At 56.1% G+C, this 57,333-nt stretch carries 52 protein-coding genes (2 of these 52 running past the window's edge); 32 read left to right on the top strand and 20 right to left on the bottom strand.

Annotation, left to right across the window (positions count from 1 at the left end):
• The 4 genes from DOLE_RS10940 to DOLE_RS10925 all read left to right on the top strand — a co-directional run.
• Window positions 1-148, top strand: partial view of a hypothetical protein gene (locus DOLE_RS10940; RefSeq protein ID WP_012175545.1) — the 3' portion only. Its footprint begins 374 nt before the window's first position; only the last 148 of its 522 coding nucleotides appear in the window; its start codon lies beyond the left edge, outside the window; the stop codon is at window positions 146-148.
• A gap of 29 nt (window positions 149-177) precedes the next feature.
• Window positions 178-1,503: a DUF362 domain-containing protein gene (locus tag DOLE_RS10935; protein ID WP_012175544.1), complete on the top strand. Its 1,326-nt coding sequence runs from the start codon at window positions 178-180 to the stop codon at window positions 1,501-1,503.
• A 182-nt stretch (window positions 1,504-1,685) separates the two neighbouring features.
• Window positions 1,686-3,137: a sensor histidine kinase gene (locus tag DOLE_RS10930; protein WP_012175543.1), complete on the top strand. Its 1,452-nt coding sequence runs from the start codon at window positions 1,686-1,688 to the stop codon at window positions 3,135-3,137.
• Between the two features lie 238 nt (window positions 3,138-3,375).
• Window positions 3,376-3,795: a response regulator gene (locus tag DOLE_RS10925; RefSeq protein WP_012175542.1), complete on the top strand. Its 420-nt coding sequence runs from the start codon at window positions 3,376-3,378 to the stop codon at window positions 3,793-3,795.
• Window positions 3,796-3,873: 78 nt separating this feature from the next.
• On the opposite strand, the gene pyk is transcribed toward DOLE_RS10925, so the two are convergent.
• Window positions 3,874-5,310, bottom strand: coding sequence for a pyruvate kinase (gene pyk / locus DOLE_RS10920; RefSeq protein WP_012175541.1), 1,437 nt, complete (start codon window positions 5,308-5,310; stop codon window positions 3,874-3,876).
• A 174-nt stretch (window positions 5,311-5,484) separates the two neighbouring features.
• Here pyk and DOLE_RS10915 point away from each other — a divergent pair, with 174 nt between their 5' ends.
• Window positions 5,485-7,005: a SagB/ThcOx family dehydrogenase gene (locus DOLE_RS10915; RefSeq protein WP_041280516.1), complete on the top strand. Its 1,521-nt coding sequence runs from the start codon at window positions 5,485-5,487 to the stop codon at window positions 7,003-7,005.
• 6 nt (window positions 7,006-7,011) lie between these two features.
• Here the strand turns inward: DOLE_RS10915 and DOLE_RS10910 are convergent, their stop codons facing one another.
• The 3 genes from DOLE_RS10910 to DOLE_RS10900 all read right to left on the bottom strand — a co-directional run bounded on the left by DOLE_RS10910 (window position 7,012) and on the right by DOLE_RS10900 (window position 10,312).
• Complete coding sequence (locus DOLE_RS10910) at window positions 7,012-7,491, bottom strand: CBS domain-containing protein (RefSeq protein ID WP_012175539.1); 480 nt, start codon at window positions 7,489-7,491, stop codon at window positions 7,012-7,014.
• Window positions 7,492-7,549: 58 nt separating this feature from the next.
• Window positions 7,550-9,028: a 30S ribosomal protein S1 gene (locus DOLE_RS10905; protein WP_012175538.1), complete on the bottom strand. Its 1,479-nt coding sequence runs from the start codon at window positions 9,026-9,028 to the stop codon at window positions 7,550-7,552.
• A gap of 303 nt (window positions 9,029-9,331) precedes the next feature.
• Entirely contained in the window at window positions 9,332-10,312 is a 981-nt protein-coding gene (locus tag DOLE_RS10900; RefSeq protein WP_012175537.1) for a radical SAM domain-containing protein, read from the bottom strand.
• A 411-nt stretch (window positions 10,313-10,723) separates the two neighbouring features.
• Between DOLE_RS10900 and DOLE_RS10895 the strand changes: the two genes are divergently transcribed.
• From DOLE_RS10895 to DOLE_RS10885, 3 genes are read left to right on the top strand one after another with little or no spacing between them, the layout of a single operon-like run.
• Window positions 10,724-11,005 carry a type II toxin-antitoxin system Phd/YefM family antitoxin gene (locus DOLE_RS10895; RefSeq protein ID WP_012175536.1) on the top strand — a complete coding sequence of 94 codons (282 nt, stop codon included), beginning with the start codon at window positions 10,724-10,726 and terminating at the stop codon, window positions 11,003-11,005.
• Window positions 11,002-11,298 carry a type II toxin-antitoxin system RelE/ParE family toxin gene (locus DOLE_RS10890; RefSeq protein ID WP_012175535.1) on the top strand — a complete coding sequence of 99 codons (297 nt, stop codon included), beginning with the start codon at window positions 11,002-11,004 and terminating at the stop codon, window positions 11,296-11,298. The genes DOLE_RS10895 and DOLE_RS10890 overlap by 4 nt, the downstream gene beginning before the upstream one ends.
• A 27-nt stretch (window positions 11,299-11,325) precedes the next feature.
• Window positions 11,326-13,167, top strand: coding sequence for an AMP-binding protein (locus DOLE_RS10885; protein WP_012175534.1), 1,842 nt, complete (start codon window positions 11,326-11,328; stop codon window positions 13,165-13,167).
• Window positions 13,168-13,509: 342 nt separating this feature from the next.
• On the opposite strand, the gene DOLE_RS10880 is transcribed toward DOLE_RS10885, so the two are convergent.
• Together DOLE_RS10880 and DOLE_RS10875 are read right to left on the bottom strand one after the other, a co-directional pair.
• Window positions 13,510-14,751 (bottom strand): NupC/NupG family nucleoside CNT transporter, encoded by a 1,242-nt coding sequence (locus DOLE_RS10880; protein ID WP_012175533.1) that lies wholly within the window; start codon window positions 14,749-14,751, stop codon window positions 13,510-13,512.
• A 49-nt stretch (window positions 14,752-14,800) separates the two neighbouring features.
• Entirely contained in the window at window positions 14,801-15,133 is a 333-nt protein-coding gene (locus DOLE_RS10875; RefSeq protein ID WP_012175532.1) for a DUF1820 family protein, read from the bottom strand.
• A 374-nt stretch (window positions 15,134-15,507) separates the two neighbouring features.
• Between DOLE_RS10875 and DOLE_RS10870 the strand changes: the two genes are divergently transcribed.
• Window positions 15,508-17,358 (top strand): ATP-dependent helicase, encoded by a 1,851-nt coding sequence (locus DOLE_RS10870; RefSeq protein WP_012175531.1) that lies wholly within the window; start codon window positions 15,508-15,510, stop codon window positions 17,356-17,358.
• 1 nt (window position 17,359) lies between these two features.
• Here the strand turns inward: DOLE_RS10870 and DOLE_RS10865 are convergent, their stop codons facing one another.
• The 9 genes from DOLE_RS10865 to recJ all read right to left on the bottom strand — a co-directional run bounded on the left by DOLE_RS10865 (window position 17,360) and on the right by recJ (window position 27,086).
• Window positions 17,360-17,968: a cytidylate kinase-like family protein gene (locus tag DOLE_RS10865; RefSeq protein ID WP_012175530.1), complete on the bottom strand. Its 609-nt coding sequence runs from the start codon at window positions 17,966-17,968 to the stop codon at window positions 17,360-17,362.
• Window positions 17,969-18,124: 156 nt separating this feature from the next.
• Window positions 18,125-19,528 carry an amidophosphoribosyltransferase gene (locus DOLE_RS10860; RefSeq protein ID WP_012175529.1) on the bottom strand — a complete coding sequence of 468 codons (1,404 nt, stop codon included), beginning with the start codon at window positions 19,526-19,528 and terminating at the stop codon, window positions 18,125-18,127.
• 567 nt (window positions 19,529-20,095) lie between these two features.
• Entirely contained in the window at window positions 20,096-20,494 is a 399-nt protein-coding gene (locus tag DOLE_RS10855) for a secondary thiamine-phosphate synthase enzyme YjbQ (protein ID WP_012175528.1), read from the bottom strand.
• Between the two features lie 25 nt (window positions 20,495-20,519).
• Entirely contained in the window at window positions 20,520-21,854 is a 1,335-nt protein-coding gene (locus DOLE_RS10850; protein WP_012175527.1) for an ATP-dependent 6-phosphofructokinase, read from the bottom strand.
• Between the two features lie 207 nt (window positions 21,855-22,061).
• On the bottom strand, window positions 22,062-23,060 hold the full coding sequence (locus DOLE_RS10845; protein ID WP_012175526.1) for a KpsF/GutQ family sugar-phosphate isomerase: 999 nt from the start codon (window positions 23,058-23,060) through the stop codon (window positions 22,062-22,064).
• A gap of 113 nt (window positions 23,061-23,173) precedes the next feature.
• Window positions 23,174-23,701: a PTS sugar transporter subunit IIA gene (locus tag DOLE_RS10840; RefSeq protein WP_012175525.1), complete on the bottom strand. Its 528-nt coding sequence runs from the start codon at window positions 23,699-23,701 to the stop codon at window positions 23,174-23,176.
• Window positions 23,698-24,699, bottom strand: a complete 1,002-nt coding sequence (locus DOLE_RS10835) for a ribonuclease Z (RefSeq protein ID WP_012175524.1) — start codon at window positions 24,697-24,699, stop codon at window positions 23,698-23,700. The genes DOLE_RS10840 and DOLE_RS10835 overlap by 4 nt, the downstream gene beginning before the upstream one ends.
• A gap of 72 nt (window positions 24,700-24,771) precedes the next feature.
• Window positions 24,772-25,191, bottom strand: a complete 420-nt coding sequence (locus DOLE_RS10830; RefSeq protein WP_012175523.1) for a hypothetical protein — start codon at window positions 25,189-25,191, stop codon at window positions 24,772-24,774.
• A 173-nt stretch (window positions 25,192-25,364) separates the two neighbouring features.
• On the bottom strand, window positions 25,365-27,086 hold the full coding sequence (gene recJ / locus DOLE_RS10825; RefSeq protein WP_012175522.1) for a single-stranded-DNA-specific exonuclease RecJ: 1,722 nt from the start codon (window positions 27,084-27,086) through the stop codon (window positions 25,365-25,367).
• A 228-nt stretch (window positions 27,087-27,314) separates the two neighbouring features.
• On the opposite strand from recJ, the gene DOLE_RS10820 reads away from it, so the two are divergent.
• Complete coding sequence (locus tag DOLE_RS10820; RefSeq protein WP_012175521.1) at window positions 27,315-29,081, top strand: sigma 54-interacting transcriptional regulator; 1,767 nt, start codon at window positions 27,315-27,317, stop codon at window positions 29,079-29,081.
• 182 nt (window positions 29,082-29,263) lie between these two features.
• Here the strand turns inward: DOLE_RS10820 and DOLE_RS10815 are convergent, their stop codons facing one another.
• A complete protein-coding gene (locus DOLE_RS10815; protein ID WP_012175520.1) occupies window positions 29,264-30,016 on the bottom strand; it encodes an ATP-binding protein in 753 nt (250 codons plus the stop codon).
• A 15-nt stretch (window positions 30,017-30,031) separates the two neighbouring features.
• The gene (locus DOLE_RS10810; protein WP_012175519.1) at window positions 30,032-30,766 is read right to left on the bottom strand and encodes an HD domain-containing protein; all 735 of its coding nucleotides are present in this window, start codon (window positions 30,764-30,766) and stop codon (window positions 30,032-30,034) included.
• A 404-nt stretch (window positions 30,767-31,170) separates the two neighbouring features.
• On the opposite strand from DOLE_RS10810, the gene DOLE_RS10805 reads away from it, so the two are divergent.
• The 3 genes from DOLE_RS10805 (at window position 31,171) to DOLE_RS10795 (ending at window position 34,562) form a co-directional block, all read left to right on the top strand.
• On the top strand, window positions 31,171-31,851 hold the full coding sequence (locus DOLE_RS10805; protein WP_012175518.1) for a Crp/Fnr family transcriptional regulator: 681 nt from the start codon (window positions 31,171-31,173) through the stop codon (window positions 31,849-31,851).
• 54 nt (window positions 31,852-31,905) lie between these two features.
• Window positions 31,906-33,798: an aldehyde ferredoxin oxidoreductase N-terminal domain-containing protein gene (locus tag DOLE_RS10800; RefSeq protein ID WP_232362697.1), complete on the top strand. Its 1,893-nt coding sequence runs from the start codon at window positions 31,906-31,908 to the stop codon at window positions 33,796-33,798.
• Window positions 33,799-33,902: 104 nt separating this feature from the next.
• Complete coding sequence (locus DOLE_RS10795; RefSeq protein WP_012175516.1) at window positions 33,903-34,562, top strand: class I SAM-dependent methyltransferase; 660 nt, start codon at window positions 33,903-33,905, stop codon at window positions 34,560-34,562.
• A 5-nt stretch (window positions 34,563-34,567) separates the two neighbouring features.
• Here DOLE_RS10795 and DOLE_RS10790 read toward each other — a convergent pair whose 3' ends face one another.
• Together DOLE_RS10790 and sfsA are read right to left on the bottom strand one after the other, a co-directional pair.
• Window positions 34,568-34,921, bottom strand: coding sequence for a DVU0772 family protein (locus tag DOLE_RS10790; protein WP_012175515.1), 354 nt, complete (start codon window positions 34,919-34,921; stop codon window positions 34,568-34,570).
• A gap of 61 nt (window positions 34,922-34,982) precedes the next feature.
• On the bottom strand, window positions 34,983-35,699 hold the full coding sequence (gene sfsA, locus DOLE_RS10785) for a DNA/RNA nuclease SfsA (protein ID WP_012175514.1): 717 nt from the start codon (window positions 35,697-35,699) through the stop codon (window positions 34,983-34,985).
• 417 nt (window positions 35,700-36,116) lie between these two features.
• Between sfsA and DOLE_RS10780 the strand changes: the two genes are divergently transcribed.
• The 6 genes from DOLE_RS10780 to radC all read left to right on the top strand — a co-directional run bounded on the left by DOLE_RS10780 (window position 36,117) and on the right by radC (window position 44,562).
• Window positions 36,117-36,962: a UbiA family prenyltransferase gene (locus DOLE_RS10780; RefSeq protein WP_208596979.1), complete on the top strand. Its 846-nt coding sequence runs from the start codon at window positions 36,117-36,119 to the stop codon at window positions 36,960-36,962.
• 142 nt (window positions 36,963-37,104) lie between these two features.
• Window positions 37,105-39,774: a type I restriction endonuclease subunit R gene (locus DOLE_RS10775; protein ID WP_012175512.1), complete on the top strand. Its 2,670-nt coding sequence runs from the start codon at window positions 37,105-37,107 to the stop codon at window positions 39,772-39,774.
• A gap of 31 nt (window positions 39,775-39,805) precedes the next feature.
• The gene (locus DOLE_RS10770) at window positions 39,806-41,251 is read left to right on the top strand and encodes a class I SAM-dependent DNA methyltransferase (protein ID WP_012175511.1); all 1,446 of its coding nucleotides are present in this window, start codon (window positions 39,806-39,808) and stop codon (window positions 41,249-41,251) included.
• A complete protein-coding gene (locus DOLE_RS10765) occupies window positions 41,248-42,276 on the top strand; it encodes a PDDEXK nuclease domain-containing protein (RefSeq protein ID WP_012175510.1) in 1,029 nt (342 codons plus the stop codon). The genes DOLE_RS10770 and DOLE_RS10765 overlap by 4 nt, the downstream gene beginning before the upstream one ends.
• Window positions 42,273-43,706 carry a restriction endonuclease subunit S gene (locus tag DOLE_RS17470; protein ID WP_012175509.1) on the top strand — a complete coding sequence of 478 codons (1,434 nt, stop codon included), beginning with the start codon at window positions 42,273-42,275 and terminating at the stop codon, window positions 43,704-43,706. The genes DOLE_RS10765 and DOLE_RS17470 overlap by 4 nt, the downstream gene beginning before the upstream one ends.
• A gap of 196 nt (window positions 43,707-43,902) precedes the next feature.
• Window positions 43,903-44,562 carry a RadC family protein gene (gene radC / locus DOLE_RS10755; RefSeq protein ID WP_041281083.1) on the top strand — a complete coding sequence of 220 codons (660 nt, stop codon included), beginning with the start codon at window positions 43,903-43,905 and terminating at the stop codon, window positions 44,560-44,562.
• Between the two features lie 4 nt (window positions 44,563-44,566).
• Here the strand turns inward: radC and DOLE_RS10750 are convergent, their stop codons facing one another.
• Window positions 44,567-45,421, bottom strand: coding sequence for a WYL domain-containing protein (locus DOLE_RS10750; protein WP_041280514.1), 855 nt, complete (start codon window positions 45,419-45,421; stop codon window positions 44,567-44,569).
• Between the two features lie 186 nt (window positions 45,422-45,607).
• Between DOLE_RS10750 and DOLE_RS10745 the strand changes: the two genes are divergently transcribed.
• From DOLE_RS10745 to DOLE_RS10680, 13 genes are all read left to right on the top strand, one after another.
• Window positions 45,608-46,780: a nucleotidyltransferase domain-containing protein gene (locus DOLE_RS10745; protein ID WP_012175506.1), complete on the top strand. Its 1,173-nt coding sequence runs from the start codon at window positions 45,608-45,610 to the stop codon at window positions 46,778-46,780.
• A 434-nt stretch (window positions 46,781-47,214) separates the two neighbouring features.
• Entirely contained in the window at window positions 47,215-48,357 is a 1,143-nt protein-coding gene (locus DOLE_RS10735; RefSeq protein ID WP_012175504.1) for an SAVED domain-containing protein, read from the top strand.
• A gap of 252 nt (window positions 48,358-48,609) precedes the next feature.
• Window positions 48,610-49,938 (top strand): multiheme c-type cytochrome, encoded by a 1,329-nt coding sequence (locus DOLE_RS10730; protein ID WP_012175503.1) that lies wholly within the window; start codon window positions 48,610-48,612, stop codon window positions 49,936-49,938.
• Window positions 49,939-49,976: 38 nt separating this feature from the next.
• Window positions 49,977-50,537, top strand: a complete 561-nt coding sequence (locus tag DOLE_RS10725; RefSeq protein WP_012175502.1) for a DVU0298 family protein — start codon at window positions 49,977-49,979, stop codon at window positions 50,535-50,537.
• Between the two features lie 175 nt (window positions 50,538-50,712).
• Window positions 50,713-50,892 carry a 50S ribosomal protein L32 gene (gene rpmF, locus DOLE_RS10720; protein ID WP_041280512.1) on the top strand — a complete coding sequence of 60 codons (180 nt, stop codon included), beginning with the start codon at window positions 50,713-50,715 and terminating at the stop codon, window positions 50,890-50,892.
• A gap of 43 nt (window positions 50,893-50,935) precedes the next feature.
• Window positions 50,936-51,688 (top strand): 3-oxoacyl-[acyl-carrier-protein] reductase, encoded by a 753-nt coding sequence (gene fabG, locus DOLE_RS10715; protein ID WP_012175500.1) that lies wholly within the window; start codon window positions 50,936-50,938, stop codon window positions 51,686-51,688.
• Between the two features lie 128 nt (window positions 51,689-51,816).
• Window positions 51,817-52,047 (top strand): acyl carrier protein, encoded by a 231-nt coding sequence (acpP, locus tag DOLE_RS10710; protein WP_012175499.1) that lies wholly within the window; start codon window positions 51,817-51,819, stop codon window positions 52,045-52,047.
• A 58-nt stretch (window positions 52,048-52,105) separates the two neighbouring features.
• Window positions 52,106-53,365: a serine hydroxymethyltransferase gene (glyA, locus tag DOLE_RS10705; protein ID WP_012175498.1), complete on the top strand. Its 1,260-nt coding sequence runs from the start codon at window positions 52,106-52,108 to the stop codon at window positions 53,363-53,365.
• The gene (locus tag DOLE_RS10700; protein WP_012175497.1) at window positions 53,358-53,825 is read left to right on the top strand and encodes a deoxycytidylate deaminase; all 468 of its coding nucleotides are present in this window, start codon (window positions 53,358-53,360) and stop codon (window positions 53,823-53,825) included. The genes glyA and DOLE_RS10700 overlap by 8 nt, the downstream gene beginning before the upstream one ends.
• A 15-nt stretch (window positions 53,826-53,840) precedes the next feature.
• Window positions 53,841-54,296: a transcriptional regulator NrdR gene (gene nrdR, locus DOLE_RS10695; RefSeq protein ID WP_012175496.1), complete on the top strand. Its 456-nt coding sequence runs from the start codon at window positions 53,841-53,843 to the stop codon at window positions 54,294-54,296.
• A 71-nt stretch (window positions 54,297-54,367) separates the two neighbouring features.
• Complete coding sequence (gene ribD, locus DOLE_RS10690; RefSeq protein ID WP_012175495.1) at window positions 54,368-55,459, top strand: bifunctional diaminohydroxyphosphoribosylaminopyrimidine deaminase/5-amino-6-(5-phosphoribosylamino)uracil reductase RibD; 1,092 nt, start codon at window positions 54,368-54,370, stop codon at window positions 55,457-55,459.
• Complete coding sequence (locus tag DOLE_RS10685; RefSeq protein ID WP_012175494.1) at window positions 55,459-56,109, top strand: riboflavin synthase; 651 nt, start codon at window positions 55,459-55,461, stop codon at window positions 56,107-56,109. Before ribD ends, DOLE_RS10685 begins: the two co-directional genes overlap by 1 nt.
• 61 nt (window positions 56,110-56,170) lie before the next feature.
• Window positions 56,171-57,333, top strand: partial view of a bifunctional 3,4-dihydroxy-2-butanone-4-phosphate synthase/GTP cyclohydrolase II gene (locus DOLE_RS10680; protein ID WP_012175493.1) — the 5' portion only. The gene runs 52 nt beyond the window's last position; 1,163 of the gene's 1,215 nt are visible here — the first part of the coding sequence; it begins with the start codon at window positions 56,171-56,173; the stop codon falls past the right edge of the window.

Below are 57,333 nucleotides of genomic sequence, written 5' to 3'. Positions count from 1 at the left end.
GGCGGTGGTGCTGGACAAAATGGACCAGTATGAAAAGGTTCTGGCCTTTGTCCGTCACCTTTACAGGGAGTTTATCACCCTTCGCACCTCCGGCGAATGGGACAAAAAGACCCTTCACTCCATGCGCAAGTGGATCGCGTCGGCATAACCGGGGAACAACGGCGGCTGGGAGACCCCATGATTTCGATTCTGAGCTACAGGGACCATTCGACCACAAGCCGGGCCATTGACCTGTGCGCCGGTTTTGAGCACTTAAAATCCGGAGACCGGATCATTATCAAGCCCAATGCCGTGGGGGCCGATCCCGGCATGCCGTATTACGGCATGATGACCACGGCCACCGTGGTGGAAGGCATTGTCCGCGCTCTGCTGGACTTCGGGTGCCGGCCGGAAAATATCACCATCGGCGACGGCGGCGCTGTCCGCAGGGAGCTGGGATTGAATACCCGCATCATATTGACAGCCATGGGCATGCGGCACATCGCCCGAACCCATGGTGTTAAAATGATCGACTTTAATGAAGCTCCCATGAAGACGGTGGAATGCGGCACCCTGCAACTGGGAATCGCCCGGCCGGTGCTGGAGGCCGATTTCCTGATCAATGTACCGGTGCCCAAATACCACGACCAGACCGGCGTCACCCTCTCTTTGAAGAACCTCAAGGGGTGCCTGGCCCCGGCTGCCAAGCGCAGCTGTCACACGGCCCGGCTGGAGGACCATATCGCCGCTTTTAACACAAAGATCCCCTGCCACCTCACGGTCATGGACGGAATCTATTTTCTGCGGGGAGGCGGCCCCATGATCGACTCCGGCGAACCCTGCCGGAAGAACATGATCATGGCCGGCACCGACCGTATCGAAATGGATTCAGCCGCCGCCTGGATTCTGGGGGTCGATCCCAAAACCGTGCGGCACCTGACAACGTATGCCCGGCTTATGGACAGGGAGGGCGACGTGGGCCGGGTGACGTGGGCCGGGGAAGACCCGGAGCCGTTTCGGGAACCCTCCTTTGACGGGGAGATGGAGGTGTTCGGTCACAATTTCCAGCGGGCCGGCATTCGCGGCATTCGCATTCTGCCGCCGGGCCAGACCTGGTGCACGGGCTGCAACATCAGCCTGCGGGCCGCCCTGTACATGCTTTGCAAGGACAATCCGGGTCACGATTTCGGTGATGTGGAGATTGTCTGCGGCAAGCAGGCCCGGGCCGCCGGCGATGCCGCCCGCACCATCCTGTTCGGTGACTGTCCCGTAAAAACCCATGCCAGAAACACGAAAACGCGGGAGCGCCTGGAACTTTCCGGGTGCCCGCCGTCGTTTATAAAAGCCTATCCGGCCATGATGCGGTTTCTGCTGCCGCCCCCGAAGGCCGGATGGCAGGTGGGAAAAAACCTGACCCTGGGCGGGCTGACCCATACCGGGCTCTACCGGATGCGGTTTCCGTTTTTCGATGAGATGACCCGCTCAGCCCAGTTCGATCCCACTGATTTTTACCGGAAACGATAAACGCCGGCCGGTTATGAGGCAACGCCAGAACCTTCAATGACCCTGCAGCGACAAGACTTCAATGGCCTGAGCTTTAGGGGGCGGGTGTTCTCGCGTTTTGTTTTCCGGTTGCGCCGTTCTTTTCAGGCCGATGCTGCCCGGCAGTTCTGATTATTGTTCTCAGTGTGGCAAAGAGGTCGTGAATGAGACTGTTTTATAAAGTATATATTTTTCTGATCCTGATGCTGATCGTGATACTGGCGGGTGCCGGCTACATCAGTTATCGTCGTGAAGTTTCCCTCTTTAATGAGGATATGAAAAAAGACGCGCTGCTGCTTGGAAACGCTTTGTCCGGAATGGTTGAGCACACCTGGAAAGTCTCAGGTCCGGAAAAGGCGCTTGAACTGATTCGGGACGCGAATACCAAGGAACGCAGCATCGGTATCCGCTGGGTCAGTCTGGACTTCCCGGCCGCCGGCATGGAGGCGCCGACTGTACCGTTGAAAGAGATCGCTCCCTTGCTGCAAGGGGAGCCCGTTTCCTTGACCATGAAAAACGCGAATCGTGGATTGTGGCGCTTTACTTACATCCCTGTGCCCACAGAAGCTGGCGCTCATCGGGCCATTGAGCTTTCTGAATCATTTGTTCTGCTGGACCAATACATGAAAAACTCGCTGTTCCATTTTATCCTTACAGCGGCAATGATACTGCTGGCCGCCGGCGGGGTGCTCTGGTACCACTTTAAGAAATGGATTCATCAGCCGCTGGCCCTGTTTACCGAGAAATCCCGGCGAATCGGGCAGGGTGACCTGGCTCCTGACCTTGTTGTCATGGGGCGGGACGAGTTTGCCGTTCTGGGGCAGACCTTGAATGACATGTGCCGGGATCTTTCCGCCAGCCTGGAGACGGTTCGCAGGGAAAACAGACGCCGGATCGAAGCGCTTGAGCAGCTGCGCCATTCCGAACGGCTCGCCACACTGGGCCGTTTGTCCGCCGGCATGGCCCATGAAATCGGCACGCCGCTGAATGTCATATCCGGACGGTCCAGGATGATTCGCTCCGGGGATCTTGACCGTGATGAAGTTGTCGCGTTTTCAGCAATCATTGAGGAGCAGGCCCAACGGATAACAAAAATCATGCAGGGCCTGCTGGATTTCGCCCGGCGCAGAAAACCCGACAAGACCCCGCAGGATATGGAAACCATCGTGAAGCAGGTGCTGGATATGCTGGCGCCCGCCGCAAGCAAAGCCAGGGCCGTTTTTAAGGTCATCCGACATGGCGATATACCGAAGGTTCCCATGGACACCATTCAGGTTCAGCAGGTATTGACCAACATAGTGCTCAACGGCATCCAGGCCATGGAGAAGGGAGGGCAGCTGGAAGTCGAGCTTGATGTTGAGAGAAAAAGCCATCCTGAAGCGGATGTGGCGGCTAAGGCATATCTGTCGATTCGCATCAAAGATGAAGGAAAGGGAATTCCGGCGGAACATCTCCAGCATCTTTTTGATCCCTTTTTTACCACCAAGGAAGTGGGCCAGGGCACCGGACTCGGGCTTTCCATCGCTTATGGCATCATTGAGGAGCATGGCGGATGGATTGAAGTGGACAGCACACCCGGCCAAGGCACCTGCTTTACCGTTTTTCTGCCGTTTTAGCCTGGATGTTTCATGCCCCTCCCCGGCTAATATCGTGGTAACCTCCCCCCTCTTTTTTACCGTCTCTCTGTAGGGTCATTTAGGCGGGTAATTTTTACCCAGTGGGTAAAAATGTTTCACCCAACCAATATATAACAGTTTGGTATTATTATATCTATTTTTGGCATGGTTCTTGATAAATGTGCTATTGCATGCAGTTCGAGATAGTCAACCTGCTTAATGGAATGGAGGTGCCGTGATGAAAAAAGACAGAAAGGTACAACACCACATGGATCCCTACCGTGTTCTGGTTGCAGAGGATGATTATGAAATGAGAAAGCTTCTGGCCGGAACGCTTAAAGATTCCGGTTATGATGTGGTGGAGTGTCCGGACGGAATGGCCATGCTGACGCATCTGGCCGCCTTTCTGCTGCCGGATGAGTTTTCGCAGGAAAAGATCGATCTGATTATTTCCGATGTTCGTATGCCCGGCATCACCGGAATGGAGGTGCTGGAAGGAAAACCCCGACATCGCGCATTTCCGCCCATGATCCTGATTACCGCTTTTGGCGACGACCAGACCCACGCAATGGCGGCGCAGTTCGGAGCAGCTGCCATGCTCGACAAACCGTTTGACATGGATGACCTGCTGGGGAAAATGACAGAGATCCTCCATTGACAAACGGCCTGCATGGGTACAGGCGGATATCTCTTTTTATCTGCCCACATGACACAGCATTGCCATGAGGCACCCGGGTCAGGTATTCCCCTTGTAGTATATTTTTATCTGGTTGGTATCGTTATGCCGCTGGCCCGGCGTGGGCTGGCCCGACGTGATCACGATGCTCTCGCCCGGGACAAAGGCGCCGGATGTGCTGATGAAGTGTTCCACCCGGTCCAGGTGGTCGGCGATCCGGTCATCCACATGGACCGGCTTGACGCCCCACAGAAAGTTGGCGTACCGCAAGGCCTCCAGGTGAGGTGACAGGGCGTAAACGGTCCGGGCGGGACGGCAGGCCGACAGGGTGGCCGCGGTATGGCCGCTGACCGTGTGGCAGGCAAGGGCCCGGCTGCCGGCATGGTCGGCCACCAGGCAGGCCGAGTAGGCCAGGTGCTTGCCCACCTGCTCTTTGCCCCGGGGCCGCCGGGGGCCGCCCATCTTTTCCGCCATGAACCGTTCCGTGTGCTCCGCTACCTGGGCCAGCATGCCGGCCGCCTCCACCGGATATTCGCCCACCGCTGTTTCCTCGGACAGCATCACCGCGTCGGCCCCGTCCATGATGGCGTTGGCCACATCCGCGACTTCGGCCCGGGTGGGAAGGGGGTTGTGTACCATGGAGAGCAGCATCTGCGTGGCCACCACCACGGGCTTCTGGTGTTCGGCGCACATGTCGATGATCCGCTTCTGAATTACAGGCAGGGCCGGAAGGGAACACTCCAGACCCAGGTCTCCCCGGGCCACCATGATAACGTCGGCCTCGGCTACAATCTCCTGAAAGTGGTCGATGGCGTTCATGCGTTCGATTTTGACAATCACCGGCACTTGCCGGCCGTGGTGTTCCATCTCCTTTTTTAGGTCCACCACGTCCTGGCTTTTCTGGACAAAGGAGAGGGCCAGGGCGTCGATGCCGACATCCAGGGCGGCAGCCACATCCGACCGGTCCTTGGCCGTCAGGGCCGGCAGGTCAATGGCCAGGCCGGGAAAGGAGATGCCCTTGTTGGACGATACCAGTCCGCTGTTTTGTGTCTCCAGTTCAAAAACCGGGCCCGCTTCCGTGTCAAGCCGTTTCCGGACCCGGAAAACCGGAATGCCGTCGCTCAGGATCACCGGGGCGCCCGGTTTCAGCTGTTCTAAAATTTCGGCAAGCTCCAGGGGCAGGTAGAGCGCGTCGCCAAAGGCTCCCTTTGCCCGGGCCGGACCCAGGCGCACCAGTTGGCCGGTGGCAACCGACAGAGGAGCCCCGGCCACCTCGCCGATGCGGATCTTGGGGCCGCTCAGGTCGCCCATCAGGGTGAGGATGGTGCCGGTCTGCTGTTCGATTTCACGGACCGATTGAATCACGTCGGCAAAGTCGCCGGGACCGGCATGGGAAAAATTCAACCTGAATATCGTGACGCCGACCGCCACCAGCTTTTCAATAACAGCCCGGTCCCTGGAGCGGGGTCCGATGGTTGCAATCAGTTTGGTCTGCATGGGTTTTCCTTTTCAACCGTAACGAATGTGAACATGGGCCCAGCATCGTTCCGTCGATGCGGGTTTTGATTCCAACTTATAACACAGTTTTTAGGCAAATTCACCCGGCACACGTTCGTATGACCAACGGGTTTCAGCTTGACATCGCGGTCCGGCAAAAGGCAGAATCCTCTTATGAACCGGATGCTCAATCACTACCACCGTATCACCGGGTATGACCGTCATGCCATGGTCCCCCATTCGCTGGACTGGGAAAACCAGCCGTCGCCCTGCAAGATTTACCAGGGTCTTGGGGGGGTGGATCTGGCTGACGTCTCCTTGCTGAATGACACGCTCTTTTCAGATGTGATGGAAAGCCTGACGCCTGCGGCTGCAGGCCGGACGATGAGCCTTGAAGCCCTTTCCAGGGCCTGCCTGCTCGCCAATGGACCGACCGGCCGTTCCCGGCAGGGCGATGGCTGGTTTTACTACCGCAGCGCCCCGTCGGCCGGGGCGCTTTATCCCAACGAGCTCTACCTGGTCTGGCCGGGAGCCCCTGACCTGGAGGCGGGTGTTTACCATGTGGATGTGCATAACCGGCGGTTGACCCGCCTGCGCCGGGGCGGTTTTGCGCCTTTCCTGCGTTCGGCCTGCCCGGCTTTCGGCAAGGCAGTCAGGGCGGTCTTTGTCGTGTCGGCCCTGTTTTTCAGAAGCGCCTGGAAGTATCGAAAGCGGGCTTACCGGTACGTGCTGCTGGACGGCGGGCACCTTGCGGAGAGTACCCGCCTGGCCCTGGCAGCGGCGGGGTTTAGCGCATCCGTGGTTTATGATTTTAACGATGCCGGTCTCAACCGGCTGCTGGGGCTGGATGAAAAGCGGGAAGGGGCGATTGCCTGTATCGGGATCAACGGCCCGGCCATACCGGAAACACCTGGCACACAGGACGTTGATAACCTGCCCGGCAATGTGCTACAGGCCGGTCGCGTGTCAAGCCGGGAGAAGATATACCCAGAGATCGTAAAAGTTCATGCCGACAGCAGCGCCTGTGGGCCATCGGCTGCGGTGCCACGTATCGGTGCAAACGACCTTGGCCTTGCAATCGAATCGTGGCAGCCGGTTTCCGGATCGGGCGGGTTGCGTGCCGCGCCCTGGAAGATGGGCTATGCGGAAGCAGTGGTCCGTCGCCGGTCCCGGCGTAATTTTGTGCCGGCGCGGCTTTCCGCCGTGCAATTTTCCGGCCTGCTGGAATCAATCTGCCGGGCGTATCTGTCGCCGGACCGGGAGCATCCGGCCGGGGCCTGTGGCACGATCTGTACCGGATTTTTATGCCGGAACGCAGAAGGACTGGAGCCGGGGTTTTACCTGGTTGACCCGGAAAAGCGGCAAATCGGGCGGGCCGGGTCCGGGGACCTGACCGTCGCCATGACCGACGCCTGCCTTAATCAGGCGTGGCTGAAAAACGCGGCCCTTCATTTTGTTTTCATGACAAACCTGGAAATCCTGGATCAGGATCTGGGTTCAAGGGGATACCGCCATGCCATGATGAGCGCCGGCCGCTTGGGCCATGTGCTTTACCTTTCGGCCACGGCGCTGGGGCTTGGCTGCTGCGGCATCGGCGCGTTTTACGACCGGGAGGCCGAACAGATACTGGGGCTAAACCCGCCATCAGCCATGCTTTACCTGGTGGGAGTCGGGCCGGTGCCGGACCGGGGCTGATTCACACTATCCGTTGACGTTTCTGTTTTTGAAAAGGTAGTGAAAGACGTCGGTCACGTAGACAATGCCCGTCAGCCTGCCGTTGTCCACCACCGGCAGGCGGCGGTACTTGTTTTTCACCATGCGGTCGACAAGGGCCATGACATGATCATCCGGGCTTGCCGTGACCGCGCCCCGGCTCATGATGTTTTTTACCTGTTTGCCCTTGAGCTCCCGGACGGCCGGTTCCAGCATGCCTTCCCATGCGACATACTCGCCGTCGATGCCGAAGTTTAAAAAGGTGGGCCGCAGGTGATAGAGGATGTCAAACAGGGTGACCACCCCTACCAGCTGCTGCATGTCATTGGTCACCATCAGGCTGACGGTTTTGTATCCGGTCGGGCGCAGCCGGCCTTCCAGAATCTTGGTGATGGCCTGCTCCACCGGCGCGTTCTCGTTGATGGAATCAAAGTCCCGGACCATGATGTCTCTTGCGCAATCCGGCATGGTTGTTGTCCTTTCCTTGCGGGTTTTTTCAAAAGAAGATGGCAGGTGCCAGCTGTTCCTATTTTTTTGTCTTCATGGCCGCCTGGAGTTTCTGCCCCAGGTCTCCAAGGCCACCGGCCTGCCTGGGTTCGTTACCGGTGTACTGCTTCCAGTCCGAGGCCCCCTCGGCATCCGCCGGGGCCAGCGAGATTTTCTTGTCGGCAAGGTTGATGGTCTCGATTTTTACCGTCACCGGGTCATCGGCTTTCAGCTTTTCCATGGCCTTTGGATCGGCGGCCCGTTCCATGCTGGACCGGGGCATCAGCCCGGTGACGCCCGGCGCCAGGGATATAAAACAGCCGAAGTCCAGGACCCGTTCCACGGTGCCGGAAACGGTCTGGCCCACAGCCATCCGGTTGGCAACGGTGAGCCAGGGGTCGCCCTCGGCCGCCTTGATACTTAGAGACAGTCGCCGGTTGACCGGGTCCACCGATGTGACCATCACCGCCACCCGGTCCCCGGGCCGGGCCACATCTTCGGCCTTGACCACCCGTCGGGTATGGCTCATCTCACTGATATGCACCAGCCCTTCGATGCCGGGCTCCACCTCCACAAAGGCACCGAAATCGGCGCACCGGGTGACCTTGCCCTCTATCTTGTCGCCCTCTTTATATTTTTCCCCAACGGTTTTCCAGGGATCAACAGCGGCCTGTTTGGCCGACAGGGATATCTTCAGCCCCCCGGTCTTGCTGCCCGTCCTGTCGATGGCAAGAATGCGGACCGGCAGCACCTCGCCCACGGCGGTCACTTCGGAAGGATCACCCACCCGGGACCAGCTCAGTTCGGAGATGTGGACCATGCCTTCCACGCCGGGCTGAAGCTCCATAAAAGCGCCATAGGGCATGATGCGGACCACCCTGCCGTCGACAATATCGCCGGGCCGGGCCTGTGCCAGGAATTTCTCCCGCTGTTCGGCCTGCTCCTGCTCCAGCAGGCGGCGGCGGTTGACCACCAGGTTTTTGCCTCTTGCCTCAATGCGCTCGATGAGAAAGGGAAAGACGGCGCCCACGAACTCTTCGGGCTTTTCAACGTAGTGAACATCCATCTGGCTCACCGGACAGAAGGCGGTCTGGCCCATGACCTGGATCCGGAACCCGCCTTTGCAGGTTTCAATGACCTTACCCTCCACCGGAATCCGGTTTTGATGGGCCTCGTAAAGCATGTCAACGCCTGAGCCCGCGCCCATGGCTTTGGACAGGCGGATTTCGCCGTCCCGGGTGTCCACCACGTAGAGGTCCAGCCGGTCCCCCACCTTGTGGGGAAGTTCCCCGTTTTCATCCAGCAGCTCGGCTTTTTCCACCACTCCGTCTGACTTGGTGCCGGTGTTGAAAAAGACGGCGTCCTTGCCGATGGCGATGATTTCACCGGTGATTTTGTCTCCCACCCGGACTTCCGGTTTCATGTCGGTCATGTAGGATTCCAGCAAAGCTGCAAAATCTTCGGTCTCTTCGCCCTTGTCGGTCTTTGACGATTCATCGTCATGGTCATGGTGTGTCATTGAAACGGTTCTCCTTCAATGATGGCTTCGTAAAAAGCCCAATTGCCGCAAAGCGGCCGGCTGCGTTGCGCTGCACCCCTCGTCACTGCGGCGTACGACAAGTACGCCTCATTCCTTGGGATTTGCGGCGCCTTGATCTTGAACTTTTTACTTTGCCATCCCAAATAGACTTTTTACAAGAGCATCTTCAATGATACCCGGCAAATCCTGTTTTGCCTGTTGTATCGGCTGTTTTACCAGCAAGCAGCACGCCTTGCAAGCACTATCAAAAAGGGGGTGGGTGGCCGGCATGCCGCAGTCCGGTCACTCCTCAAACGGGTGGGCCTTTTTGAAATCGGGGCGGTAGACGTCATGGCTTTCCATTTCCTGGAACCAGCCGTTTTCAAACCCCAGGGACTCGGCCCTGGCGGACACCGCTCCATACTCTTCGGGAAAAAGCGGGCGGTCAAGCGGCGGCTCTGGCCTTCGGGGGCCTGCCGGTGGATGGTACTGGGACATCAGCGACAGATGGAGTTTCGGCGACAGGTTGTCCGCTATCCACGTCAGCACATCGACCGAATTTTTTACACCGCCGGGTAGCACCAGGTGGCGGATGATCATGCCGTGCCGTGCCGTTTGCGTGGCCGGGTCAATGTCAAGACCGCTCCCTGCCTGCCGGTACATTTCCTTGAAGGCGGCCGCCGCGGCCGCCGGATAATCCGGGGCCGCCGAATACGTGCGGGCCAGTGCGCCGTCCATGTATTTAAAGTCCGGCAGATAGATATCCATTACGCCGTCCAGCAGGCGGATCACCTCCGCGTTTTCATATCCGCCGCAGTTATACACCAGGGGAAGGACAAGCCCCTGGTCCAGGGCGATTTTTATGGCCGCCACAATGTGGGGCAGCACATGGGTGGGGGTGACAAAATTGATGTTGTGACACCCCATGGCCTGCAGGACAATCATGATTCGGGCCAGCTCATCGATGCGAACCATGGAGGGGCCGGGATCCAGCGAGTTGTCGCTGATCTGGTGGTTCTGGCAGAAGAGACACCCCAGGTTGCAGTGGGAAAAAAATATCGTGCCCGATCCGGCCCGGCCGGAGAGCACCGGCTCTTCCCCCCGGTGGGCGCAGAAGCTTGACACCGGCACCCAGTCACCGGACAGGGCGCAGAATCCCTTTTCCCCGGCCAGCCGGTTGACCCCGCATTTTCGCGGGCACAGGTCGCAACTCTCCAGCCGTTGCCAGAGAACGGGAGCAATTTCTGAAACTCGCTTCTGTTTTGTTGAAATCATCATTTCCATGACAGCATCTATAGCATCGGGCCGGTCGCAAAGCAAAGCCCGGATCGCTTCAAAAAGAATGCGGCCACAGGGGGCCGTCCCTATAATATTTGCCCGCTTTCTTCCGAAAAAAGCATTCGCGCTCGGCTGCGCTGCAAAATGCGGGGGCAACCATTTATGCATGACCTTCAAGTGTAACACCGGCCAGGAAGCACCATTCCGGGAGCGCCGCACCCCAGTGCGGCACCCTCCCCGTCCGCATTCCAACCCCACCCTTGCCTTTTGGCCTTCGGCTGCCCTCGCGCCAACGCTTTTTTCAGTGCGGGCTGGCCGTCAATAACCCTTCGCGGCACCCCACCTTTTTAAAAACCGTTGCTTGTACCTTATTTTGTATGTTATCGTGTACAAAAAAAATAGAGCAAGAGGTGCAGAATGCAAAAGCTTAAAATCGATCAGGACATCAGGTCAATGTCGGAAGTCCGAAATGCCCTGGCGTCTTATATCAAACAGGTCCATGACACCAGGCGTCCGGTGGTCATTACGCAGCACGGCAAAGGTGTGGCCGTGCTTTTGGGGGCAAATGAGTTTGAAGCCATGCAGGAAAAAATTGACCTTCTTTCAGATGTCCAATCCGCTCTCAGTCAACTGGCAAAAGGAGAAGGCCTTTCCCACCAGAAGGCAAAAGCCGGTTTGTTGAAGCGAGTTCCCAAATGAAAATCGTATGGTCTCCCCTTGCTGTTGAAAGGGCATCAGAAATCGCGGACTACATTTCACAGGACAAGCCCGCGGCGGCGACCAATTGGATTAATGTATTGTTTTCAAAAGTCGATCAGCTCCGGGCGAACCCGGAAATCGGGCGGATCGTTCCTGAAATAAATGATCGTCAGTTCAGGGAGTTGATTTACGGCAACTATCGCATCATCTATCACATCGGCGCAAAACAGATATCCATACTTACGGTTCGGCATGGCAGGCAGATATTGCCGACAGATGAAATCAAGGCATAGTTTGATGATTAAGAAAGCGAGCTCAAATTGTCCATTTCATTAAAAACACTGGTTCGGGGATGTTCAGGGTTTGTCAATTTCGGTGCCATGATCCGGCTGACGCTGGGGTCGCGGCTGCGGGCGTGGCGGACCTTTTTTATTTTCGAGGGCAGGGAATATACCTATGGCGAGGTGTATGCCCAGGCAAAGCGGTACGCGGAGTTTTTTGACGCGCTGCGGTGCCGGAGCATCGGGGCCGGGCGAATGGGAGAAAACGACCGGCTGGCCCTGGCCATTTACCAGGAGAACACGCCGGAGTACCTTTTTGCCTCTTTTGCCGCGGGCCTGAGCAATGCCACGCTGTTTGCCGTGAACACCGGCTTTCGGGGCAAGACCCTGGCCGGGGTGGTGGAAAAGGCAAAGGCCCTTTTTCTGCTGACCGATGAGGTGAGCGCGCCCGAGGTGGCGGCGGTGCTGCCGGAATTAAAAACCCTGGGCCGGGAACATGTTCTGATCACCGGGAATGCCGGGCCGCAAAGCGCGGGGTTTACGCCCATCGAAACCGCCATGGCGGACATGGCCCTGAACGGCGGGCAGGCAAAATGCCCGGCCGTGGACAATACCCGCCCGGTGCTGGTGATCTACACGTCCGGCACCACGGGCCTGCCCAAGGGCGTGCCCTGCACCCATTTAAAGATGATCGGGGCCGGGGCCGTTGTCCAGAGCACGGTGCGGCTGAAAAAAGAGGACCGGGGTTATATCTGCATGCCCCTGTTTCACTCCAATGCTTGGTATGTGGGGGTTTTGTCCATCATGATTGCCGGGGCCTCCTTTGTGCTCAAGCGTAAATTTTCCGCCAGCGCTTTTGAATCCGACATTCTGGAGCATGGCGTCACCTTCATGAATTACGTGGGCCAGCCCCTTCACTACATTCTGACGGCCCTGGAGAAAAAATACGGTTCTGCAGAAGACGTGGAAGCGGCCCTGGCGCACCATCCGAAAAATCGGTTCCGTATCGCCTACGGCAACGGCGCCACCGTGGTGGACCGGGTAAAGGTCAAAAAATGCCTGAACATGGAGCATGTTTTTGAAATCTACGGCTCCACCGAGGCGGTGATCACCACGGCCAACAAGCCGGGAGACCCGATAGAGTCCATGGGCCGGGTGCCGGGGTCGGTGGTGATTTTAAATGAGGCCGGAGCCGTCTGCGAGCCGGGCGTGGTGGGCGAAGACGGGCGGCTGGTCAATTATGACGCGGCCGTGGGCGAGATATGCAAAAAGGCGGGGAAAGACAACCTGCGGTTTGACGGCTACTATGACGACAACGCGGCCACCTGCAAGAAGTTCCGCGATGACGGCTATTTTCACTCCGGGGACCTGGGCCACATTCGCGTGGTCAACAACCGGCGCTATCTCTATTTTAACGGCCGCACCGATGACTGGATTCGCAAGGACGGGGAGAACTTTTCCGCTGAAAGCGCGGCCGAGTATGCCGCCAAAATTCCCAGCGTGGCTCTGGCCGTGGCCTATGGCGCGCCCTGTGCGGTGTCGGATGAAAAGGTCATGGCCACAATCCAGATGCGTGAAAACGTCGCCTTTGATCCGCAACAGGCCTTTGACGCCCTGATGGCCCAGCAGAAGACCGGCGGCATGGACCCCAAGTGGATGCCCGACTATATTCGCATCATTGACGCCTTTAACGTGACCAGTACCCAGAAGATCCTGGTGCGGCCGTTCAAGCAGCAGCATTTCAACCTGGAAAAGCACCCGGACATGGTGGTGTATCACCGCCGGCGCGGAGACACTGCCTACCACCGGCTCACGCCCGAGGCCTATGCCGATATAAAGGCGGAATTTGAGAAAAACGGTAGGGCCAGCCTGCTGGGGTAGGGCTGCAAAGGCAGGATGTCTTGTTTGTAGTGTGCCCGTAAGAGTATCATGAATGTTCGGACGTTGAACGCCTGACGGCGTCACTACAAACAGGGTGCTTCTCTTCCACGGGCAAGCAGGTGCCTGGCCTGTGCCACCTGATAAAGAAAAAGTATTCTTCGCGACCTTCTTTTTCTTCGTGGTCTTCGTGTTCAAACACTCCGACGGTCTGATGAGACAGGCCATTTCTTAACACGAAGACCGCGAAGATCACGAAGCACGCATGGCTGGCCGGTTCTGGATTATTCAGTCGATAGCGATTTCGATCCCGATCCCGATCCCGATTTCGAGGGGGGGGGTGGGTTACATCAGGAGACCCACAACGGCGCCGGTCATGCAGGTGGCCAGGGTGCCGGCCACGATGGAACGAAGGCCCAGGGAGACGATCTCCGGGCGCCGCTCCGGCGCCATGGTGCCCAGGCCTCCGATCATGATGCCCAAGCTGCCGGGGTTGGCAAACCCGCACATGGCATAGGTCATTATCAGCAGGCTTTTCGGGTCAAGAGCGCCTTTGGGCAGCCCGCTCATTTCAAGGTAGGCCAGCAGTTCATTTAAAACGGTCTTGGTGCCCATCAGTGCCCCGGCCGTGGGGGCCTGATCCCAGGGAATGCCCATCAACCAGACCACCGGCGCCATTAAAAAACCCAGAAGCCGCTGAAGGGTAAGCGGCGCCCCCCAGGCGTCGGGCAGAAATTCCAACAGCAGGTTGACCAGGGTGACCAGGGCCACCAGCACGATCAGCATGCCCACGATGTTGATCAGGAGTTCGATGCCCTGAAGGGTCCCTTTGGTGATCGCGTCCATGGCGCTGTCGGCCGTCTGGGGCGGGTCCAGGCGGCCGGCCGTGGGCTGGCTGGTCTCCGGCACCAGTATCTTGGCAATGGTGATGGCCGCGGGCACGCTGATGATCGAGGCGGTCAGGATATGGCCCATCACATTGGGAATCACGGGACCTAAAATGCTGGCATACAGCACCATCACGGTGCCGGCAATGGTGGCCATGCCGCAGGTCATGATGGAAAATATTTCGCTGCGGGTCATGTTCGCCAGGTAGGGCCGGATCAGCAGGGGGGACTCCACCATGCCCACAAAGATGTTGGCCGACAGGCCCACGCCTTCGGCGCCGCCCAGGCCCGCGGTTTTTTGCAGCACCCAGGAAAAGCCCCGCACCACGGCCGGCAGGATCTTCCAGTAGAAAAACAGGGCGGAAAGCGCGCTCATCACCAGCACCAGGGGCAGGGCCTGAAAAGCCAGCATAAAGGTGGCGCCGGGGTCGGTGACGGCAAAGGGAAACCGGTCGCCTCCGCCCAGGTAGCCGAACACCATGGCGGTGCCGGCCCGGGTGGATGTCTCCACGGCCAGGATGATTTTGTTTAACATGAGAAAAAGGTCGGTGGTGCCCGGTGTTTTGAGCAGAAGGACGCCGAGTGCCAGTTGCAGGCCCACGCCCGCGGCCACGGTTTTGAGCCGGACCGAAGAACGGTTTTCGCTGATCAGCCAGGCCATCAGAACAAAGGCCCCAAGGCCCAGAAGGCTTTGTATCATGGGCTTATTCCCTTTTACTTAAATCCAAATCGCGATCGAAAACCATCCATCATTTCTGGGGTTTGGTGTTCCCCGGCAGCACCACCAGGTTGGACTTGTCTTTTTCAAACTTCAGCCCCTTGTGATCCTTGCCCACCTCCTGGACCGAGAGAATCAGGTACATGGAAAGGTGAAGGGTTTTGACCCCCTCCAGCCGTTTTCTCCGGGTCTCCTCCTCGGGGTTAACCACCAGTGCCTGGGTGTCGAACACAAAGTCGGAGATGGCCACAAAACTGATGCCCAGAGAGGAGTCGCCCACGGTTCTGGCTTTCAGGGTGCGGACCTTCTCCTCCTCCGGATCCCGGTAGGTGATGATGTAAAACGTTTCTTTCTTCTTCGGCATGACAGTCCGTCCTTGTGGGTGTGTCCCCGTGCAAGGGGCAAAAAACGCAAACAGCATACCCATCCGGGCCGGGTTTGTCAAAAGATTCAGGCAGGTCGGCTGTTCGGCCGTTTCCCTTACGCTGGCACGCCATATTCCGGTTGACACGAACCGGCGAACTGTATAGTTAGGGGCAACACATTAATTCATCGGGATCGGTATCGGTATCGGTATCGGCGTCGGTCCCGATTCCGATCCCGGAACAGGGAATACGGTCTATTTTTACTGGATTCCGGGTCGGTGCCCGGAATGACACCCGCAGGGATTACTGGATTTTTAATCACCCTGTCGGCGTCGATCCCGATTTCGATCCCGATACCGATAGCGATAATAAAATGAAAATGAAGTTATCCCCTCAACAGGAAGCAGCCGTTCTCCACATGGGCTCCCCGGCACTGGTGACCGCCGGCGCCGGGTCGGGCAAGACCCGGACCCTTACCGCCAAGATCGCCCACCTTATTTCTCTGGGTTACCCTCCGGAGCGGATCCTGGCCATCACTTTTACCAACAAGGCCGCCGATGAGATGAAGCGCCGCCTGGTGGCATTGACCGGCATCCCGGAGACCGGGTTTCCCTGGGTGCGGACCTATCACAGCGCCTGCTATAAAATTCTCTGCGTTCACTGCGGCCTGCTGGGCTATACCACGCCCCTTCAGATTTACGATACCTATCACCAGCGCAAAACCATCACCGACGTGCTGATCCGCATGAACCATGACAAGAAATTTGTTCCCACCATTCTCAACCATATCTCAAAGGCCAAGAACTCGGGCAATCCCGGGGCCTACCTGGACGCCTATCCCTTTATCTCCTATGTGCGCCTGGCCGACGCCTATGAACTGTACGAACGGATGCTAAAAGAGAAAAACGCGGTGGATTTCGACAACATCCTGCTGTGCGTGCGGGATATTCTGCGGGATCACGACGATGTCCGCCGCCGCTACCAGGAGCGGTTTGAATTTATCCTGGTGGATGAGTACCAGGACACCAACAACCTTCAGGAAGACCTTACCGGCCTGCTCTGCCGGGGCGACAACCTCTTCTGCGTGGGCGACGACTGGCAGGCCATCTATTCGTTTCGCGGCAGCAACATGCGCCATTTTCTTTCGTTTGAGCAGCGGTACGCCGATGCCCGGGTGTTCAAGCTGGAGCAGAACTACCGGTCCGCCGACACCATTGTCCGGGTGGCCAATGATATCATCGACTACAACCACGACAAGATGGACAAGACCTGCTTTTCCGAGGAGTCTGGCGGCACTGTTGAGATTTATGAGTTTGACGACGAGGTGGAGGAGGCCCGGTGGGTGGCCCGCAAGGCCGAAGAACTCAACGAGGACGGCGTTCCCTACGACGCCATGGCTGTGCTCTACCGTACCAAGTTTACCTCTCTCTATTTTGAGCACGCCTTCCGCCGGGCCGGGATTCCCTATCACCTGCTGGGCGACCGGGGGTTTTACGACCGCAAGGAGGTCATGGACATCAACAGCTACCTCATGGCCGCGGTGTTTGAAAAGGACGACACCGCCTTTGAGCGGATCATCAACATTCCCCGCCGGGGCGTCGGCGCCAAGACACTGGCGTCCATCAACGACATGCGCACCGGCGCCATGAGCCTTCAGGCGGCGGTTCACCTGGCCCTGGCCGAGCGGCGCCTGTCCGACAAGGTGTACCAGGCCCTTTCCGATCTGATGGCCCTGCTGGACGATATTCGGGACATGCGGCCGGATGCGGCCATTCGCGAGGTGATAGAGCGCATCGGTTATCTGAACTACTTGAAGCAGTACGCGGACGCCGGTTCCATGGATTTTACCGAAAAGGTGGAAAACATCGACCAGTTGATTTCCGCAGCCGCCCGCATGGAGAGCCTGACCGCCTACCTGGAGGAGGCGGCCCTGATCCGGGAGGACAAGGACGACGAGGAGGGCGGCTTCGGGGTCAACCTGGCCACCATTCACGCGGCCAAGGGACTGGAGTTTCACACCGTGTTTGTGGTGGGGTGCGAGGAGAACCTGTTGCCCCACTGGAAGTCCCTGGAGGAGGAAGATGACCTTCAGGAGGAGCGGCGGCTGATGTATGTGGCCGCCACCCGGGCGGCCCGGTGCCTGTTCCTGACGGCCGCGGGTTTTCGAAAAGGCCAGTTCAACCGCCGCAGCCGGTTTTTGTTTGAAATCGAGCGGTCACTGTAGTTTATTTTACCAGGTCGCAGATAAGCTTTAAGCCCTTGTCTAAGGGGATCTTGCTCATGTTGATCACCAGGTGGTAGATGCAGGGCCTGTCATAATCCTTTTTCCCCAGCTTGGCATAGAGACTTTTCCTGCGTCTCTCCCCGTCCCGCACCGCCTGAAGGGCCTGGGAATCCGTGAACTTGTAGTGGCGCTTCATAAAGTCGATCCGGTCCTTCTTGTCGGCGATCAACTCGATGTGGTAGGCGTTTTCCATCTCCTGAAGGATATACTGTCCACCTCGGCCCAGGATTACCAGATTGTCTTTTTTGGCAAATTCGGTGATCACTTCCCACAGCTTTTCGACGTAGATATCTTCATCCATGTAGCCGATTGCTTCACCGGTGAGCCGTTCCATGTAACCTTTGCTCAGGGCGCTGGATATGAACTTGGAAAAAAGACTACCCGCGGATCGTTCAATGCTCTTAATGGTCTGGGGCGATACCCGTGCCCGTTTTGCCAGTTCCTGAATAACAGCGTCATCAAGGAACTGGTAGCCCAGTTTTTTGGCCACCTTGACGCCAAGGGTCCGTCCGCCCGCGCCGAACTGCCGGGAAATTGTGATCACAGCCATTGTGTCGCCTCGTGAAATGTTAAACCGGAAATGTACGCACCGTGCGTATCAACCAACCTACAATAAAACATATGAGCCCGGAAATCCAGTCTTTTGCGTTCTTTTGTGCCGGCTTGATACCTCCGGCCACCGGTGTGGCAGACCCGTTTCGCCGGCTTAGAAACAGCTGGATTCATCCCAGCAGTGGGTGCAGAGTTTTTCCTTGGGAAGGCCAATGGCGGTTACCAGGTTGTCCATGGTCTGGAACTTGAGACTGGTGAGGTTAAGACGCTTACGGATTTTTTCCACCATCTGTATCTGCTCTTGTGTTCCGGCCGTGGCATACCGGTCCAGGTTTTTGTCCTCAACCCCCTCGATTTCCATGATGGCCCGGCGCCCGGCAAGGTCTAATGTGGAGCGGGACTGGGAAAAGTTTAAAAAAGGACAGGGAAAGATCAGGGTGGGGCAGGCGGCCCGCATGTGAACCTCTTTAGCGCCCCGGTCAAACAGCAGCTTGATGGTGTCCTGCAACTGGGTGCCCCGCACGATGGAGTCTTCGCAGAAAAGAATACGCTGGCCCTTGATCAGGTCGGTCACGGGAATCAGTTTCATTCGGGCCACCAGGTCCCGCATCTGCTGGTTCTGGGGCATGAAGCTGCGGGGCCAGGTGGGGGTGTACTTGACAAAGGGCCTTTTGTAGCGGATGCCCTTCTGGTTGGCGTATCCCACGGCATGGCCGATGCCCGAGTCGGGAATGCCGGCCACGAAATCCACTTCCACGTCATCGCTGTCGGCCAGGGCGTTGCCACACCGGTACCGCACGGTTTCCACGTTGATGCCTTCGTAGCTGGAGGCCGGATAGCCGTAATAGACCCAGAGAAAGGAGCAGATCTGCATTTTATCTTCCGGCGTTTTGAGCGATTCGTAGCCGTCCGGGGTCAGGCGGATGATCTCGCCGGGGCCGATGTCCCGGTCCACTTCGTATTCCAGGTTGGGAAAGGCACAGGTTTCCGATGAAACCGCCAGTGCCCCGTCTTTTCTGCCGATCACGATGGGCGTGCGGCCCAGCCGGTCTCTGGCCGCGTAGATGCCGTCCCGGCAGAGAATCAGCATGGTGCAGGAGCCCTGAATGGCCGCCTGGGCATGGACGATGCCTTCCACAAAAGAGTCTTTTTCACAGATCAGCATGGCCACCAGTTCGGTGGGGTTGATGCCGATGGGGCTGATCTCGGAAAAGTGCTGCCGCTTGGAAAAGGCTTTTTTTGTCAGATCCTCTATGTTGTTGATCTTGGTCACCGTTACCAGACCAAAGGTTCCCATGTGTGAACTCATGAGAATGGGCTGGTCTTCGGTGTCGCTGATCACGCCGATGCCGGTGTTGCCGTGCAGGCCGGGCAGGTCGGGTTCAAACTTGGTGCGAAAATAGGAGCTTTCCAGGCTGTGGATTTTCCGGGAAATCTCTTTTGCGTTGCGGACCGCCATGCCGCCCCGCTTGGTGCCCAGGTGGGAAAGATAGTCCGTGCCGTAGAACAGGTCGTTGACACAATCGGTTCTGGATACACATCCGAATACGCCGCCCATGATATACAGTTCTCCTTAATGTTTTTTCCGGTCAGAAAGTAACAGTGTACGAATCCCCCTGATACCAGAAATCGGGCATATTTCAAACGGAAATCTCATAATCCTGGGAAGGCTTGATATTCCGATCTTTTTGGTCGGTCGCCGGCCCTGCTCGATCATCAGTGGGCGGCGCGGGCAAACCGCAGGTTGCCCGTGAACGTCATGCCGGAAACGAAGCACGGGCAAGCTGTCGCTTGGCCCGTGGCACCCATCAACGGCCGGCCGTTGATACCGTTCTGCCGAATGCCCTTACGGGCACACTACAAACATGGATGGTTTAAGCCCAGACGGTCTCCACAATGACGACCCTCGCCCATTGCGGCGCAGCCGAAGGCCAAGCCGCAGGGCGATGTTTCTTTTGGGTACTTTTCTTTGCGCCAAAGAAAAGTACATAGAAAATGGAGTGTGAAAAATCATTTGATTTGGATGCCGGATTCCACCTTTGCCAAGGCTATGGCGGACAGGCGGGTTCCGGGATGACGGAAGCCGGAAAGGCAGATGTACGGGGATTCGCCTGAATCGGGGGTTTTACGAAGCCGGCAGCATCTGAACAAGGACCTTGCGGGTGCGGGGGCCGTCAAACTCGCAGAAGAAAACCGACTGCCAGGTGCCTAAAACCAGCCGGCCGTTTTCCACGATGACCATGACCGAACTGCCCACAAGGGTTGCCTGGACATGGGCGTCTGAATTGCCCTCGCTGTGGGCAAAGGGCGTGTCCTCCGGCACCAGGGTTGCCATGTGCGCCAGGATGTCCCGCCGCACATCCGGATCCGCGTTTTCGTTAATGGTGACACCGGCCGTGGTGTGGGGCACAAAGACCACCACCGCACCGTTCTCCATGCCGGCGGATGAAACCGCCCTGCGCACTTCAGCGGTGATGTCGGTCATCTCTTTTCTCTGCCGGGTTTCAACGGAAAAGGAGATCATGTTTTGTCTCCGCGTTTTGGAAGGGTTATCCGCTGTTTGTAAAACGGCCCTGTCCCGTGGCCTCCAGAACGGTCCACCAGAGCTTGCTGTGAGGGCTGACCTGCTTGCGTTTGCCCACGGTAAGGGACATGGGCACATGAACAAAATGGTTGTTCCAGTGGCTCACCAGCATACGGGTTTTGCCGGCCATGGCCGCGTGAACCGCGTCCCGGCCCAGAAAACCGCAGAATACACTGTCGTTGGCGTTGGCCGGCAGGCTGCGGATCATGTAGCTGGGATCGATGTATTTTAAGGAGATGGGGATGCCGCGGGACTTGAAGTGGGCCGTGATCCGTTCCCGCAGAAAAAGCCCGATGTCGTTGAGCCGAATGTTGCCGGAGGCATCCGTGGCATTGGTGCCGTCGCCGAAAAATTTCTGACCGGCCCCCTCGGCCACCACGATGACGGCGTGCTTTCGCCGCTTGAGCCGCTGTTCCAGGGCGGCCAGAAGGCCGTGATCCCCTTCCAGGTCAAAGTCGATCTCTGGAATCAGTACGAAGTTGACATCCTGGCGGGCCAAGGTGGCGGTGGCGGCAATAAAGCCCGAGTGGCGGCCCATGAGTTTGATCAGGCCGATGCCGTTGGGATAGCCCTCAGCTTCGTTGTGGGCCCCCTTGATGGCTTCGGTGGCGATGTCCACGGCCGTGTCAAAACCGAAGGAACGGGAGATCAGGTGAATGTCATTGTCAATGGTCTTGGGAATGCCCACCACGCTGATCTTCAGGTTGCGCCGGCCGATCTCTTCAGCGATTTTTGTTGCCGCCATCAGGGTGCCGTCGCCGCCGATCATGAAAAGAATGCCCACGTGCATTCGCTCCAGGGAATCCACGATCTGTGAGATGTCCTGGGGCCCCCGGGAGGAGCCCAGCATCGAACCACCGGTGTTGAGAATATTGGCCACCAGTTCCGGGGTGAGATCCACCACCTCGTGGCCGCAGTCCGGAATGAATCCTTCCAGGCCGTAGCGGATGCCGTGAATGCTTTTTACGCCGTACCGGTAGTAGAGTTCCAGCACGATGGCCCGAATGATGTCGTTTAAGCCGGGGCACAGCCCACCGCAGGTAACCAGGGCGCACCGCACCTTGCTGGCATCGAAAAATATCTTTTTTCGCGGCCCGGCCATCTCAAAGGATAACGGCGTTTTCCCCTGTTGGATACGGGCCTGAATAATATCGGGATTGACATTGACCAGGACCCGGGCCGTGTCGTCGGTAAAGTCCTTTTCCGGGTCAATGTTGGGCTCCCGAAGAATGGGAGAGGTTACTCTGGGCTCGCCCAGCTGTTCAATCAGGGTCTCTTCATTGGTAAAATCAAAATTCATGGGGCTGCCTCAAGTGCCGGGCGGAAGTTTTCCCCGGCCCGTTTATGGTTGATGGCTTCGTAAAAAGCCCAATACCTGTGTTGCGCTGCATTCACTCGTCACTGCGACGTACGATAAGTACGCCTCATTCCTCGGGATTTGCGGCGCCTTGATTTTGAACTTTTTACTTTGCCATCCCAAATAAATTTTTTATGAGTTCATCATGGTTTACCGGCCGTTGAACTTGAACGCCCCTTTGCCCAGGATGTCGTGCAGGTGCAGAATGCCACACACCTTTTTGCCGGCGGCGGTCACCGGCAATGCCGTGACCTGGTGCTGCTCCAGGATGTTCAGTGCGTCGTAGACCGGGGAGTCCGGATGGACGGTCAAAGGGTTTTTCGTCATTATGCTGTCCACGGGGCCGCCCGACAGGGGTTCTTTTGCCAGATACAACCGCCGAAGGTCACCGTCTGTCAGAATGCCTGCCAGGGTGTTGTTTTTTCTGACCACCAGCAGTGCCCCCAGGTTCTGACGGTCCAGGACGGCCAGGGCCTCCTCAATGGGGGTTTTGACCGGAACCGCGGGCACCCTGTCACCGGTGAGCATGATCTCCGATACGTTGAGGGCCAGGCGCCGGCCCAGGGAGCCGCCGGGGTGGAACCGCTGGAAATCACTGGACTTGAAGTCTTTTCTGATGCTCAAGGACACGGCCAGGGCGTCGCCCATGGCCATAAGGGCCGTGGTGCTGGTAGTGGGGGCCAGTCCCAGGGGGCAGGCCTCTTTTTTCACGCCCACATTAATTACGATATCGCTCTGCCGGGCCAGGGAGGAGTGGGTATTGCCGGTAAAGGCGATTACCCTGCAGCCCACGTTGCGGATTGTGGGAATCAGGCCGGTAAGTTCTTCGGTCTCTCCGCTGTTAGAGAGGCCCAGAAAGACGTCCTTCGGCCCCACGATGCCCAGGTCGCCGTGCATGGCCTCCACCGGATGGAGAAACAGGGCACGGGTGCCGGTGCTGTTGAGGGTGGCCACGATTTTCTGGCCCACGATGCCCGATTTGCCGATGCCGCTGACAACCAGCCGGCCTTTTGACCGGCAGATCAGGTCCACCGCCTTTTCAAACTGGTGGTCCAGGTTGGCGGCCACCTCCAGAATTCCTTTTGCCTCATTCTTCAGAACATCAATGGCCTGCTGAGTGATGTCCGTGATCTCTTTTTTCTGTTTCATTATAATATCTTTCGTAACCTTATCTCACTCTTGCTCATATTCTGCCGTGACGTTAATATGAATGATATGGCGTTAATTATCAAGGGGAATATAACGATCCGGCCCGCCCTGCTTCAGGGCGTGTCCCTGTTTTCGCCGGCCCGGTCAAAGTGCCGGACCAGATCGACCACTTCGGTCGCGCGTTGTGCCCGGACAAGGGCTGTCCGGTATTTTTCGTCTTTTATCAGCAGCATCAGCCGCGCAATGATACGCAGGTAGACTTCGGCCAGCCGGCTTTTTTCCCGCAGATCGCCGGCCCCTGCCTCAGGCCCGCACACCAGGAAGATGATGGTCACGGGCCGGCCGTCTGCGGCATGCCAGGCAATGGGGGAGGTGGCAATACCAAGGATAATAAAGAAATCAGAAATGCCGGCCAGCCGGGCATGGGGAATGGCCACTCCCAGGCCGATGCCGGTGGTGACAATCCGTTCCCGCTCCATCACAGCCGCTTCAAGGATGTTTTTCTTCATCCCCGGCACCAGGCGGCAGGCATGGCGCACCAGTTGACGAATAGCCGGAATCCGCGTTGTTTCGTCCAGAAAAACGACGCGTTCCTCTGTGATCAGTTCATTCAGATGTATGGCGGTGGCGGACGGTCTCATGTTCTGAACCTGTCATAAGCCTGCCGGGCCTCCTGCTCGATTTCGGGCAGCCTGTCCATGTACCGGGGCGAAACGTGAAAGACGGAAAACCGTCTGGCCCCGGACCGGCCGGCCAGTTCCCCGGCCTGGGCCGCGGTCAGGTGTTTTTTCTCACGGGCCGCTTCCCGGTCCGCATCCAGAAAATAGGCCTCGATAAAGAGGTGGTCCGCGTTTCGGGCAAAGGCCATGATGCGTTCGACGTTATCCGGAGAAAAGGCCACGTCGGTGATGTAGACGATTTTCTGACCTGGTGTGATAAGGGCGATATCCTGTGCCAGGGCCGCCAGTCCAAACGCCTGAAGCGTGTCTCCCGCGGGAACAGTAATTGATGTGTTCGGTGGAGCCTGTTCATACAGGGCCTTTTTAAAGGATTGAAGCCATGGCCCCGGTTCCAGTCCCCGCGCGGTCAGCGCCTCTTTTTTGATGTTGATGTGAAACCGCTCTTTCAGGCAGAACCCCAGGCAGGGGGTGCCGTGGTCCAGAATGACGGCGGAGATGGTAAACCCCGGCGCCTCCAGCAGGGTGCCGGTCCAGGGCGAGGACCGGGGCGGTGCCGTGGGCGCGAACCGGTCCTGACATCGATACCACTGGGTCCGCATGCCCCGGGATGTTACTTCCGTCACCTGCAGGCGAAGGCTTTTTTCATAGCGGTCGGTGAGGTTCCATGTGTAGGCCCCGAGTTTGCCGCTGATATTGCTCAGAAAGTTTTCTGGGCCGAACAGGTGAACCTTCCTGTCCCGGCCCAGGGCCAGGCGAAGAAAACGGTCAAATCCGGCAAAATGGTCGATATGGGTGTGGGAGACAAAGATGTGGGTCAGCTTCAGAATGTCCCGGGGCGCCAGGTTGTTGATTTCGCCCAGGTCAAAGGCCAGTGCCCTGTTTTCAAAAAGAAAATTGATAAAGAGGCAGGGATCGTCAAACGGGTGGTTGACCAGAAAGGGGTGGAAGGTCGGTCGCATCGCCTCTTGAGTGGGCAGACCATGAACCGCTTTGGCAGGACCCTGCCGGGCCGATCCATGCACTGACCGGATTTATGAAAGATACTTGGTGACCTGCCGGTTGATGCAGACGTATATCTCCTCGTCGGAACCGTAGACATCCACGGTATCCTTGTGGTTGATCACCTTTTCGATCACGAAGGCTGTCACGTAGAGGCTCACGATGTTGGGAGTAGTGGTGATTCCCCGGAAAGGGGCCACGCTGTAGTCCACGTCAAAATCATCGGCCCGGGTCAGCTCTTCCAGGCACTTGTGAATCATCTCCTCCAGGCCGTTCTGGTTGTGGGTCTCCACGTACCCGGTCTCAATGAGCTTGGAGGTGATGGCGTTGGCCAGTGTCTCTGATATGTCTCTGACCCTGGAGATGGCGTTTCTGCGTTCATACTCCTTTGAGGACTCTATCCGGGAGAGCAGTTGCGACTCCCTGCTGCCCTTGTGGAAGACTTTTCCCATATGCAAATACCTCTTTTTTATCAAAGCGTCATGGATGAAAACTAGGTAACAATAATGGGTGCGGCCCATGAATGCAAGGGAAAATTGCGGCCCGGACGGATTTGCCGGGTTGTCCGGAAATTTCACCTGTAATATCCAGGTCAGAGGGAAGGCGATCGGCTGCTGTGTTCCGGCTACTCGGCAAAGGCGTCTTCAATGATGATTTGCGGGGCGCCGGAGCCGTTCCAGGTGTCTTGCCGCAGCCGGAAGAGGATTCGTCTGAAAAAAGAGGACTCCTGATGTGATGCCGGGGTGTTGAACCAGATGGCGGCAATACCCCTGTCCGTTCCGGGGTGGGCCAGGGTCATTTTCCGGTGCCGGCCGTTGATCATGAAGGTGTCGCTGGCCCGTACATTGCGGGCTGAAAACAGCGGCTCCGGGTTACCGGCGCCAAAGGGGGAAAGCCCTTCGATCTCCCGGACCAGGGTGTTAGTGATGCGGTCCATGGCCAGCTCGCAGTCTACCTCAACGGCCGGGACAAAGTCGCCGGGTGTGGTCTGCTGCCGCACAATATACTCAAACTGTGTCTCAAACGCGGCCAGGTTCTCCATGCGAATGCGGAAACCCGCGGCCTGGGCGTGGCCCCCGAAGTCCTCGAAGAGCCGGGCGCATCCCTTGAGGGCGTCGTAAAGGTGAAGGCCGGGGATGCTGCGGGCCGATCCGATGCCCATGTCTCCGGAAATGGTGATCAGGGCCACGGGCAGGCTGTAGCGCCGCGCGGCCCGTGACGCGGCGATGCCGATCACACCCTGGTGCCACTGGCGATGGGCCAGTACCAGGGAACGCCGTTCCTTGATGGTGTTGATGCGATCATTGACAATCTGCTGAATCTCACCCGAAATCTCCTCTTCAATCATCTGCCGTTTGGTGTTGAGCCGGTTGAGCCGGCCCGCTATTTTTACGGCGACCTCCTTTGTTTCGGCCAGCAGCAGTTCCAGGGCTGTTGCGGCATGGTCGATCCGGCCCGGCGCGTTAAGCCGGGGAGCCAGCCGAAAGGCCACGTCTTCGGCGGAAAGGGCCGGTTTTTTGATCTTTGCGCCGGCAATCAATGCCTCTATACCCGGCCGGGAGGGGGTGCGGAGCAGTTCCAGGCCGGTTCTGACCAGAATCCGGTTTTCGCCGGTCAGGGGAACGATATCGGCGATGGCGCCGATGGCCACCAGGTCACAGCAGGCCTTGAGGTTGGGCTCGGGCCGGGTTTTCCAGAACCCCTTTTCTCGCAGAAAGGCCCGCAGGGCGATCAGCAGGTAGAAGGCCACGCCCACGCCGGCCAGATCGCCCAGGCCCGACGGGCAGCCGGCCTGGGCCGGGTCGATCACGGCCAGGGCCGTAGGCGGTTCGGCCGGTGCCTGGTGATGGTCGGTGATGATCAGGTCAATACCCGCCTCCCGGCAGGCCAGGGCCGCGGCATGGCTGGTGATGCCGCAATCCACGGTGATCAGCAGCGAGGCCTTGTGCGTGGCGGCAACCTCGGTGATGTGCCGGGGCTTGAGACCGTACCCCTCCAGAATCCGGTGGGGCAGGTGATGCCGGACCGTTGCACCGGCCTGTGTGAGGAACCCCACCAGAAGAGCGGTGGCGGTGATGCCGTCAGCATCATAATCGCCGAACACCAGGATGGTTTCATGGTTGATCAGGGCCGAGTGAATGCGGGCCACGGCCGTGTCTATACCTTTCATGGAAAAGGGAGAGGGCAGGTCGGCCACGGTGGCGGACAGGAAGTGCCGGGCCTGTTTTACCGATAGAATGCCCCGATTGACCAGCAGGGACGCGGCAATGTCCGAGCAGGGCAGGGCCTTTGCAATGGCGGTAACGGCCGAGGGATCGGGTTGTCTGGTGTTTATATTCCGGGTCATGAATTCTGCTGTATCCAGGGTGGATGGGCCGTCCGTGCAACGCAAGGTCGTTCATGCAACGCCGGGCACCGGCTGTTCATAAGTACAGTCATGGGCTGAACAAGTCAAACATTTTGTCCGGCCTCGCGTTTTGCCGGTGCGGATGGCTTTGACATTGTCTCATAAATAGTATACGTCAATGAGACGGTCGATCAACAAAACCCTATGGATAAAGGTGAAGCAAAGCGAATGAATAAGGGCACCATTCTTTTTTTGTGCAGGGATAACAGCGCCAGAAGCCAGATGGCAGAGGGCTTTGCCAGGCAAATGGCCGGTGACAATATTTCGATTTTCAGTGCGGGCATCACGCCCGATCAGGAGGTCCACCCCATGGCCGTGGAGGTGATGGCCGAGCATGGCATTGATATTTCCGGCCATCGGCCCAAGGCGGTTTCAGCGTTGAGAGCGGGCCATTTCGACCTTGCCGTGGACCTCTGCCAGACCCTTGGCCAGGAGTTTCCCATGCTGGCCGGATTCCCCCCCCTGGTGTGCTGGACCGTGGCCGATCCGGCGGAAGCTGTGGGGGATCTTGAGGGCCAACGGGTGGCATTCCGGGAAGCGGCCCGGATTATAAAGGACTTGGTCCACGACCTTCTGAACCGGGGATATTACGCCTCTTTTTCTCTATACAAGGCCAATATCGAACGGCTTATCGACAACCTTCACGAGGGGGTTCTGGCCCATGACCTGGGCCGGAAAATCTTTTTTTTCAGCAAAGGGGCTGAAAGGATCACCGGCCTGTCCGCCGTGGACGTGATCGGTAAAAACTGTCACGACGTGTTTGTTCCCCGCCTGTGCGGAGAGAACTGCTCTTTCTGTGATGGGTGCGAACCCCCGACGTTTCAGAAAAAGAGTTATTCCACCGTGGCGCCGGAAATTGAGGGCCAGCGCAAAGAGCTGGATGTGACGGTGGTGCCCCTGCGGGACCCGGCCGGCCGTATTCAGGGCGTCGTGGCGGCTCTGGCCGACCAGACCGCCTTCAAGGAGGCGGTCCGCGGCCAGAAGGGGGAGGATGGATTTGCCGGCATCATCGGCCGAACACCGGAGATGCGAAGCCTTTTTCACCAGATTCGCGACCTGTCGGTCTATGATGTGCCGGTGAATATCAGCGGTGAGACCGGCACCGGGAAAGAACTGGTGGCCCGGGCCATTCACGGCGAAAGCACCCGGCGTAACGGACCGTTTGTGCCCATCAACTGCGGTGCCCTGCCCGAGGGGCTGGTGGAAAGCGAACTGTTCGGCCATGTGCGGGGCTCTTTTTCTGGGGCCGTGCGTGACAAGAAAGGCCGGTTTGAGCTGGCCCATAACGGGACCATCTTTTTAGACGAGGTGGCCGAGCTGCCCATGTCCACCCAGGTCAAGCTGCTGCGGTTTCTCCAGGAGGGGGTCCTGGAAAAGGTGGGCAGTGAAAAACAGACCTCGGTGGATGTGCGGGTGATCAGCGCCACCAACAAGAACCTGAAAAAAGAGGTGGCAAAGGGGACGTTCCGCGAAGACCTTTACTACCGGCTCAACGTGGTGCCCATTCACCTGCCGCCGTTGCGCATGCGGAAAAACGACATTCCCCTGCTGGCCAACTATTTTGTCAGGCATGCGGCCATGGGCGCCCGAACCGGCAATGTCACCATCACCGATGATGCCATGGGCCTGCTGGCGGAATACGCGTGGCCCGGCAATGTGCGGGAGCTTCAGAATATCATTCAGTTCCTGGTAATCAAGGCGTCCGGTAACAAGATCACGGCGGCCCATCTGCCGCCGGAAATTCAGGGCGACGGCACGCCGCTTCCCCAGAAGCGGGGCCGGCGCAACAAACTGGACACGGGCAGCGTGGAAACGGCCCTGGCAAAAGCCGGCGGCAACAAGGCCAAGGCGGCCCGCCTGCTGGGCGTGGGCCGGGCCACCCTCTACCGGTTTCTCAACGACCACCCCGATATTGTTGCTGATGAAGAGATCTGACCCGAATATTTTATTTCTTCGTGTCTTCGTGTCCAGGCACTCCGCCGGTCTGATGAGACAGGCCATTTATTAGCACGAAGGTCACGAAGATCACGAAGCACACGAAGCCGGCCGGCCGGTTCCGGATTGTTCAGTGATTTCGATCCCGATCCCGATCCCGATAGCGATCCCGATTGGTTGGGCTACATCTTTCTTCTCTCCAGGATTTCTCCCCTGGCCGACACCGTGATCACCTCCATGGGGACCTTGACCCCTGCGGTCTGCATGGCCTCTTTTAAAATCATGGGCAGGCCGGAGCAGCAGGGCACCTCCATCATCACGCAGGTGACGCTTTTGATGCCGGCCGTGGCAAATACCTGGGCAAATTTCTCCACATAGGCCTTTTTGTCGTCAAACTTGGGGCACCCGATCATGATGGCCCGGCCCGGCAGAAATTCGGTGTGAAGCCGGGGAAAGGCAACCGGCACACAGTCGGCCGCCACCAGCAGGTCCGCGCCCTTTAAAAAAGGGGCTGTCGGGGGCACCAGGCTGATCTGCACCGGCCAGTGGCCCAGGGCCGATGCCGGAGTCGGGGCCGTGGCCCGGGGCTGGTTGGCCGCCTGGCAGGGCGTTGCCTCCATAAAAGTCTGCACGTGGGAAGAGGGGCACCCGCAGGTCAGTGTGGCCGGGGCCTTTTTTTCTTCTGCCTGAAGTGTTTCCAGGTGTTTTTCCACGGCCGCCTCGTCAAACTCATCGGCCTCCCGTTCCACAATGTGAAGCGCGTCCTCAGGGCAGTCGCCGATGCAGGCGCCCAGCCCGTCGCACAGGTTGTCCGACACCACCTTTGCCTTGCCGTTGATGATGGCAATGGCGCCCTCGGCGCAGGCCAGCACGCACTGGCCGCAGCCGGTGCATTTTTCCTCGTCTATTTCTATGATTTTTCTTGTCACTTTCATGGCATTTTCCTTTGATTATTGTTTCAGCAGCACTCTTTTGGCCACCTGCCTGCCGGTTTCGGTAAACAGGTCGTTTGCGATGATTTTTTTCAGCCGCTGGGGATCGCCCGGCTTTTCCTTTTGCGCCTCTTCAAGGTTGGTGATCAGGTCGGCGTCGTAGAGCACCTTGAAATTGATGGTTTCGTTTTCCCTGGGGTGGTGATGGTGCCCGACAATATCACACACCTCGTCGATCAATTCCGGGCGGGCGCTGGTTTTTTCAAGAATGGCCCGGGCGATGGCCGGTCCCTCTTCTTCCTGGTACCGGGCCGCGGTGCTGTTGTGTTTGCGCTCGGCCTCGTGAATGCCGATATCGTGAAGATAGGCGGAACAGAGAATCACGGCCAGGCCGGCCGGGGCCTCCTGTTTGGCGATCTCCTCGGCGTACCGGGCCACGCGGGTGGCATGGCCGATGCGCTTGAAGTCCTGCTTGAAGTAGCGCTTCATTTCGATGGCCACCCGGTCCTTGAGCAGGTTCTCCCGCTGGGCCAGCAGTTCCGGGGGCAGGTTGCCGATGCACTGGGCCGCGTGTTCGCAATAGGCCGCGCACCCGAAATCCATGCCCGGATTTAAAAACTTGTGGCCGCACGCGCCGCAGGCACGGGTGGTGTCGTCCTTGAAAAACTCTACGGCCGCCCCGCATTTGGGACATTTGGCCTCGGAAATGTCGCTGCCTTTCCAGTAGCGAGTATCCTGTCCTGGGCATTTCATATTGTATCCTCCTCTGGTATCGCACCGCCGGTATTTGTTTTCTGCCCGGCCCGTTTATCCTAATGTTGATTGCAAAATAACTCAACCTGGATGAATCGGCATTGACTTAAATCAAGAATCCTGTTTTTTTCGTAAACACTTTAATGCCCTTCATCTTACGCCTGTTCGATTTTGACCCCGACGGAATGCGACGAAAATTCTCTTCGTGTTCTTCCAGTCCTTCGGGCGCTTCGTGTTGCAACGTCCTGTCGGCTCAATCGGCTGGTTGTTTTTTAACACGAAGAAAACGAAGAAAAGAAGGGCACGAAGAAGGACGCTGCAGTAACGGCCCTTTGTATGAATAAGTTGACACGCTTTGCCGGTTCGTGTTCAATACATCACGCAGCTTATAAAAAGGAGACCGAATGGATCCCGCCACTGTTATTGCCGAGGCCCCTCTGTTTGCCGGCCTTCCTGCCGACCAGCTCGAAAAAGTGGCCAGAATCGCCCAGTCAAAACCCTTTGAAAAGGGGGAGATGATATTTTCCGATGGCCAGAAAGCCGACGGATTTTACGTGGTGGCGCAAGGTCGCATCAAGGTGTTCAAGGTCTCCCTGGACGGCAAAGAGCAGATTCTTCATATTTTCGGCCCGGGTGAGCCCGTGGGCGAGGTGCCGGTTTTTGCCGGCAGCGCCTTTCCGGCCGGGGCCGCAGCCCTTGAAAAGAGCCTGCTGCTGTTTTTTCCAAAAACCGTCTTTGTCCGGCTCCTGGAAGAAAACACCCCCCTGGTGCTTAACATGCTGGCCGTTCTCTCCCGGCGGCTGAGACAGTTTACCGTGCAGGTGGAAAACCTTTCGTTAAAAGAGGTACCCGGCCGCCTGGCCGGGTACCTGCTGTTTCTGGCAAAGGAGCAGAAGGATACCCGGCGCGTGGAGCTGTCCATTTCCAAGGGCCAGCTGGCCAGCCTGCTGGGCACGATTCCGGAAACCCTTTCCCGCATTCTTGCAAAGATGCGGGATACCGGCCTGATCGAGGTGGAGGGCGCCGTTATTTCGCTTCTGGACATCGAGGGCCTGGAGCTGCTGGCAGCGGACGGCCGCCTGTAATTGTAGCTCGCGGGGCAGCTTTCCCCTTTTTCGGAATGGTGAAGCGGAGGTTTTATGATGAATGCGTCAAACCATTTTCTTAAAGTGCTGTTGCTCAATGCGGGCAACGGGTTTTACCGCATGCAGCGGTACGCGGTGGGCGATTTTTTCGGGCCTGTGGACCTGGGCATTCACCTGGCCTACAAGCACCACAGCCTCAACATCGGGGCCGGGCTCCTGGCCGGGTCGGTGCTGCCCGGCTCCAACCGGCTGATTGTCACCGGCATATCGCCCTGCTGGCACGGCTTTTACATCTCCTCCATGGGCGGGGCGGCCCTGGTGTTCGACAACCTGGGCATCAACATGCTCTCCATCCTCGGCAAGGCCTCTCAGCCTTCTCTTTTATACCTGAACCGCACCCATGGTGAGGAGATTGAGGTGGAGCTGGTTCCGGTCCAGCCCGACCGGATCTGGAGCCAGGGCCGCCGGGGTGTCTATGCGGTCATGGACTACGCCCTTGAAACGTTTGCCGCCCGGTATGAAGATGATCCGAGAGTGCTGGCCGTGGGACCGGCGGCCCTGTGCACCGATATCGGGGCGATCTGCTCGGCCCCGCTGAAAAAAGGGGAGCTGACCCACGCCGACACCTGGGCCGGCAGAGGGGGCTTTGGCACCAAGCTGCTGCAGGAGCACGGCATCCTTGGCGTCATTTATGGCGGCACCCATGTGGACGAGGACTTCTGCAACCGGTCCGTGGCCGACCAGTGGTTTGAGGACAAGTTTAACCAGCGCATGGCCGCCAAGGACATGGAGGCTACGGCCAAGTACCGGTTTGATCCGAAGTTCAACACCGGTGGCACCTTTGGCGTGAACTACGCCTCCATGGAGGGCAACCTGCTGGCCTTCAACTACCGCTCCATCTACTGGAGCGAGGAAGAGCGCCGAAACCTGCATTCGCGCCTGGTGCTGGACCACTACCTCAAACAGTTCAACGAAGAGACGATTGTGCCCAAACAGCAGCGCACCTGCGGCGAACCCTGCGCCGCGGTATGCAAAAAGCTGAACGGTGAATATAAAAAGGATTACGAGCCCTACCAGGCCATGGGGCCGCTGTGTGGTGTTTTTGATCAGCGGGCCGCCGAGGCCCTTAATCACCATGGCGATACCCTGGGGTTTGACGCGATTTCAGCGGGCGGGGTGATCTCCTGGCTGATGGACTGCCTGGACGAAAACCTGATCGCACCGGAAGCGCTGGGCGTGGAGGGCCGGCCCCGGTGGAAGATGGATGATTTTGACGTAACCCATGACTCCATGCACAATGCCCGGCTGGGCATCGCCCTGCTGGACCAGATGACAACACCTGGGGGCAAAATTCCCCTGGCGTTCGGGGCCCGCAAGTTTGCCCGCCGCCTGGCCCGGGAAAAGGGAAAAGCGGTGCGGGACCGGTTCGTGTATCTCGCCTTTGCCCGCCAGGGCTGGATGGTGCCCAACCAGTACTGGACCCCCGGCGCCTTTGCGCCCATGGCCATCATGGGCAAGTACTACATGCACTATGGCCGAGATTTTCTGCCGCCCCGGGACCTGGGCCGCGAATGCGCCCGCCGCCTGGTCCAGGAGCTGATGCTCGACAACATGGGCATGTGCCGGTTTCACCGGGGCTGGGCCGAAGAGATGATGCCCGATATAGTGGAAAAGATTTTCGGGGAAAAGAAGCGGTTTTTGCGTTCCATTCACCTGACCGCCGGCCGTATCGCCAGCCGCAATGCCTCGGTGTTCTGGGAGCCGGAACGCGTGGCCGACCTGGTGGCCGGTTTCCTGAAAAAGAAAAAAACGGTTGATGACATCAAGAACGAAGCGCTGGACCGATGGATCGATTTTTTTGACACGGACAAAAACGCCGCCGCCTATGAATTCTGGTACGAAATTCACAAGGGCATTCACGAATCCCTGCGGGAGTTTCCCGACTAAGGGACCGGCAAACGTTTTTCCCTTTTCATCGGGCCGGTGCCGGGGTAAAAAGGCGAAGGCTGTCGATCAACAGAAAAAATACGACACGGTAATCGGAGTATTATATGACACAGACATGGCAACGCATCATCAGAATCCCGGTGTTGTGGTACCGGTCAGTTCAGGACCGGCTGAGGCAGCAGCGGCAGAAAAACGAATTAGAAGAGTGGGAAAAAAAGGGACGCCCCGCGCCGCCGCCCCATATCATCAAACAGCGGATGCTGGCCGAATATGCCGGACGTTTCGGCCTGAAAATCCTGGTGGAGACCGGCACTTTCTATGGCGACATGGTGGACGCCATGAAGAACACCTTTGAGCGCGTCTACTCCATTGAACTCAGCCCGGCCCTTTACCAACGGGCAGCGGAAAGATTCCGCAAATTTTCGCACATCAAGCTGATTCAGGGCGACAGCGGTACTGAGTTGGGTAACCTGATGGCAACCATCGATAAACCGGCCCTGTTCTGGCTGGACGGCCACTACTCTGCCGGAGAAACCGCCAAAGGGGAAAAGGAGACGCCTGTGTTTGAGGAACTGGGCCACATCTTCAACACGACGGAACAGGGGCACGTGATTCTTATTGATGACGCCCGCTGTTTCGGCACTTATCCCGCTTATCCCACCATGGAGGAGTTGACCGGGTTTATTCGGTCAAAACGCCCTGAAGCCGGCATCGAGGTGCGGGACGACAGTATTCGGATCACTCCGCCCCGGGCCGCTGAATAGCGATTTTACCCCAATTCCTTTTCCAGCCACCGCCGGGTAGGGCCTTCAATGGAATAGACCCCTTTGTTGCGGCCCACGGAGCGCATGAATTCGGTTTCCAGGGGCTGGGGCAGGTCAAAGGCGGCCAGATCTTCGGCCAGGTCGGAGTTTCGCCGTACCAGAAAGACCCTGGGTTTTTCTTTCCATGTGTTGACCACAAAGTAGTGAGACACATCGTTTTTGGACCGGATCACGTAATTTCCACCGGCCCAGTTGTTGCCCCACTCCAGGTAGAGTCGAACCGCCTCTTCCGGCGTCATATCCCAGTCGACCTGGTTGAGCAGGTCTCTTCTTTTTTTAAGTTCAGAAAGTGTCAGCATGGTCTGCCTCCTTTTTCAAGTTCTTATGACCGAAGAAGAATGCAAGGCCCGTGCCGAAGTTCTATAAGACGATTTTGATCCGGCGGCCAATGATAATGCGTTCCAGGTCGATGTTCACGTCATAGGCGTAGAGCTCGACCCCGGAACGGGCCACCTCACGCAGGGTCCTGCCATAAGCGGGATCAATGGGGTCGGCGGGCCGGAAGGTGGTTGCATCCATGCGTTGAATCAGAAAGACCATGGCGCACCGGTGGCCATTGGCTGCAAGACCTTGAAGTTCCAGAAGATGTTTTTTCCCCCGTTCGGTTACCGCATCCGGGAAACTGGCGGTGCGGTTCTCCACCAGGGTGCAGTTTTTCACTTCCACATAGCAGCGCCCCCCGGTCTTCGTATTTTCCAGCATCAGGTCCAGCCGGGTGTGGGCGCTGGTTTTCACCTCCGGCGTGACCCTGTCATACCCTTTCAACGGATGAATATAGCCCTTTTCAATGGAGCGCCGAACCAGGGCGTTGGGAATGCCGGTGTTGACCCCTACCAGAGAACCGGGCATGTCGATCAGCTCCCAGGTATACTTGAGCTTGCGTGCGGGGCTGTTCTGCCGGGAGATATAGACCGGCCGGCCCGGCTCGCAGCAGGCCTTCATGGAGCCGGAGTTGGGGCAGTGGGCCGTTACCATCCGGTTGTTGCCAAGGCGCACATCAGCCAGAAACCGCTTGTACCGCTTAATCAGCGTTCCCTTTATCAGGGGCGGCCAGAAAACTCCCTCTTTTTGCGCCATGAGCGTTCCCTTTGATATAAATTTAAAAATTTTTCAACCAGTAGCACTGTTCCGGCAAAAGGGCAAACCGGAGTGCCTCATTTTGGGTGTTTGAGCCAGGTGTGTATCACCACTAACCGAACATTTCATAAATTTTCCGACATGGGCAAATTTCTGTATAAAATAAAATATTTTGTCCCGCGGCTTCCATCTGCGGCCAAACCAATTCTTGAAATATCCGGGCCAGGACGTTCGGAAATGTGATATAATACCCGGAGATTTTACAAAGCCTTAAAAAAACAACAAAACGTGTTATTTGCCAGGAGAACCGGGTGGACCAGACTGACATTTATCTTCAGCAAGAGAAACCGCTGCCCTGTTTTTTTATACCCCTTTTATACGCTTTTTTATAATCCAATGATCAGTAAATCGACTTTATTGCATCTGCGAATTCCCTTTTCATTTTTTCTGATGCCCGTATTTTTATTTGCATTGGGCATAAGTATCAACCCATCAGGTTACCGGATTGTTTTGACCTTCATAGTGTTGCATCTTTTTATCTATCCGGCCAGTAATGCGTACAACAGTTATTTTGATAAAGATGAGGAAAGTATCGGTGGCCTGAAACATCCGCCTGCGGTGGAAAGAGATCTATATGCCACATCCCTGGTCTTTGATGGAGCGGGCATACTCCTGGCTCTCTGCATCAGCCGGCAGTTTGCGGTAATGGTGTTTATTTACGGCCTCATCAGCAAGGCTTATAGCCATCCCTCCATTAGAATTAAGAAGTATCCCTGGTTGAGCTGGCTGATCGCCGGCTTTTTTCAGGGTTTGTTCACCTTCTGGATGTGCTACATGGCGCTGAATCACAGGGGATTTGACGTTATTCTGCAAGCGGATATATTTATTCCGGCAGTATTGACCACCCTGATTTTGATGGGATTTTATCCTCTGACGCAGATTTATCAACACAAAGAGGACAAAAAAAGAGGTGATCTTACCTTAAGCTGTCTTCTCGGCATCAGGGGAACCTTTGTCTTTTCTGCCGCCGTGTTCCTGATCGCACTACCTGGCTTCCTGGTGTATTTCAAATGGTATTTCGGCTGGCAGCTGTTTTACCTCTTCCTGCTTTCTATAATACCGGTTTTGGCCTTTTTTAGCCGGTGGTTTCTGAAAGCCATAAACAACCCGGCCAAGGCGGATTACAGTCACACAATGCGTCTGAGCATGATTTCATCGCTGTCCCTGAGCACCTTTTTTATTTTGCTTTATTTTGTAAAATAACACGATTTTTGTCCCGCGCCCTGTATCTGCCCCCAAATCAACTCGTGAAACATCCGGGCTGGTGATCCATACGGTTTTGAAAACCCTCGAAACCATGATGCCGGTGTGATATGGTGCAAAGTCATATAAAGAGATAAAAACAATGACCGAATCGGAACGGACAACCAGAAAAAAAAGAATTGATACCCGGCTCTCATCCTCGTTATTGAACTGGACTATTATTCATAACGATGATGTTACAGACCAATCTCTGCTGACCCACCACGCCGTTGAAGAATATTCCACCAAAACCGGCCCGGCCGATTATGCCTTGTTTGTTGACGGTAAGTTGCTGGGCATTATCGAGGCCAAAAAAATCGCCGTCGGCGCCGGTAATGTACTGGAACAGGCCAAACGATATTCAAAGGGGGCGCCCGATTCCATCGGTGATTGGCGCGGCTATAAAGTTCCTTTTCTCTATTCCACCAACGGCGAATTGATTTTCCACCTTGATGTGAGAAACAATCAAAACACCGCTTGTCGGTTGATTGATTTTCATTCGCCCCGGGCACTGCTGGACAAGTTTAACCGGGATACCCAAAGCGCGGAGGCCTGGCTGGCGGAAAAACCCATTGAAGATATCACCCGACTGCGTCCCTACCAGAAAGAGGCCATCGCCGCTATCGAAACGGCCATTGGCAATGGGAAAAAGACCATGCTGGTTGCCATGGCCACCGGTACGGGCAAAACCTTTACGCTGGTGTCTTCTATTTATCGTCTTTTAAAGTCCGGATATGCCAGACGCATCCTTTTCCTGGTGGACCGCCGGTCTCTGGCTGCCCAGGCCGTCCAGGCCATTTCATCGTTTGAAACGCCGGAAGGCCTGAAGCTGGATAATGCCTATGAAGTATACAGCCAGAAATTCCGGCGGGATGATTTTGACGATGAGAACAATTTTGACCCGAAAGTACTGCCCGAGGCGTATCTGACTGATCCCCAGGAAAAGCACACCTTTATTTACGTCTCCACCATCCAGCGAATGTCCATCAACCTTCTGGGCAAAGAAGCGGTCGGTGACTTTGAATATGAGGTGGACGCGGGCAAGCTTGATATCCCCATTCATGCCTTTGATGTGATTATTGCCGACGAATGCCATCGCGGCTACTCCGCCAGAGAAACCGGCCGGTGGAAATACGTGCTGGATTATTTTGACGCAGTCAAAATCGGCCTCACAGCCACCCCGGCCACTCATACGTTGGCCATGTTCAAGCACAAGGTGTTTAGCTACAGCACCGAACAGGCGGTGCTGGACGGCTTTCTGGTGGATTACGAGGCCGTTAAGATTAAATCCGGTATTCATATTAACGGCGCCTTTTTAAAAGAAGGGGAGCTGGTCGGCGTTATCGACCGGGAAAGCGGCGCTGAAAAGCTGGATGAACTGGAAGATGAGCGGGAATTCGTGGCCACTGAGATTGAGGTCAAGATCACCTCGCCGGACAGCATCAAAAAGATTATTTCCGCGCTTAAGAAATATACGGATGAACATGAAAAGGAAAATAACCGTTTCCCCAAAACCCTGATTTTTGCCGTCAACGACTTGCCCCATGTGTCCCATGCCGACGAGATAGTCAAAACCTGCAAGGAGGTGTACGGCCGGGGAGACGACTTTGTCATGAAGATCACCGGCAGCCCCACCGTCGATCGCCCCCTTCAAAAGATCCGGCAGTTCCGCAACCGGCCGGAACCCAATATCGTCGTCACGGTGGACATGCTGACCACCGGCGTGGATATCCCGGCCATTGAAATGGTGGTGTTCATGCGCATGGTCAAGTCCCGCATTCTCTGGGTGCAGATGCTGGGCCGGGGCACCCGGCTGTGTGAAGAAATCCACAAGGAAAAATTTACCATCTTCGACTGCTTTGACGGTTCGCTCATCAAATACTTTAAAGACGCTACCGACTTTAATGTCAGCCTGCAACGGGAAGCAACGCCGCTGTCCGAAATTATCGAAGCGATCTACGATAACCAGGACCGGGAATACAACATCAACCGGCTTATCAAGCGACTCCGCCGAATCGAAAAAAACATGGGCGCCGAAGCCCGGGAGGCCTTTACCAAATATATTCCCGCCGGCGACATGAAGGCCTTTGCCGACCGGCTGAAAGACAATCTGGCCGAGCAATTTACCGAAACCATGAAACTGCTGCGCGATAAAGATTTTCAGGACCTGCTGCTCAACTATCCCCGCCCGAAAAAAGTCTTTTTTAAAGGATATGACATTGTCGATACGGTGGAACACGAGGTCATGTTCCGGGTGGGCGGCGACTATCAGAAACCCGAAGACTATCTCAAACTGTTTGAAGAATTTGTCCGGCGCAATCCGGAACACATCGACGCTATTGACATCCTCTTGTCCCGGCCCAAACAGTGGGGCACCGACGCCCTGGACGAGTTGCGAAAGCAGTTGCGGCAAAGCGATTTTTCGGAAAAAGACCTGCAGCGCGGCCATGCCCTGGTTTACAAAAAGCCGCTGGCCGATATCATCTCCATGATCAAGCACGCCTCGGACTATGATGTACCGATTTTAACGGCCGCCGAACGGGTGGACGCCGCCGTGGAAAAAATTGTCCGCAATCACGATTTTAATGATGACCAGCGTGCCTGGCTGGCCTATATTAAAGAGCATTTAATTGAAAACCTGGCCATTGCCGAAGAGGATTTTGCCCTCATGCCGGTCTTTGAACGTCAAGGCGGCATCGGCGCCGCCCGGCGGGTATTCGGCGACAGGTTTGAACCGCTTATCTGCGAACTCAACGAAGCCCTGGCTGCGTAAACCGGCTCTGAGCATAAAATAAGGATTTTCCATGTCGGATGTTGCCAATAAACTCTGGGGGTTCTGCCATACCCTGCGCCACGACGGTATTGATTACGGCGATTATATCGAACAGTTGACCTATCTGATGTTTTTAAAGATGGCCCACGAAAAAGGTATTGATCTGTCCGCCGTTGAATATGAAGACAATCAGGAAACGGTCCGGCTGGACTGCTCCTGGCAGCCGTTTGTTGAAAAGTCGGGAACGGACCTGCTGGACGCCTTTGCCAATATCCTGCGCGCCTTAAGCCGGCAGCCCGGCCTGCTGGGAGACATCTTTACCCAGGCCATGCCCCGCTTTACCAATCCGGTCAACCTGAAAAAAGTCATCAACATGATTGACGAAACCCTGTGGTCGGAAATGCCGGTGGATGTCAAAGGCGCGGCCTTTGAAGGCCTGCTCGAAAAATCGGCGGCTGAAGGCAAAAAAGGCGCCGGACAGTATTTTACGCCCCGGGCGCTGATCCAGTCCATCGTTACTGTCATGCGGCCCGACCCGCGTAAACAAAAGGACTTTACCATCTGCGACCCGGCCTGCGGCACGGCCGGGTTCTTAATGGTGGCCTATGAATGGCTGATGGCAGTCTCCAAAGGCGCGCTGGACCGCAAAGAGGTGGCCCGCATCAAAAAACAGACCTACTTCGGCCAGGAACTGGTTCCCCGGCCCCGGCGCCTGGCCCTGATGAACCTGTTTCTCCACGGCCTGGAACCGCAAATCTATCTTGGGGACAGCATTTATGAGCCGGACCGGGGCGAGCGCTACGACTGCATTCTCACCAACCCGCCATTCGGCACCAAGGGCGCCAACCAGGCCCCGGTGCGGGATGATTTTACGGTCAGCACCAGCAACAAACAGCTCAATTTTATTCAGCACGTGGTCACCATTCTCAAGCCCGGCGGCCGGGCCGCCATGGTGCTGCCGGACAATGTGCTCTTTGCCGATGCCGCCGGCGAGGTTATTGGCTACCTGATGGAAGATTGCAATGTCCATACTCTGTTGCGGCTGCCCAACGGCACCTTTTCGCCCTACAGCCAGGGCGTCAAGGCCAATGTGATTTTTTTCCAGAAAGGCGTCAAAACCGAAAACATCTGGATTTACGACGGTCGCACCAATATCCCCGGGGTCACCAAAAAAGAGCGGCCCCTGACCCCGGCCATGTTTGACGAGTTTGAAAAATGCTACGGCCCTGATCCGGTCGGCCGTTCCCGGCGCAAAGACCAGGGGGACGACGGCCGTTTTAAAAAATTTACCCGCTCCCAGATCAAGGACCGGCACTATAACCTGGATATTGCCTGGCTCAGGGACGACAGCCTGGAAGACCCGGCCAACCTGCCGGAACCTCACCTTTTGGCCGGAGAAGCCATTACCGAACTCAATGCCTGCGTGGACCGGCTCCAGGAAATTCTGGATCTTATCGACCAGGAGACGGCCGAATGAGTAAAACGCCTCAACAAGACAGGGAGTATACCTCTTTTATCAAGGAGATAAAAAAGCGGATCAATGATTCCCGGATAAAGGCGGCGGTCTCCGTCAACCGGGAATTGCTGACCCTGTACTGGGACCTGGCCGCCCAGATTGTTAAAAAACAGCAACAGGCTTCCTGGGGCGACGGCTTTTTAGACCGGATGAGCAAGGACCTGCAAGCGGAATTTCCCGATATTAAAGGCTTTTCCCTGCGAAACCTGAAATACATGCGTCAGTGGTATCTGTTCTGGTCGCAGGAAGCGTCAATTGGGCAACAGCTTGTTGCCCAAATTCCCTGGGGGCACAACCTGGTCATTGTCAGCAAAACCGAAAACCCCGAAGAAGCCCTGTTTTACGTCCAGAAAACCATGGAAAACAACTGGTCCCGGGCGGTTCTGACCCACCAGATCGAAAGCAATCTGTTTCAGCGCCAGGGCCGGGCTGTAACCAATTTTACGGCCACCCTGCCGGCCCCCCAGTCCGACCTGGCCCTGCAAACCATTAAAGACCCCTATAATTTTGATTTTCTCACCCTGCGGGAAAAACATGATGAAAAGGAGCTGGAAAATGCCCTCATGGACCAGGTCACCCGCTTTCTGCTGGAGCTGGGCGCCGGGTTCTCTTTTATCGGCCGCCAGCACCGGCTGACGGTGGGCGACGAGGATTTTTATATCGATCTGCTTTTTTATCATGTCTGCCTGCACTGCTATGTGGTGGTGGAATTAAAAGCGGTCCGGTTCAAACCGGCCTTTACCGGCCAGCTCAATTTTTATGTGTCTGCCGTGGACGGCCAGATGAAGACGGAACAGGACAATCCCACCATCGGTATTCTCATCTGCAAGTCAAAAAACAAGACCGTGGTGGAATATGCCTTAAAGGACATTCACAAGCCCATCGGCGTCAGCGAATACATGATCACCCGCTGCCTGCCCGATGAATTCAAGTCCTCCCTGCCGAGCATCGAAGATATAGAAGCCGAACTGGAGGACCTTGAATGAAGGAGCTGCTGCCGGAGGGATGGGTTGCGGCCCCTCTTCAGAAAATTTCTCAGATTGTATATGGCAAGGGCCTTCCAAAAAATAAGTTTAACAAACAAGGTCTGTATCCCGTATTTGGCGCCAACTCAATAATTGGCTATTATGATTCGTTTTTATATGAAGATCCCCAAGTTCTAATATCTTGCCGGGGGGCTAATAGCGGAACTATTAATATTTCTCCCCCGAAATGTTTTGTCACTTCGAACTCATTGGTTGTCCAATTGCCCAACACTCTTCATCAAAGTTTCAAATATTTGTACTATGCACTCGAATCAAGCGACAAAGAAAAAATTGTTACCGGCACGGCACAGCCGCAAGTAACAATAGATAATTTAAAAAGTTTTTGTGTTCCCCTCCCGCCCTTTAACGAACAAAAGCGCATTGTCGCCCGGCTGGACCAAATCATTCCCCGCATTGACAAATTAAAAACCCGGCTGGACAAAATCCCCACCATCATCAAACGCTTCCGTCAGTCTGTTTTAACCGCCGCCGTCACCGGCCGCCTCACCGAAAAATGGCGGGAAGACCATCCGGATGTGGAGGGTGCGGAGGCTACTGTTCAATCGATATATTATAGACGTCTTGATGAAAGCCAAACAAACCAACAAAAGAACAAAATTGAAAAGTTGTTTGCTGAAGTTGAGACCGAAGACAATGGGTTGCTCCCAGAAACATGGAAGTATACTTTTCTGAATAAGATTTGCGAATCATTTCAATATGGAACATCCAGCAAATCAAGCAAAAAAGGAGACATTCCTGTCCTCAGGATGGGCAATTTGCAAAATGGGGCAATCGACTGGAGCAATCTTGTTTATTCTTCCAATAAGAAAGAAATAGAAAAATATAAATTAGAAAAAAATACGGTTTTATTCAATCGTACCAATAGCCCTGAATTGGTCGGCAAAACAGCAATTTATTTGGGAGAACGAGCCGCTATTTTTGCAGGTTATCTTATTAGAATCAATAATATGGATATTCTCGATTCCCACTATCTCAATTATTCTTTAAATACGGATTATGCTAAAGCCTTTTGTAATAGAGAAAAAACGGATGGTGTGAATCAGTCGAACATTAATGCACAAAAACTTGGCCGCTTTGAGATCCCCTTCCCGCCCCTTGAAGAACAAAAAGAGATCGTCCGGCAAGTGGAGCGGTCGTTTGCCCTGGCCGACAAGCTGGAGGCCCATTATCAAAACGCCCGAGCCCGGGTGGATAAGCTGGCCCGGTCGGTGCTGGCCAAGGCCTTTCGCGGTGAACTGACGCCTCAGGACCCAAACGACGAGCCCGCCGAAAAGCTGCTGGAACGCATTCTGGCGGAAAAAGAAAAAATGGCAGCAGCCGTCAAAAAAACCCGGAAACAAGCAAAGCGGAAAAGTCGCACGACAACTTAAAGACGAAGACAAAGCAAAACCCATCATTGACTTTAATGGGTGCCACTGGCCAAGCGACAGCTTGCCAGTGCAAGACCGGCCTTCATGAAAACCATGGGCAAGCCTGCCGGCTTGGCCCATGCCACCCAATAAAGATAATATTATTTGGGTATCAATGGATGTCACTGGCACCCATTAACGGCAAATGGAAATGGCCATGAAAAAACTAAAAGATCTGCCGCCCGCTGACCGGCCCCGGGAAAAGCTCCTTAAACAGGGGGCCGCGTTTTTGTCCGACCAGGAACTGCTGGCCATTCTTCTGAGCAAGGGCACGGCCAAAGACGACGTGTTTGCCCTTTCCCGGAAAATCATCAAAATTATCGATGAAAAGGGCGCGGCCCTGACGGCACAGGATATCATGGCGGTGGACGGCATCGGCATGGCCAAGGCCGCCGCTATCTGCGCGGCCTTTGAATTCGTGCGGCGGCGCGTCAAACCCCAGGGCCTGAAAATCAAGTTTCCGGCCGATGTGCTGCCCCTGATTCACCACTACGCCGACCGCAAGCAGGAACATTTTCTGTGCGTGTCCATAAACGGCGCCAACGAAGTCATGAGCGTCCGGGTGGTCAGCATCGGCCTGATCAACAAAACCCAGGTCCATCCCCGGGAAGTATTTGCCGATGTGCTGGCCGAACGCGCCTCGGCCGTGATCGTGGCCCACAACCACCCCCACGGCGACCTGGCCCCCAGCCGGGAAGATATCCAGGTGACCCGGCAGCTCAAAGACGCCGCCCAAACCCTGGGCCTGACCTTTCTGGACCACATCATTTTTAACACCACCGGCTATTACTCCTTTGCCGAGCAGGAAGAACAATAATGTTTTAAGATGAGCCGCATTCTGATGGCCCATCATCTTTTTCTTCACCCAAGAGAACAATTTGCTGCTCATTGCTTGGACGTTCTGCATGGTTTTTGTCGTCAAAACCAAGCCTCTTTTTTGCATAAAATAACATTGCCTCTTTAACCCTAACCTCTAAAATGCCATCAGTCATTTTATAATCACGTTCGATTACACTTTTTTGGTGCGGTTGCAGCCCAGGATGCGGCCCGATTTTTAAGACCACGGTCGTATTCCATTTTTTATCCTCCGGCAACGCTTTTTGGGGACGTCTGGTTTCTAAAACTTTAATTAATCTTCCTATAACAAAATCTCTATATTCATTTCTTTTATGGCAAAAAGCACGGACATGCCATCGGTAGCTATCATATGCAAACGAATGAGGGGAAAGCCATCTCAAGCTAACGTCGGTGCTTTTCATCGATTGGTATTCGACATATAGCTCCAAATTATTTTTTATGGCTTTTAATAAATCCCTGACCACGTCAATTTCGACATATCTGTCTGGAGTAGGTACGATATAGCATTCCGGGATTTTCCCTAAAAAACTCAACGTGTCACTTTTGAGGCCGCATTCGGATAATCTCAATTGCGAGAAAAGAAGGTCGGCATTTGGTTCGATGAACACAGGTTTAAAGTTGGCGCTTGCGAAATAGAACTTTTTATTTTTGTCGTACTCGATGTTCCCTTTGGCCTTCTCCTGATACAGCCCAATGTCCGCTGAAGCCTGGGGAACAGAAATCCCAAAAAATTCGGTCAAATCCCCCCTGTTTATCCTGCCCTCCCAAAAAAGCCGTGTTTCAATAAATTCCAACCGCTGTCGAACACCCCATCTCATATCTATTCTCCTTTATGTTTAAAAACAGACTGTTAATATATTGTGAATAAATATTCTATATGGATAAAAAAACTTTATTGACAAAGTTTATATACTGATTAATTTACATGAATAACCGCATGGAAGTCAATATCCGTGTGGCGGCGGCAGTGAAATAATTGGTTCGGAGCAAAGGAGGTTTAACGTATGGTTTTTGAAAGGTATTCTAATGATAAGAGGGTGCAGCTTTTTTATCTTTTAGAAAAGATCTGCCAAAAATTGGAGCTGACAGACACCCAATATCAGGACGCAAAGGGTAAATATAAGGCTGTGGGAGAATGGCTGGACGGCGGAGAAGTCCTGCACCCGCACGCTCCGCATATTTTCCCTCAGGGATCAATGAGCTTGGGGACGACAGTTCGACCTTTGGGGCGAGATGAATTTGATATTGATCTTGTTTGTCTGCTGAACCTGTTTTCCAGCCGATGCTCCCCGGAGGCGGTTAGAAAGGCAGTAGGAGAGCGGCTTGAGGCAAACGAGGTATACAAAAAAATGCTAGAACCTCTAAACAGGGGGTGGCGGCTCAATTATGCGCAATCAAGTAAGTTACACTTGGATATTACTCCGGCCACAAAAGATGACGGTAGCCAAAACGGCGGTCTGATGGTCCCCGACAGGAAACTTAGAGAATGGAAAAACAGCCACCCTCAAGGGTACGTAAAATGGTTTGAGGATATTGCAGCCTTGATGCCCACCATCGAATTTTCGGAGAGAGTCGTGATGGCAAAGGTTGACCCGTTTCCTGAACAAGTCCCCTTTAAAAGTATTTTGAAGCGGTGCGTCCAGATTTTGAAGAGGCACCGGGATCTTTGCTTTATTAATAACGACGCTAAAAACGCTCCAATTTCAATAATACTCACCACTCTGGCCGCAAAGTCCTATCAGCATCTCGTTTTGTCAAGAAGGTTTACCAGTGAACTCGATTTGTTATTTTCCGTGATTCAGCATTTACCTGACTTTATAGAGGAGCGGGTTATTCAAGGGCAGAAGATCTATTATATTCCGAACGAAACCACCAGCGGTGAAAATTTCGCAGAAAAATGGAACACGCATCGAGAGAGGGCGGAAGCTTTTTTTTCATGGCATAAAAAGGCGATATCCGACTTTGAAAAATTAGAACAGGTTGAAGGGCTGGATGGGCTCCAGCGACTTCTTGGCGAAGAGGTCTTCGGTGAAAGAGACACCTCGGTTGTATTTAATGATTACGTCGATGTAATTAACGAGCGTCGAAGAAACCGTACTCTAAGCGTGGCGTCCGGCGTTGGTCTGACTACAGGCATAGGGACGCCGGTCAGGAGGAATACGTTTTACGGGAAATGAAAAACCGATATTTCCAGCATCAATGCCATTCCTTGGCGGCACAGTTGAATGCTCTTCGGATGGCTTTCCCGGAAGGTAAGGGGGCTATAAAAAGGAGTCAGTTAATATGGGTGGGGAATATACAACCGACCCCTTTAAGTCGGACATATACTGTAGAAGTATCCTACAGACTTGGGAAAAAACCAAAGACTCGCGTAATCAGTCCATCGATAAGGCAATTAGCCGGTGAAAGAGAAATCCCACATCTTTATTCGCAGAAAGAGGAAACTTTGTGCCTCTTCCTTCCGTGGGCCAATGAGTGGTCGCAGGGTCTACTCTTATCGAAGACAATTATTCCATGGGCATATACTTGGTTTTTCTATTTTGAACACTGGCTGGAAACGGATGAATGGATGGGGGGCGGTGTCCATCCAACAAAATGAAGGAGCATTACAATGCCGAAAGAGGTCACGAGGTATATAAAAAAGGAAGTTGAAAGAGAGCTGTGGGCGAGAGCGGCAGGCAGGTGTCAATTCGCTGGTTGTAATCGGCTATTATATAAGTCTCCGGTGACACAGGAGAACGTCAACATATCTGAAAAAGCGCACATTTATGCATTTTCAGAGCGCGGTCCACGAGGTTGGGGGCAATTCTCTTTTAATCGAAAACTCCTCAACGATGTATCAAATCTTATGCTTATGTGCCATGACTGCCATAAAACAATTGATCAGGATAAAGGAGGGAAAAAATACTCAGCGGAACTTCTGATTGGTTGGAAAAACGAACATGAAAAACGAGTTGCAATTGTAACGGGTGTCAATCCAGAGAAGAAGTCCCATGTCATTTTATACGGAGCCAACATAGGCGAACAAAAATCCAGTTTACAGCCAGAGGAAGCCAAGGCTGCTCTTTTTCCTTTGAAGTATCCGGCTGAGGAGAAAACAATAAATCTTTCCATGAAATGGGAAGGTAAAGACGATGAAAAAGGATATTGGGACACCGAGTCAAAAAATTTACGAGATGCCTTTCAGCGAAAACTTATCCCTCTCATTGAGACCGCAGATCCATATCATCTGTCCGTTTTTGCAATCGCCCCTATGCCTTTATTAACTCTCTTAGGCTCATTATTGAACGACAAGGTTCCGGTGGATGTATATCAGCGTCGTCGGGAACCCCATCCAACCTGGCAATGGGCCGACACCCCCAAAAATTTTGATTTTTTAATCAAACCGCCCAACACATTCCTTCATCCACCGGCTCTTTTGCTTTCATTAAGCGATTCAATCGCACATGACCGGGTGACATCAGTGACCGGGAAAGACATATCCATTTGGGAAGTTACGATTGAAAAACCCGGTAATGATTTCTTGACATCCAGAGAACAGCTTTCAATTTATCGACGAACAGTTCGTTCACTATTGGTTGATATTGGAAAGGCACACGGGAAAGCCACGCCTTTAAGTATTTTTCCCGCCATGCCGGTTGCCTGTGCCGTCGAATTAGGCAGGGTAAGAATGCCAAAAGCAGACTCAAAATGGATTGTTTATGATCAGAACAACTTAAAGAAAAAGTTTATAAAGGCGTTGGAAATAACATAAGGTCACACCTGATTCTGGGTATCAATTTTTGGCATATTATTACTCTAGTGCTAGTGCTAATTTTTCATGTGCGGTCATAATATCCTCCCTTAGGTTATTTATTCGTCAAAAGATTTGTAACCCGAGAGGACGACCGCGCGCCGGACCGGCTTCTCCTGTTGAAAAATATCGAAACCATGGTGCCGGTGTGATATGGTTGCGCTGTAAGCGGCTGGTGGTTTGCGAAACAGAACGATATGTGTGAGGAAATCAATGAAAAATCATTTTTTGGTTGTCTGTGTATGGCTGACAGTCTGTCTGGCGCCTGTCTGTGCCCCTGCCGGCCAGTCCTTCGAGGTATCCCAGTTCATTTCCCCTGATACCTGCAGCGGATGCCACAGCGACATCTACGCCCAGTGGAAAAACTCCATGCACGGCCTGGCCCATAAGGACCCCATTTACCAGAAGGTGGCAAAGTTTTTTTTAACCGGCCTGACCGACCCCGGCGAGGTGGAGGAGTCCGAGTCCTGCGTCAAGTGCCACACCCCGGTGGGCGTGGTGAGCGGCTTTCCAAAAAAGACCTCGGACGACTGGTCAAAGACCCCGGAGATCGCCACCCACGGGATCCAGTGCGATTTCTGCCATTCGGCCGTGAGCGCGGAAAAGATGTACAATAACGGCATGGTCCTGTCGCCGGGTAACGGCGAGGCCGATCCCGGCATCAAACGGGGCCCGATCAAGGATCCGGTGCCCGAGTTCCACGAAGCCGAGTTTTCGGAATTTCATACCGGCGCTGAAATCTGCGGCACCTGCCATAACGTCAAGCACGTGGCGTTCGGCACCGACCTGGAGACCACCTATGATGAGTGGGCCGCCGGCCCCTACAACAGCGACGATCCGGCAAAGCGGGTAGTGTGCCAGGAATGCCACATGCGCCAGAAGCCCGGCCTGCCGGCCACCGGTTCCACCCCGCGGCCCGACAACCCCGGTTATGCGTCGGATATCGGCCCGGAACGGGACCACGTGTATACTCATTATTTTGTGGGCGCCAACAATTTTGTGCCCCAACAGTTCGGCGACACGGAAAAAACGGCAATGGCCGTTGAGCGGCTGACCCATGCCGCTACCCTTACCCTGGATACGACAGGGATAAAAAAGGGGCGCCTGACGGTGACGGTGTCCAATACCGGGGCCGGCCACAAGCTGCCCACCGGCCTGACAAACGCCCGACAGATGTGGCTTGAGGTGACGGTGAAAAGCAAAAAGGACGGGCAGGTGCTTTATGCTTCCGGGGCTTTGAATGCCGATGGCTACGTGGCAGACAGTGCGACGGTTTACCATACGATTTTCGGGGACGGCAAGGGCAAACCGGTGGACAACATCTCCCTTGCGCGTGAGATCCTTACGGATCAACGCATACCGCCCGGGCAGGCCGTGACCGAAACCTTTAAACTGCCGGCCAAAACCCCCTGCAAGGATGTGGTGGTTTCGGTCCGGCTTCAGTACCGCATCTGCTCCCAGAAACTGCTGGACCTGGTGCTGGGCAAGGGCGCGCTCTCAGTACCGGTGGTGACCATGGCCCAGATTGAAACCAGTCTGTAGCGGTGCCTAAACCGGAGCGGCGGAAAAGGATACGACCCTTGACCACCCGGCAGATCAAAAAAGAGGTGGCCGCCCTGCTGACCCGGCCGGACGCCGCCGATGACATGGAGAAAATCGCCGCCTTTCCGGCAAGGCAGGTGATCAATCCCCTGATCGGTTTTCTGTGCAGAAAAGGCGACCCGGTCCAGCAGCGGGCCGTGGAGGCCATTGCCGAGGTCACGGCCCGGCTGGCGGAAACCGACATGGAGAGGGCCCGGGTGATCATGCGTCGCCTGATGTGGAGCTTAAACGACGAATCCGGAGGCATCGGGTGGGGGGCCCCCGAGGCCATGGGCGCGATTCTGGCCCGGCATGCCGGGCTGGCCGCGGAATATGCCAAGATCCTGTTCTCCTACATTCACCCGGACAAGAATTTTCTGGAGCACGACGACCTTCGCATGGACGCCTTTCGCGGTATCCTTCGGCTGGCCAGGGCCAGGCCCCGGATCGTTGAGCAGTTTCGCGGGCATCTGACACCCTATGGTCATGATCCGGATGTGGCGGTCCAAAGAATGGTAAAAGAAATTTTTTTACAAATCGACGGACCGCCATCGGCCTGAGGCTCCCTGTTTTTTTCGTTTTTCCTTTGAAATTATCGGTTTGCGAACGGACCGGCCCCCATAAATCTCTTGACAATGCCCGGTGATTCCATTAAAAGCTATAAGATTGTAATGCAGGCGAAAGCCTGTAAAAAAATCAATAAGTTTAGAAATATAGACGTGTTAGGAGAAAAAAATGGCTGTACCGAAGCGAAGAAAATCAAAGTCAAAAAGAGACATGCGCAAATCCCAGCACAAGGTGGCGCCGATCAACGTATCCTCATGCCCCCAGTGCGGCGAGGCCAAACTTCATCACCGGGCATGCCCTTCCTGCGGCACTTACAAGGACCGCACCGTGATCGAGACGGAAGCCTAGGAGGGTGTCCGGTGTGTCCCGTGCTGCCGGCAGGAGACAGACCATGACCATGCCAGGCCACCAGAAACGCGTTGTTGTTGTCACCGGCGGGTCCCGTGGTATCGGCCGGGCGATCTGCCTTGCCTTTGCCGATGCCGGCACCCGTGTCTATGTCAATTATGCCGCATCGGTCGATCAGGCCGAAGAGACAAAAAAGCAGGTTGAAGCGCGGGGTGGATCGGCTGTCTGCATTCAGGCCGACGTGTCCCGTGAGGCGGATGTAACAGCCCTGTTCAAGACCGTGGTGGCCGAGTCGGGCCGCATAGACGTGCTGGTGAACAATGCGGGCATTTCCCGGGACGGGCTGGTGCCCCGCATGTCCGGGGCGGACTGGGACGATGTGATGGCCGTCAATTTACGGGGCGCGTTTTTCTGCATCAAGGCCGCCTCCCGGCAGATGCTCAAGCAGCGCGGCGGCCGGATTATTAACATCACCTCCGTGGTGGGGTTTTCCGGCAACGCGGGCCAGGCCAATTACGCGGCCGCCAAGGCGGGCCTGGCCGGGCTGACCCGGTCCGTGGCCCTGGAGTTTGCCTCCCGGAACATCACGGTCAATGCCGTGGCGCCGGGCCTGGTAAACACCGACATGGCGGCCGGGCTTTCCGACCAGGACCGGGAACGCATCGCGGAAAAGATTCCCCTGGGCCGCATGGGCACCTCGGACGATGTGGCCGGGGTGGTGGCGTTTCTGGCCTCGGACGCGGCGGCTTACATCACCGGCCAGGTGGTTCATGTCAATGGCGGCCTTTACCTGTAGTCCGGCCGGTCGTTATCAATAACCGGATCGAAAAAGACAAAAACCCGGTCCGGTCAGAAAACAGAGAAAACAGACGCGAATATGTCCGTTCGATTTTTGGGCGGGTGAAGCGGTAAAAGGAGAACAGCATGTCCATTGAAGATAAGGTTAAACGCATTCTGGCCGAGCGGCTTGAGGTCGATCCCAGTGAAATCCGGCCGGATGCCGAGTTTATCAGCGACCTGGGCGCCGATTCCCTGGATATTGTGGAGCTGCTCATGTCCCTGGAGGACGAGTTTGATATCGAGATATCCGACGATGAGGCCGAGCAGATCATGACGGTGAAGGACGCGGTGGAGTTTATCACAAAACGGCTGTAGCCCGGACTGGGGGCGGCGGCGCGCAAGCCGCTGGCCTTGAATTGGTGGAACAGTGAGAATGATCATTGACTATCTGGCACAGCAGGACCCCGAGGTGGCCGGGGCCGTTGCCCGTGAAGTGGAGCGGCAGCAGCACAACCTGGAACTGATCGCATCGGAAAACATCGCCAGCCGGGCCGTAATGGCGGCCCAGGGAAGCGTGCTGACCAACAAATATGCCGAGGGGTACCCGGGCAAACGCTATTACGGCGGATGTGAATACGTGGACCAGGCCGAGCAGATCGCCATTGACCGGGCCAAAACCCTGTTCGGCGCCGCCTACGCCAATGTCCAGCCCCACTCCGGTTCCCAGGCCAACATGGCGGTCTATTTTGCCCTGCTGTCGCCCGGCGACACGGGACTGGGCATGGACCTGGCCCATGGCGGCCACCTGACCCACGGCAGCCCGGTGAGTTTTTCCGGCCGGCTGTTTGACTTTAAACACTATGGCGTAAAAAAAGAGACCGGCACCATCGACTATGATCAGGTGGCCGACCTGGCGAAAACCCACCGGCCGAAAATGATCATCGCCGGCGCCAGCGCCTATCCCCGAACCCTGGATTTTGAAAAGTTCGCGCAGATCGCCGCGTCAGTGGAGGCCTGCCTGGTGGTGGACATGGCCCATATCGCCGGCCTGGTGGCGGCCGGGGTTCATCCGTCGCCGGTTCCCCACGCGGACGTGGTCACCTCCACCACGCACAAGACGCTGCGCGGCCCCCGGGGCGGCCTGATTCTTTCAGCCAGGGCCGATTTCGGAAAGGCCTTGAACAAGGAGATTTTTCCCGGCATTCAGGGCGGGCCCCTGATGCACGTGATCGCGGCAAAGGCCGTGGCCTTTGGCGAGGCCCTTACCGACGGTTTTGTGGCCTACCAGCAGCAGGTGGTAAAAAACGCCCGCGCACTGGCCGCGCACCTGATGGAACAGGGCATTGAGCTGGTATCCGGCGGCACCGACAATCACATGATGCTGGCCGACCTGCGCAACATCAGCGTCACCGGCAAAGCCGCCGAGACCGCCCTGGAACGGGCCGGCCTGACCCTGAACAAAAACGCCGTGCCCTTTGACACGGAAAACCCCACCGTGACCAGCGGGGTCCGCATCGGCACCCCGGTGATGACCACCCGGGGCATGAAGGAGCCGGAAATGGCGGTGGTGGCCGGGCTGATCGTGAACGTGCTGAAGAACATTTCCAACGATACCGTGATTCAGGCCACCCGGAAGCGGGTCATGGAGCTGTGCGAGGCCTTTCCGATTTACCGTGACAACGACAATGGATAAACCGCATACGGACAAACCGGCCCGACCCGACTGGCACACCTATTTCATGGAGATTACGGAACTGGTGGCCAGGCGCTCCACCTGCCTGCGACGTCACGTGGGAGCCGTGATCGTCAAGAACAAGCGAATGCTGGCCACCGGTTATAACGGGGCACCGGCCGGGGTCACCCATTGCAGTGAAACCGGCTGCCTGCGCGCCAGACTCAATGTTCCCTCCGGCGAGCGCCACGAACTGTGCCGGGGCATTCACGCCGAACAGAACGCCATTATCCAGGCGGCCTTTCACGGGGTTTCCATTCAGGGGGCGTCGCTGTACTGCACCAACCAGCCCTGTTCCATCTGCGCCAAGATGATCATCAATGCCGGTATCTCGGCGGTCTATTATAAGGATGGGTATGACGATCCCATGTCCCTGGAGATGCTTGCCGAAGCCGGGGTCGAGCTGATCCGGCTGCCCTGATAAAAGGAGATTTTCATGAAATGCCCGTATTGCGGTTCCCTTGACAACAAGGTGATCGATTCGCGGTTAAGCCGGGACGACACCGAGACCCGGCGCCGGCGGGAGTGCCTGGAGTGTGCCCGCCGGTTTACCACCTACGAGCACGTGGAAAAGGCGCCGCTCATGATCGTCAAGAAGGACGGCCGGCGGGAAGAGTTTTTAAAGGACAAGGTGCGGTCCGGCATGATGAGCGCCTGCCAGAAGCGGCGCATCAGCATCAACATCATAGAGGATTTCATCTCCGAGCTGGAGCAGGACCTCATGGAGATGGGGGAGCATGAAATTCCCTCAAGCATCATCGGCGAAAAGGTGATGAAAAAGCTGCATGCCCTGGATGACGTGGCCTATGTGCGGTTTGCCTCGGTCTACCGGGAGTTTAAGGATGTGCACGATTTTTACTCCGAGCTCAAGAGCCTGCTGAAAAAACAGTAGCGGCAATGTTTTTTCTCCCTGGATCCCGCGGTCTGACCGGTTCGTGGCACGTTTTCGAAGGCAAGATCTGAATGGATGATACCTATTTCATGAATATGGCCCTGGGCCTGGCCGAACGGGGAACCGGTTTTACTTCTCCCAACCCCGTGGTGGGTGCCGTGGTGGTGCGGGACGGCCGGGTGGTGGGCCAGGGGTTTCACGCGGCAGCGGGAAAACCCCACGCCGAAGTGGTGGCCATTGACGATGCCGGTGAACTGGCCCGTGGCGCCGATCTTTACGTGACCCTGGAACCCTGCAATCATACGGGCCGGACCCCGCCCTGTACGCGGAAGATTTGCGATGCCGGCATCGCCCGGGTGGTGGTGGCCACGATCGACTCCAACCCCCACGTGGCCGGCGGCGGCATTCAATACCTGGAGTCCCGGGGTATTGCCGTTACTGTGGGGGTCTGCGAGGCCGAGGCCAAAAAGCAGATCGAGTGGTTTGCAAAATATGTGACCACGGGGCGGCCTTTTGTCACGGTCAAGTGCGCCATGACGTTAGACGGCCGCATCGCCACACGCACCGGCGATTCCAAATGGGTTACCGGAGAGGCGGCCCGTGCCTTTGTGCACAGGATGCGCCACGCGTCCGACGCCATCCTGGTAGGCGTGGGCACGGCCAACGCCGATAATCCCCGGCTCACGGCCCGGGTTGAGGGCATGCGAACCAGAGATCCCATGCGGATCGTGCTGGACACAAAGCTCTCCATTCGAGAGGATGCCGCGATGTTTGACCTGGATTCGTCCGCTGAAACGCTGATCGTGGTGGGGCCGGGGCATGACAAAAAAAAACGGGACCGGCTCAAGGGAAAGGCCCGGTTTTTTGATGCGGCGCTGGCCATCGGTCGGATTGACATGGCCGGGCTCATGGACGGCCTTGGAAAGATGGGGATTACCAGCCTGCTGATTGAGGGAGGGGGTCAGGTGATCGGGGCCGCGTTTGCGGCCGGCATCGTGGACAAGGTATGCTTTTTTTACGCCCCGAAAATTCTGGGCGGCGACGACGGTGTTCCCGTGTGCGCGGGAGCGGGACAGGAACAGATGAAAAATGCGTTGCCGGTGCGGAATGTGTCCGTGACCCGGTTTGATGATGACATTCTGATCGAGGGGTATGTGTCCTGATGTTTACCGGTATTGTTGAAGGATTCGGCCAGATCAAGGACCTGCGGCCGTCGGCCGACCGGGGCCGGCGCATTTGCGTGGAGGCCGGGTTTGCCGTCGATGATACAAAGGTGGGCGACAGCATTGCCGTTAACGGGGCCTGCCTTACCGTGGTGACCATTGAGGGCCGGCGGTTCGAGGCCGATGTGGCACCGGAAACGCTTTCCAAAACCACTCTGGGCAACCTGCGGGCCGGGGAAAAGGTCAATCTGGAGCGGGCCCTGCGGTTCTCCGATCGGCTGGGGGGCCACCTGGTGACCGGCCATATCGACGGCACCGGGGTGATTCAGAGCAAGAAGAACACGGGTAACGCCGTGCTGGTGACCATCGGCCTGCCCCGTGACCTGGGCCGGTACATGGTGAAAAAGGGGTCAGTGGCCGTTGACGGCATCAGCCTGACCATTAACGACTGCAGCCCGACCCACGTGGCGTTGAGCATCATTCCGCATACGGTCTCAATCACCACCATCGGGCTGCGCAACAGCGGCGACGCGGTCAACATTGAGACCGATATCATCGGCAAGTATGTGGAGCACTTTCTTTCCGGGTCCGGGAAAAAGCCGGACGGCGGCATTGACATGGAATTTCTGGCCAAAAAAGGATTTATGTAGATCATATCGTGGCGGGGAAGATCCCTGCCGCTTTGAAATTTGAGAAAGACAGGAGATCAACATGGCAGTACTGAGTATCGAAGAGGCAATAAAGGATGTTCGCGCCGGTAAAATGGTGATTCTCGTTGATGACGAGGACCGTGAAAATGAAGGGGACCTGATGATCGCCGCGGAGAAGACGACCCCCGAGGCGGTTAACTTCATGGCAAAGTACGGCAGGGGCCTGATCTGTCTGGCCCTGGACGCCAAAAAGGTGGAAGAACTGGACCTGCCCCTGATGGTGGACAGAAACACCTCCCCCTTTGGAACCGGTTTTACGGTTTCCATAGAGGCCAAGCAAGGCGTGACCACCGGTATTTCAGCGGCGGACCGGGCCACCACGATTCTGGCTGCCGTGGCCGACGGCGCCAGGCCCGACGACCTGGTGCGGCCGGGTCACATATTTCCTTTGCGGGCACGGCGGGGCGGTGTCATTGTGCGGGCCGGGCAGACCGAGGGCTCGGTGGACCTGGCCCGGCTGGCCGGACTGAAACCCGCCGGCGTGATCTGCGAGGTCATGAACGACGACGGCACCATGGCCCGCATGCCCCAGCTGGAGGAGTTCAGCGAGGCTCACGGCATCGGCATCTGCACCATAGCGGACCTGATCGAGTACCGCATGCGCACCGAGTCCTTTGTGCGCAAGGTGGTGGAGACCACGATCCCCTCCATGTTCGGCGGCATCTTCAAGGTGATCGTGTACGAAAACGACATGGAAGATTTTCAGCATATCGCCCTGGTCAAGGGAGAGATTGACCCCGACAAACCGGTACTGGTGAGGGTTCACTCCGAGTGCCTCACCGGAGACATTTTCGGCTCCCTGCGGTGTGACTGCGGCAACCAGCTGCACAAGGCCATGGAGATGATGGAAAAAGAGGGGGCCGGGATTCTGCTTTATGTTCGTCAGGAGGGCCGCGGCATCGGCCTGGTGAACAAGCTCAAGGCCTATAATCTTCAGGACCAGGGCTACGACACGGTGGAAGCCAACGAGCAGCTGGGCTTCAAGGCCGACCTGCGGGATTACGGCATCGGCGCCCAGGTGCTGGCCGATCTGGGGGTGAAAAAGATGCGGCTGATCACCAACAATCCGAAAAAGATCGTCGGCCTGGAGGGCTATGGCCTCTCCGTGGTGGAGCAGATTCCCATTGAGATCGAGGCCAATGAACACAACAAGCGCTACCTGGA

It is taken from the genome of Desulfosudis oleivorans Hxd3 (assembly GCF_000018405.1).
In the GTDB taxonomy this organism is placed as follows: Bacteria; Desulfobacterota; Desulfobacteria; order Desulfobacterales; family Desulfosudaceae; genus Desulfosudis; species Desulfosudis oleivorans.
The sequence above is the reverse complement of the archived record's forward strand: the minus strand, read 5'-3'. Positions and strand labels throughout refer to the sequence as shown.

Excerpts from the sequence above, each read along its gene's own strand:
- DOLE_RS10820 (WP_012175521.1), top strand. The coding sequence starts at position 27,315 with ATGAATAAGGGCACCATTCTTTTTTTGTGCAGGGATAACAGCGCCAGA.
- DOLE_RS10730 (WP_012175503.1), top strand. The coding sequence starts at position 48,610 with ATGAAAAATCATTTTTTGGTTGTCTGTGTATGGCTGACAGTCTGTCTG.
- DOLE_RS10900 (WP_012175537.1), bottom strand. The coding sequence starts at position 10,312 with ATGGAAATGATGATTTCAACAAAACAGAAGCGAGTTTCAGAAATTGCT.
- fabG (WP_012175500.1), top strand. The coding sequence starts at position 50,936 with ATGACCATGCCAGGCCACCAGAAACGCGTTGTTGTTGTCACCGGCGGG.
- DOLE_RS10910 (WP_012175539.1), bottom strand. The coding sequence starts at position 7,491 with ATGCCGGATTGCGCAAGAGACATCATGGTCCGGGACTTTGATTCCATC.
- pyk (WP_012175541.1), bottom strand. The coding sequence starts at position 5,310 with ATGCAGACCAAACTGATTGCAACCATCGGACCCCGCTCCAGGGACCGG.
- DOLE_RS10865 (WP_012175530.1), bottom strand. The coding sequence starts at position 17,968 with ATGGCTGTGATCACAATTTCCCGGCAGTTCGGCGCGGGCGGACGGACC.
- recJ (WP_012175522.1), bottom strand. The coding sequence starts at position 27,086 with ATGACCCGGAATATAAACACCAGACAACCCGATCCCTCGGCCGTTACC.
- rpmF (WP_041280512.1), top strand. The coding sequence starts at position 50,713 with ATGGCTGTACCGAAGCGAAGAAAATCAAAGTCAAAAAGAGACATGCGC.
- DOLE_RS10890 (WP_012175535.1), top strand. The coding sequence starts at position 11,002 with ATGAAAATCGTATGGTCTCCCCTTGCTGTTGAAAGGGCATCAGAAATC.
- radC (WP_041281083.1), top strand. The coding sequence starts at position 43,903 with ATGAAAAAACTAAAAGATCTGCCGCCCGCTGACCGGCCCCGGGAAAAG.
- nrdR (WP_012175496.1), top strand. The coding sequence starts at position 53,841 with ATGAAATGCCCGTATTGCGGTTCCCTTGACAACAAGGTGATCGATTCG.
- DOLE_RS10770 (WP_012175511.1), top strand. The coding sequence starts at position 39,806 with ATGTCGGATGTTGCCAATAAACTCTGGGGGTTCTGCCATACCCTGCGC.
- DOLE_RS17470 (WP_012175509.1), top strand. The coding sequence starts at position 42,273 with ATGAAGGAGCTGCTGCCGGAGGGATGGGTTGCGGCCCCTCTTCAGAAA.
- DOLE_RS10765 (WP_012175510.1), top strand. The coding sequence starts at position 41,248 with ATGAGTAAAACGCCTCAACAAGACAGGGAGTATACCTCTTTTATCAAG.
- DOLE_RS10930 (WP_012175543.1), top strand. The coding sequence starts at position 1,686 with ATGAGACTGTTTTATAAAGTATATATTTTTCTGATCCTGATGCTGATC.
- DOLE_RS10895 (WP_012175536.1), top strand. The coding sequence starts at position 10,724 with ATGCAAAAGCTTAAAATCGATCAGGACATCAGGTCAATGTCGGAAGTC.
- DOLE_RS10790 (WP_012175515.1), bottom strand. The coding sequence starts at position 34,921 with ATGCTGACACTTTCTGAACTTAAAAAAAGAAGAGACCTGCTCAACCAG.
- DOLE_RS10775 (WP_012175512.1), top strand. The coding sequence starts at position 37,105 with ATGACCGAATCGGAACGGACAACCAGAAAAAAAAGAATTGATACCCGG.
- DOLE_RS10750 (WP_041280514.1), bottom strand. The coding sequence starts at position 45,421 with ATGAGATGGGGTGTTCGACAGCGGTTGGAATTTATTGAAACACGGCTT.
- DOLE_RS10700 (WP_012175497.1), top strand. The coding sequence starts at position 53,358 with ATGGATAAACCGCATACGGACAAACCGGCCCGACCCGACTGGCACACC.
- DOLE_RS10850 (WP_012175527.1), bottom strand. The coding sequence starts at position 21,854 with ATGAATTTTGATTTTACCAATGAAGAGACCCTGATTGAACAGCTGGGC.
- DOLE_RS10685 (WP_012175494.1), top strand. The coding sequence starts at position 55,459 with ATGTTTACCGGTATTGTTGAAGGATTCGGCCAGATCAAGGACCTGCGG.
- DOLE_RS10800 (WP_232362697.1), top strand. The coding sequence starts at position 31,906 with ATGATGAATGCGTCAAACCATTTTCTTAAAGTGCTGTTGCTCAATGCG.
- DOLE_RS10860 (WP_012175529.1), bottom strand. The coding sequence starts at position 19,528 with ATGGGCGGCGTATTCGGATGTGTATCCAGAACCGATTGTGTCAACGAC.
- DOLE_RS10905 (WP_012175538.1), bottom strand. The coding sequence starts at position 9,028 with ATGACACACCATGACCATGACGATGAATCGTCAAAGACCGACAAGGGC.
- DOLE_RS10745 (WP_012175506.1), top strand. The coding sequence starts at position 45,608 with ATGGTTTTTGAAAGGTATTCTAATGATAAGAGGGTGCAGCTTTTTTAT.
- DOLE_RS10835 (WP_012175524.1), bottom strand. The coding sequence starts at position 24,699 with ATGCGACCGACCTTCCACCCCTTTCTGGTCAACCACCCGTTTGACGAT.
- DOLE_RS10855 (WP_012175528.1), bottom strand. The coding sequence starts at position 20,494 with ATGATCTCCTTTTCCGTTGAAACCCGGCAGAGAAAAGAGATGACCGAC.
- DOLE_RS10795 (WP_012175516.1), top strand. The coding sequence starts at position 33,903 with ATGACACAGACATGGCAACGCATCATCAGAATCCCGGTGTTGTGGTAC.
- DOLE_RS10935 (WP_012175544.1), top strand. The coding sequence starts at position 178 with ATGATTTCGATTCTGAGCTACAGGGACCATTCGACCACAAGCCGGGCC.
- DOLE_RS10845 (WP_012175526.1), bottom strand. The coding sequence starts at position 23,060 with ATGAAACAGAAAAAAGAGATCACGGACATCACTCAGCAGGCCATTGAT.
- DOLE_RS10925 (WP_012175542.1), top strand. The coding sequence starts at position 3,376 with ATGAAAAAAGACAGAAAGGTACAACACCACATGGATCCCTACCGTGTT.
- DOLE_RS10880 (WP_012175533.1), bottom strand. The coding sequence starts at position 14,751 with ATGATACAAAGCCTTCTGGGCCTTGGGGCCTTTGTTCTGATGGCCTGG.
- acpP (WP_012175499.1), top strand. The coding sequence starts at position 51,817 with ATGTCCATTGAAGATAAGGTTAAACGCATTCTGGCCGAGCGGCTTGAG.
- DOLE_RS10735 (WP_012175504.1), top strand. The coding sequence starts at position 47,215 with ATGCCGAAAGAGGTCACGAGGTATATAAAAAAGGAAGTTGAAAGAGAG.
- DOLE_RS10810 (WP_012175519.1), bottom strand. The coding sequence starts at position 30,766 with ATGAAATGCCCAGGACAGGATACTCGCTACTGGAAAGGCAGCGACATT.
- DOLE_RS10840 (WP_012175525.1), bottom strand. The coding sequence starts at position 23,701 with ATGAGACCGTCCGCCACCGCCATACATCTGAATGAACTGATCACAGAG.
- DOLE_RS10830 (WP_012175523.1), bottom strand. The coding sequence starts at position 25,191 with ATGGGAAAAGTCTTCCACAAGGGCAGCAGGGAGTCGCAACTGCTCTCC.
- glyA (WP_012175498.1), top strand. The coding sequence starts at position 52,106 with ATGATCATTGACTATCTGGCACAGCAGGACCCCGAGGTGGCCGGGGCC.
- DOLE_RS10815 (WP_012175520.1), bottom strand. The coding sequence starts at position 30,016 with ATGAAAGTGACAAGAAAAATCATAGAAATAGACGAGGAAAAATGCACC.
- DOLE_RS10875 (WP_012175532.1), bottom strand. The coding sequence starts at position 15,133 with ATGCCGAAGAAGAAAGAAACGTTTTACATCATCACCTACCGGGATCCG.
- DOLE_RS10805 (WP_012175518.1), top strand. The coding sequence starts at position 31,171 with ATGGATCCCGCCACTGTTATTGCCGAGGCCCCTCTGTTTGCCGGCCTT.
- DOLE_RS10915 (WP_041280516.1), top strand. The coding sequence starts at position 5,485 with ATGAACCGGATGCTCAATCACTACCACCGTATCACCGGGTATGACCGT.
- ribD (WP_012175495.1), top strand. The coding sequence starts at position 54,368 with ATGGATGATACCTATTTCATGAATATGGCCCTGGGCCTGGCCGAACGG.
- DOLE_RS10870 (WP_012175531.1), top strand. The coding sequence starts at position 15,508 with ATGAAAATGAAGTTATCCCCTCAACAGGAAGCAGCCGTTCTCCACATG.
- sfsA (WP_012175514.1), bottom strand. The coding sequence starts at position 35,699 with ATGGCGCAAAAAGAGGGAGTTTTCTGGCCGCCCCTGATAAAGGGAACG.